We start from the raw sequence: 56696 nt of genomic DNA, 5'->3' as shown, positions 1-56696 counted from the left end.
CAGCCCTGCGCTGGTTTGCCGCAGCCCCGCCAGCATCATGCCGTGCATGTGCTGCACGCCTATCCGGGCGGCCAGGTAAGTGGTGCCCCAGAATATGCTCACGATCACCAATGCCAGGTAGGCATTTGTATGTTGTTTTTTCATGGGTTCCGTTCGTTTATTCCGCGATCTTTTTGTTCATGTGAAAACCTTCGATAAAAAACCCTTCCCTGAAATAAAAACGGTGCGCATCGCGGTTGTTCACGTAGGCGTCGAGCAGGATGTGTCTGCAGCCTTCGGAGCGGCCTTTTTGTGTGATCCAGTCGCAGAGCAGGCTGCCGATGCCTTTGCCCCGGTGCGCCACGCCGGTCACTACGTTGTCCATCTCGATGTATTTCCCGCAATACAGCTTGGTATTGATCCAGAATCCGCTCATGGCGATCACGCGGCCGTTTTCCCGCACCACTACCTGCCGGTAGCCGTTGCGGATCATATCGGGCAGCATGGTTTCGTATTCGTCTTGCAGAAGCCGTGGGTTCAATTGCTGTAACAGGTGGTACTGCGCTTTCATTTCCGTGAAGGAAACAAGCTCTGTCAGGTCGTATTGCATAATCCGTGTGTGTTAATGAATAGAAAAACGTGCAATGGGTAGAGACCCATCGCCGCTACTAATATCAACCTCTAAATCAATTATTTTCAATAATGGCAGACAGGTCGGAAATGTCTGCTGCCACGGTTTCCAGTTCTGTAATGACTTTATCGATGTCCTGTTCGGTGGTGCGCCAGTTCACCAGCGCCGCACGTATGGCCGGTACGCCTTTGTACGTGGTGGGTGTCATGTTCACCACCCCGCGCTTGACGAGCTTTTGCAGGAACAGCGTCACATGATTGCCCCGGTTCCGTTCTTCGGTTTCCAGCGTAAAACACACCACGCACATTCTCACCGGCGCCAGCAGTTTAAAACGCCCGCTTCGCGAAAGGGCCTCGCCGAGCTGCTGCGCCAGGCGGATGTTTTGCTCCACCAGGTCGCGGTAACCTTCAGCGCCGTATGCTTTCAGCGAAAACCACGCGGGCAGCGAGCGCAGGCGCCGGCTGTTTTCCGGTGCATAGTTGATAAAGTTGAAATTTGCGGACGGATCGCCGAGATAAGCGGCGCCCGCATTCTGAAACACCTCCAGCTGCAATTGCGGATGGCGTGTGAATATCATCGCGGAATCGTAAGGCACGTTCAGCCATTTATGCGCGTCAATCGTGATGCTGTCCGCATGTTCCCACCCATTGAGCAAATACCTGTAACGCGGGCTTACCGCGGCGAAACCGCCAAAGGCCGCATCTACGTGCAACCAGAAGTTATGTTCTTTTTTGAGGGCCGCCAGCGCCGCGATATCGTCGAAGTCCACCGTATTTACGGTGCCCGCGCTGGCACTGTAGATGAAAGGCTGACCGGGATGTTCGCCGATCCAGGCTTTGAGTGCGTCGATGTCCACCGCTTCCCTGCCGGGCAGCGTTGGCAGCAGCACGAGCGAGTTGCGGCCCAGCCCGAGCATGGACAATGCCTTGCCGATGCTGGAATGCGGCGTTGCCGCGAGTATTTTAATGTCTTTGACCGCTCCCGCGCCCTGTTCCGCCACGTTCACGCCCTGTTGCCGCCCCAGCCATTGCCTGGCCGTGGCAAGCCCCGTGAAATTGCTCATGGTGGCGCCGCTTACGAAGCAGCCGAGAAATGTTTCCGGCAGCGAAAAAAGCTGGCGGAGCAAACCGAGGGTTTCCGTTTCTACCTGGAAAGACACGTCTGCCCTGTCGCCGGGGTTCATGTCCACCGTACCGGCCAGCCAATCGCCGGCCAGCGCCGCGGGCGTAACGCCACCCGTCACAAAACCGAAATAACGCGGCCCCGCATTGGCCGTCAGATGGTCGCCGAAACGGTTATCGAACAATTCCATGGCCGCCGCCGCTCCCATTCCCTTTTCCGGCAAAACGGAAGGCGAAAAGGCGGGCAGCTGCCTGCTTACGGGCAGCTCGTGTATGCGGCTGAGAAAGTCTCCTGCGTAGTTGGCTGTCTGTTGCAAAAGGTCGTTCAACTGTAAGAGATCCTCGCGGAATGTTGCATTCATGATACGGCGTTTCGAGGTTGTGAATTGACGACCCAAAATTCAGACAAATCCCCAATAAAAAACAGATACAGTTTTGTAAATTTTGACCATATCAGATGGGGTGATCAAAAATAATGATCCATGACGAATGCGGTTCGTCATTCAAAAAAGCAGCCCGCCTTTTTCATGGTCGAGCAGCCATTGTTTGCGCCAAAGCCCGCCCGCGTATCCCGTAAGCACGCCATTGCTGCCGATTACACGGTGGCAGGGCACGATAATGGAGAGGGCGTTTTTACCGTTAGTGGTGCCTACCGCGCGGATGCTTTTTACATTTCCCACGCGTTTGGCCAGGGCGAGATAGGTAATGGTTTCACCGAAAGGAATGGTGAGCAGGTTGCGCCAAACCAGCTGCTGAAAGGCCGTTCCGGGCTGCTGTAGCGGCAGGTCGAACATCTTGCGCTGTTTGGTGAAATATTCTTCCAGCTGCTGTGCTGCCGTGTATAACAGCGGCGACGCGTTAGGTGTTACAACATCTTCCTGTTCGCCGTCCGCGAATAATACGGCCGTAATAAAATCGGCGTTGCCGCGGATGGCGATGCGGCCGAGGGGACTGCCTATATAGATCAGCTGCTCATCCGTTGGAGAGCGCTCGCCAGCAATAGAAGGTTGCATATGCAGCATGTTGTTGCCAGTGTCGGGTAATTTGTTTTACTTCGGCCAGCGTGGGCTTGGCGGGCATGTTCAGCCGGGCTTTCAGCGCGTTGTGAAGCCCAGCGTCTTCCAGCGGCAGCGCCTGCGGGTGCTGCGCGAATTTCATCAGCACATAGTTGGCGCTCCACGGCCCGATGCCTTTGATGGCGGTAAGCGTATTTTTCGCTTCTTCAAAACTTTGCGCCGCGATCTTTTCTTCGTTCAGCTCCCCCGCCGCCATCAGTTTCGCCACGCGGATGAGCGCTTCGGCCTTGCTCCGCGAAAACTGCATAACGGTGAGCGCTTCCGGTTGCAAAACCGCTATCACGGCGGGATGCGGGTAAAGGTGATACGTATGCCCGCCTTCTTCCAGCACATACCCGAAAGCCTGTATCAGCCTTTGTTTCAGCGTGTAGGCGAAACCGAGGTTGATCTGCTGCCCCGTGATCGTCCAGGTAACGGCCTCGAACAGATCGGGTATGCCGATCAGGCGGAGGCCGTTGTAATCACGCACTAGCGGGCCCAGCAGGGCGTCTTTCGCGGAAAAGTCATAGAACGGCCCCATATCACCGTCGAGATGGAGCCATCGGGTGATGAAATTACGAATGTTTTTTTCACCTTCCGCGCTCAATCGTCCATGCAAGATGTCCGCCACCAGGAAGGGTTTGCCGGCTTCTTCGCGGATACGTACCAGCACGGGGCTGCCTTCCGGCGCGAAAAGCTTGTACACCGCGCTGTTCCGCACGGCATGCAGGCATTCGCGGTCGCTGCGGTTGAGGAACAGCAGGCATTCCGCAAAACTGAAATGCGACGGGTCGGTAATGGGAAGAATGATCATTTCGGCGTAACGCGCAGCAGTTTGAAGATGATGAACAGGTGATGACTTTCATGCAATATCATCATTTCAACAAGCTCCGCCACGGAAAAACGGCCATATACCGAATGCCTGCCGTAACGGCCGAACGATTCGGGCGCGATGGTGTTCGCAAAACGGGTGAAGTCCGCCCGGCCATCGTTATACACCGCGATCAGCTCTTTCACCGGCAGTTTGCGGTATTCCGCAAACAGCGGGTCTTCTTCCCACTTGTACGGCGGGAACAGCGGTTCGTCCTCTTCCAGCACGCGTTCGATGCGGCCTTTAAAAATATCCTGGAACACGGCGAGGTGGGCCGCATTGTCCAGCGCAGACCATTTGCCGGTAATTATCTCCGCCTGCAGTTTTTCATCGGGCACGGCGCCCATCATCTCCGCCATGGAAAGGTGTTGCGACTGTAAACGCTGGGCCACGCTGTAAGGTAAATTGTTCATGGTTTCCTTTTTGTTGTTGAAAACGGGGATATGAAAATATAAAATATAAAAGAAACAGATTCCATTTTCGTAAATTTGACCATATCAGTACAAACCGCGCACCATGGAAACATTATACATGCAGGTGGCAGACCGCATCCAGGCGATGATTGAAAAAGAAGTGATCCGTATTGGCGACAAGCTGCCTTCCGTCCGTTCGCTCAGCAAAGAGCAGGGCATCAGCATGAGCACGGTGTTCCAGGCATATTATCACCTGGAAAGCAAGGGATTCATCGAGCCACGGCCTAAATCGGGTTATTACGTATGTTTCAGCCCGCGCAGGCTGCCGGAGATGCCCAGCATCAGCAGGCCGGTCAAAAAGGCCACTGAAGTGAACGTCAACGAGATGATCACCGAAGTGTTCAGCCACCATGCGGCGGAAGATCTCCTTCGTTTCTCCGTAGCCGCGCCCACCGCGGCCCTGCTGCCTTCCGCCAAACTCAGCAAAAGCATGCTGGCGGCCATGCGCATCACCGGCGGCGGTCTCAATTACGAAAACATCCAGGGCAATCTCGACCTGCGGCGGCAGATCGCCCGGCAAAGCCTGCAATGGGGCGGCAGCATTACCGAGCACGACATCGTGACCACCACCGGCTGCATGGACGCGCTCACCCTCTGCCTTTCCGCCACCACCCAGCCCGGTGATGTGATCGCGCTGGAAAGCCCCGCCTATAGCGGCACCTTCCAGCTGGCCGAAAGCCTCGGCCTGAAAGTGCTGGAAGTGCCCACCAATCCCGTTAGCGGGGTCGATCTCGAATATCTTGATAAAGCCATTCCCAAATTTAAGATCAAAGCCTGCGTATTCGTCACCAATTTCAGCAACCCTATCGGGTCCTGCATGCCGGACAAAAACAAACGCGAGCTGGTGAGGATCGTCAATAAATACGACATTCCGCTGATAGAAGACGATATTTACGCCGATATATATTTCGGTAAGCTGCGCCCTTCCAGCTGCAAACAATACGACCGCAACGGCAACGTGCTGCTGTGCAATTCCTTTTCCAAATCCCTCGCCCCCGGCTACCGCGTCGGCTGGACGATACCCGGCAAATACAAAGACCGCGTGCTGCGCCTCAAGCTCAACCACAGCGTATCCAGCGCCACGCTGCCGCAGGCCGCCATCGCGCATTTCCTGGAAAACGGGCGGTACGAGCACCATATGCGCAACCTGCGTAAAATGCTGCATACACAATGCCTGCGTTACCAGCAGGCCATCGCGGATTATTTCCCGGAAGACACCTGCGTATCGCGCCCGCAGGGCGGTTATGTGCTCTGGCTGGAGCTGAACCAGTCCGTCAATACGATAGAATTATATGAGCAGGCGCTGCGCCGCAAGGTTGTATTCGCACCGGGCCGCATCTTTTCGCTGCAGGACCGTTACAACAACTGCCTGCGCATCAGTTACGCCAATCCCTGGAACAAACAGGTGGAAGACGGGCTGAAGCTGATCGGCAAACTGGCGGGACAAATGGGGTAACGGGATAAAAAAAGCCGGGGCACGAATACCCCGGCACCTGTTTACCTACAACTGTTTGTTATACTGTCTTCCGGTAATTCCATACCGCAATTCCATTTAATGCAACGGCAAAAAGCAACATCACCCCCAGGTAATAACTGATATCTCCCCAGCCGCTGCCCTTCAGCATCACCATCCTGATCACCTTCACGAAATAAGCCACGGGATTAAATAACGTGATCTTCTGCGCCCACACCGGCATGCTTTCGATCGGCGTGAACAACCCGCTCATAAGAATAAAAATGATAAGGAAAAACCAGGTGATGAACATGCTCTGCTGCTGCGTTTCCGTAATGGTGGAGATCAGCAGGCCAAGCCCCAGCATCACCAGCAGGTATGCCGCCGCAAACAAAAACACCCAACCGATATTGCCCACCATCGGCAGGTCAAACACGAGTTTCCCCACCGTCAGCCCAAATGCCAGCTCAAACAGCGCGATGATCCAGAACGGGAGCAGCTTGCCGGTGATAAAATGTATCTTTTTGATAGGCGTTACATTCAGCTGTTCTATCGTGCCGATCTCCTTTTCCTTAACGATGTTCATCCCGCTGAGGAACGCGCCGATCATGGTGACCAGCACCACGAGTATGCCCGGCACCATAAAAAATTTATAATTCATATCCGGATTGTACCAGTAACGGTAACTGACATCAAAATGCGAAGGCGCGTCGTCTTCGTCCAGCGCAAGCCATTCCAGCCTGACGCGGCGGTTAAAATCCCCGATGATATTTCCGGCATAACCCGCTGCCAGTCCTGCTTTGCTGCCGTTGATGGCATTGACGAGCAGCTGCACTTTCACTTCGTTGTGCCGCACCAGGTCGCGCTCGAAGTGGCGCGGAATGACAAGAACCAGGTCCGCCCCGCCCGATTCCAGGTCTTCGAACGCCGCTTCGGTGCTGGCCGGTTGTTTGTACAATGAAAAATATCCCGAAGCGGTGAGCTTGTCGCGCAGCTGCCGGCTCCATGCGCCACCGTCCTGGTCCACCACGTCGATGCTGAGGTTCTTTATTTCGTAATTCGCCGCGAAAGCGAGCACCAGCAACTGCACCACCGGCACCAGGAAAATGATCGGCAGCATAGACCGGTTGCGGAATATCTGCAGAAATTCTTTTTGTAACAGGAAGAAGATGGTACGCATCAGCTTAATCGGATTTTAAATTTGCGGATACTTACTGCCAGGAAAAAGACCGTCATGCCGCAAAGAATAAGCGTCGGCATCCAAACCTGCCGCAGCCCCATGCCTTTCAGCATCACGTCTTTCAAAATGATATTGAACCATTTCGCCGGGATCGCATTGGCCACCACCTGCAAAGCCTTCGGCATGCTCTCCAGCGGGAACACAAAACCGGAAAGCAAAATGGTAGGCAGCATCAGCCCCATCAGCGAGATCATCATGGCGGTTTGCTGCGAATTGGTGACGCTTGAGATCAGTATGCCCAGCGAAAGCGCCGTAAGACCGAACAGGATACATTCCAGCAAAAGCAGCAGCAGGCTGCCTTTCACCGGCATCGCAAATACCCAGGCGCCCATCGCGAGAATGATCAGCGCAATCAGGAACGACAGCACGATGTAGGGGATCACTTTCCCGGCGATGATCATCACCGGTTTCAGCGGCGACACCAGCAATATTTCCATCGTGCCCAGCTCCTTTTCGCGGGTGATGGTGATAGAGGTCATCATGGCAGACACGAGCATGAGGATCAGCGTCATCACCCCCGGAACGAACAGGAACACGCCTTTGAGCGAAGGATTGTACACCATCTGCACTTCCCCCGAAATGGTGAGCGGCAGCTTCAGTTCACCCGTCAGTTCCTGCTGGTACTGCATGATCATCGAATTGGCGTAATTGATGAGCGTAGTGGCGGTGTTCGGGTCGCTGGCGTCTGTCAGCAGCTGTATGGCGGCCTTTTTTTCATGGAAAAAGTCGTGCGCGAACCGGTTGGGTATCACCATCACCATCTTCACATCACCCTGCCTGAACGCCGGCTCAATGTCTTTTTCGCCGGACAGGTAACGGTTGACGGTGAAATACCGCGAAGCCGTCATTTTCTGCACCAGGCGCTGGCTGTAGCTGTCGCGGCTTTGATCGAGCACGGCGATTTGCACGTGATGGATCTCGTTGGTGATGGCGAAACCGAACAGCACGATCAGCACCAGCGGCATGCCGAAAAGGATCAGCAGCGTACGTTTATCGCGAAAAATATGATAACATTCCTTTCTGACGAATACAAAAAACTGTTTCATCCGTGCAAGTATTTTTTTAAGATTTGGCCCTTGCGAGCTGCAGGAAAACGTCGTTCATCGAACCGGCGTTGTATTGTTTTTTCAGTCCGGAAGGCGTGTCCAGCGCTTTGATCTTCCCATCTACCATGATCGAGATGCGGTTGCAATACTCGGCTTCGTCCATGTAGTGCGTGGTTACGAAAATGGTCACGCCCTTGTCCGCCGATTCGTAGATCAGGTCCCAGAACTGGCGGCGGGTGATGGGGTCCACGCCGCCGGTAGGCTCGTCGAGGAATACGATGGAAGGGTCGTGCAGCACGGCGATGGAGAAGGACAATTTTTGTTTCCAGCCCAGCGGCAGGGAGCTTACGAGATGGCCTGCTTCCTTTTCCAGCTGCAGCCGCGCGAGCAGCTGCCGTGTTTTTTCTTTGATTTGCCGGTTGGAAAGACCGTAAATGCCGCCATAAAAACGGATGTTCTCTTTCACCGTCAGGTCTTCGTACAACGAAAACTTCTGGCTCATATACCCGATCCGTTTTTTGATCTGCTCCGTTTGCGTGTAGATATCGTAGCCTGCCACTTTTGCCTCTCCGCTGCTGGGTTTCAGCAGGCCGCACAACATACGCATGGCCGTGGTTTTGCCGGCGCCGTTCGCCCCGAGAAAACCGAAGATCTCCCCCTGCCCCACTTCGAAGGTGATGGCGTTGGTGGCGGTAAAATCTCCGAAACGTTTGGTCAGGTCTTTGGTAACGATCGCGTTGTTGTTCATGTCAGTTCGTTTTGTTCCTGCATCAGCTGCATAAATGCGTCTTCAATTCCGGGCGCTGCGGGCTTTATTTCCAGCGCTTCGTGCCCCAGCGGCGCGAGGTATGCCTTTACGTCGTCCAGCTCCGTATCTAACGTTACGTGCAGGTATTCGCCGAAGGCATAACAGCTCAGCACTCCTTTAAATGCGCGCAGGTCGTGGATAAGACGGTATATGTTCTTCGCTTTCATGGCCCATACCGGCATCCCGAAACCCGCCACGATATTGGCCGGCGTATTGATCTGCATGATGGCGCCCTTCTGGATCAGCGCCACCCGGTCGCAGAGCACGGCTTCGTCCATGTAAGGGGTGGATACAAGGATCGGAATGCCTTTTGTTTTGAGGCGCTGCAGCATGTCCCAGAATTCTTTTCTCGATACCGGGTCTACGCCCGTGGTGGGCTCGTCGAGAAAAAGCACTTTGGGTTTGTGCACCAGCGCGCAGCAAAGGGCGAGTTTTTGTTTCATGCCGCCGGAAAGTTTGCCCGCAGGGCGTTTGGCAAACGGTGCGATCTGTTCGTAAATCTCTTTGATCAGCTCGTAATTCTCCTCCACCGTGGTGTTGAAAATGGTGGCGAAAAAATTGAGGTTCTCTTCGATGGTAAGGTCCTGGTAAAGCGAAAACCTGCCGGGCATATAACCCACCTCGCGGCGGATGGTACGGTATTCCTTCACCACGTCCCTCCCGTTCACTTTCGCATTTCCCTCATCGGCCAGCAGCAAAGTGGCGAGTATACGGAAGAGCGTGCTTTTTCCCGCGCCGTCAGGGCCGATCAGGCCGAACAGCTCGCCTTCGCCGATGGTGAAGGAAATGTCGTGCAGGGCTTTTACGTCCCCGAAACTTTTGTGGATATTTTCAACAATGATGGGCTGCATAACGGTTATTTTGTAACAATCCTCATTTCTCCCGGCATGCCGATCTTCAGGCTGCCGTCGTTCTGTACGCGTACTTTCAGGGCATACACGAGGTTCACCCTTTCTTCGCGCGTCTGGATGGTTTTAGGCGTAAACTCCGCTTCCGAAGCGATCCAGCTGATGGTGCCGGGCAGCGTTTTGAGCGAGCCGTCCGGCTGATCGAGCTGCACGTTCACCTGCTGACCGGTCTTTACGCGGGAAAGCTGGTTTTCGCTGATGTATGCGCGCAGGTACATGGTTTGCAGGTCCGCGATCTTGTAAAGCGGTTTGCCGTACGTCACCACTTCCCCTTTTTCAACGTATTTCACCAGCACGGTGCCGTTCACGGGGTTCACCACGCGCGATTGCGCCAGCTGTTCCTTCACTTGTTCCACCTGTACCTGCAACGGCTGCGTTTCGCTGGATATGCCGCTTACCTGCGTGTGGAGCGACGATGCGGTGGACGCATACTGTTTCTCCAGCACCGCGATGGCCGCGTTGATGTCGTCCAGCTGTTTGGGCGTGGCGGCATTGGCTTTGAGCAGGTCTTCGATGCGCGTTTTTTCACGCTGCTGCGTGGCGATCTGCTGGCGGATCACGGCCAGCTGGGGCGAAACGTCCGGCGTTTTGCTGAGCACGGCTTTGATGTTCGCGCCCAGCTGGTCTTTGCGGAGTTTCAGCTGAACGGAATCGATGCCGCCCACGGGCGTGTTGGCGGCCAGCACGGCGCCTTCTTCCACGTCGAAGCTCAGCAGGCGGCCGGTGGCTTCCGCGGATACGATCACTTCGGTGGATTCAAAATTCCCGTAAGCGTCCGCCGCATCGTCGCTGCCGGAACAGGCGGAAAAACAAAGCGTAATGGCGATAGCCGTGAATAGGTTGTTTATCATGCTCGTTTTCATGTTTAATATCCTTTAATAACCTGGTAATGAATGGTTGCATACACCCACTGGATCTCATGCGTCTTTTGCGTGATCACCGCCTGCGTTTCGGCAAAGAGGTCGCTGAGGTAATCGTGCACGGTCAGCACCCCGTTGTCTACCTGGGCGGCGGATACATCTTTTACTTTCGTGCGCAGCGCCACGATGTCTTTATCCTTTTCCATGGCGGAAGCCAGCGTGCTGATCTCGCCCGATTGCTGGATCAGCTGCGACCTGGTTTGCAGGGTAAACGTCTCGGACTGCGATTGCAGCGACTGTTCCTGCACCCTGAGAATGTCGCGCTCCGTGCGGGTGTAGCGCCAGTTCCAGAGCGTCCATTGCAGGCGCAGGCCGCCGATGTAATAGAAATCGAATTTATTGTCCAGCACATTGAGGCCCGGCCTTCCGTAGCCGCCCTGTGCAAAAGCGCTGATCTTGGGAAGACTTTTTGTTCCCGTAAGTTTCGATTGCTGCCGGAGCACGTCGGTCTGCATGCGGTACAGTTCCAGTTCCGGCCGGCGGATGTTTTGATCGAGCGCGGTGGCGGCCGCCGGCATTTGCAGCTCCCCTATTTCGCGTGTATCCATTCCAGTTAGCAGGGCTAAAAGGCCGATGGCGGTATTTTTGCCGTTGGTCGCTTCTTCCAGCTGCTGGCCGGCTTTGAGCAGTTCCGCTTTGAGAATGTCTACCTGGCTGGCGAGCACCGTGCCATTGTCTACCCCGGCCTGTACGCGTTCCATACGTTGTTTCACTTCTTCGATCATCTGTTTGCGTGCGCTGATATGCTCGTTCCAGATCAGGGCGTTAAAAAAAACCTGCATCACCTGCTGGCGGAGCTTGTACATTTCCACCTCCACTTTTTGTTTGTCCGCCTGCTGCTGCGCCAATTGCAGATCGCGCTGGCCCGCGGCGGCGCCGCCGTCGTAGATCGTCTGCTTTACGTCTACCGTGGCGTTGTATTGGTCTTTGGGCAGCGTGGGGATGTTTACGTTGGGAAGTTTGATGGGGATGCTCACCACCTCGGACTGGTAAGTGGCTTTACCGTTCAGCTCCACCTGCGGCAGGTAGCTGGTGCGGATGTTGCGGAGCTGAAGGGCGGTCACCTGGTCCGTCACCTCCTGCTGTTTGAGCAGCGGATAATGGCGGCGGGCGGCTTCCCAGGCGGAATCGAGCGTAAGGGGCTGCTGTGCGATGGCGGTCTGCAGGCAGGCCAGGTACAACAGCAGCGAAAGGAACGATCTCATAACTAACTCTTTTATTTAACTATTTGGTTAATTCCACGGCAAAAAAATATCAGGGCTCCAGCGCGTTGAGCACGAAGCTGCCGACGAATTTTTTTCTTTCTTCGATGAACTTGCCGAAGGCATTCGCATCCATCTGGAAAACGCCTGTGAGCAAGGGCTTGGCGGCAAACGGGAAAACGCACATCGAGATGATGCTGATCATGAGCTGCAGCGGGTCTACCTTGCGGATGTTCCCTTTGGCGGCCTCTTCAGCCAGTTCCGCCATAAATGCACGAAGGTTGGGGAACAGCGGGCCGTGGAGAAACTGGCTCACCAACCGGTCCGGGTTCTGATTGATCTCATGCAGCACAAACAGCGGCAGGTAAGGGTTTTCGCTGATGGAAGTGATGTAGTTGTCTATCGCCGCAACGATCTTCTCCTTCCAGGGCATATCCCCGGCGAAAATGGCATTCACGCGGCCCAGCAGCGCCTGCACGGCTTCGGCGAACACGATCTCGAAAAGTTTGTCTTTACTGCGGTAATAATAATGCAGCATGGCTTTGTTGATACCCGCCGCATCCGCGATATCCTGCATACGCGCCCCGCTCAGGCCACGCTGCATGAATATTTTCCTGGCCGCTTCAATGATCTGCTGTTCGGTGGTATTGGTCGTTTGCATCGTTTAACTAAGTTGTTTAACCATTTGGTTAATGCAAAGGTAAAGGGAAAATGAGCAGAACGCCAAGGAAAATTTTAAAAAGTTTTAACCTGTTGATTGCTAATTGTACAGATTTTTTTAGGCAGGGTTACCAGGAAAACAGCACCGGAAAGCGGTTGCGCTTCCGCGGAAAAAACAGAAAAGCCGGAGCAAGACTACCCCGGCGCCTGTTACCTACAACTGTTTACTAAAGTTTTTTTATGAGGCTCAAAAGGACTGAAGCACCGCTCCCACCCTTTGATCAAACGTTTCTATACCATTGTGCTCCACGCGGATCTCTTCCAGCAGCTTCATCAGCGGCTCATCGTGCATGGTCCTTTTTCCCGTTTTCAGGTCGACGTGCGTAAAGCGCGACCATAAAAAGGATTTTACTTTCTTTTGCTGCTCGTCCGTCATCCACATTTCCACCAATATCTGGTTGTCCGTAAACTCCAGCACCCGCGAATGGATAGATACTTTTTCCGCTACCAAAGCGGGCTTCAGGTAAGAGATCTGGTGCTGCGTAACCACCCAGCCCAATCCCCTCGAAGCATATTCCTTCAGGTGAAGATTATAACTTTCCGCGAGATGGTCTTCCCTCGCGTTCATAAAATAGTTGATGTAAGCCGCATTGTTCAAATGCCCGAACGGGTCGCAGTCGTTAAACCTTACGGTGTACAGCGAAGACGGTTCTTTGACAGTCATATAGCATGGTTTTACGAATAAAGTTAGGCATTGTTTTTTTTAAAGTGCCAGGGCGGTGCGAAACCGCCCCGGCTTGATTGTGTCAATTTGTTTTAAACGCATCAGGGTTACAACGGATAATGAAAATATGCAGTCTTACTTTTTAACCCAACAATTGATGTACTGTGAGCCCTCCGTCGATGGTATATTCCGCACCGGTGATAAAGGATGCATCTGCCGAGGCAAGGAATGCCACAAGTTTTGCAACCTCTGCGGATTCACCGGTGCGATTAAGCGGCACCCGCTCCGCGGATTTTTGACGGAAGGCGGTCACGCCTTCTTCGTCCAGCCCGGCTTTCGCCAGGATGGGCGTTTTGATCGGCCCGGGGTTCACCGTGTTTACACGGATGCCACGGTCTGCCAGCTCGCGGCTCAACGTACGGCCCAGTGAATTGAGCGCTGCTTTGCTGGCGGAATAAACGCTTGCGCCGGGCATACCGGTGAAAGCGTTTACCGATGATAAAAGAATGATGGAAGCGCCGTCGTTGAGCAACGGCAGAAATTTTTGGATCGTGAAGAACGCGCCTTTGAAATTTATATTCATCGTTTCGTCGAACTGATCTTCTGTTACGTCGTTTACCGGTGCGAAGGCGCCTATGCCGGCGTTGACGAACAGCACGTCAACTTTGCCGTAACGCTCCTTCACGGTGTTCACCAAACCTTCAGCGTCTGCGATGCTCGCCTGGTTTGCGGTCACGCCCAGTGTACCGCCGCCCAGCCCGGTCGCAGCCGCTTCTACAGCATCGCGGTTACGCCCGGTGATCACCACTTTCGCCCCCCTGGCCAGGAACTCCTCCGCGGTGGCATAACCTATCCCGCTATTGCCGCCCGTTACTACCGCTACTTTATCTTTCAAGGTGCTCATAGTGTGTGTGTTTGTGTATATATTGATTGTATCGATTTATTTAAAAACTTCGATATTTTTAGGCAAAAAAAAGGTCAGCTGAGCTGGAGGAAGAACATCGACAATTGTTTCATCATCTCACGATTGATCGTCAGGTTCACATTACGGCCTTCTTTTGAGCTGATCAGCACGCCGCTGTCTACCAATATCTTGATATGGTGAGACACAGTGGGTTGCGATAAACATGTCAGGTCCTGGATCGCGCCACAGCAGATACTACACTCCTGCCTGGCTATCTGCATAAGGATAGCCATCCGGTGTTTATCTGAAAGTGCGTTCGCCGCCTTCACTATCATCGCTTCGTCTATGATCATGGTGCAAATATAGGTACTTTTTTGAAATATCGAAATATATCGATCTATTTTTTTGGAAAGGAAGATGAAAAACGGGGCTGAAACAGACCGAATCCTCTCTCACAGTACATTTCACCCTACAACAAGGGACTAAAAAGCCGCACCACCGCTTCCCCCAACCGCACCCAGCGGCCCCTGCCCCGCCAGTCTTCCAGCAGCAGCTCGGTACTGTACAAACAATCCTGCAAAAACACTTCGGTCAGTTTCCAGTTCGCTTCGCGGCTATATACAAAAGCATTCACCTCGAAATTAAAGTCGAAACTGCGGATGTCCATGTTCGCTGTGCCTACCACGGTAAGATTATCATCCACCACCATGGTTTTTGCATGCACAAACCCTTTCGTGTAACGGAAAATGCGCACGCCCGCCGCCAGCAGGTCTTCATAAAACGATTCCGCCGCCTTGTTCACCACCCGGCTGTCGCTCACGCTGCCCGGTACCAGCAAACGCACGTCCACACCCGAAAGCGCGGCCTGCTGCAACGCGTTCCAGATCGGCTCGTTCGGGATAAAGTACGGCGTTGTAATGTATACGGACCGCTGCGCCTGGTTAATGGCCGCCAGGTAACTCAGCATGATAGACGAACGCTCCGAATCCGGCCCGCTCGCCGCGATCTGCACCAGGTCTTTCCCTGAAACAGGCACGTCCGGGAAAAATTCCTGCGTGATGGGAAGGTCCGCTTCGGCGCAAAAATTCCAGTCGCCCATAAAAAGGAACTGCAACGTATGCACGCCCTGCCCTTTGATGCACAGGTGCGTGTCTCTCCAATATGGCCATTTCGATTGTTTTTCACGGTATTTGGGATCGTTCACGTAACGGTCCGCCACATTGATGCCGCCGATAAAACCGGTATGCCCGTCTACCACCACGATCTTGCGGTGATTGCGGTAATTGAGCCGGTTGGCGAGCAGCCGCACACGGTAAAAAGGATATACTTCCACGCCCGCGGCCCGCATCTGGCGCAGGAAACGGCGGTTAATGTCCGAACTGCCGAAGTCGTCGTAAATAAACCGCACTTCCACGCCTTCTTTCGCTTTTTGTTTCAGCACTTCCATTACTTCGGTGCCGATCGTGCCTTCTTCGAAGATGTAATATTCGAGATGGATGTGGTGTTTGGCGGAACGCAATGCGTCGAGCAGGTAAGGGAATTTTTCTTCGCCGTTGATCAGCAGGATGGCTTCATTATCCGGCGTAAGCGGCGACAGCGAATCTTTGAACAGTAATTTTGCGATGCCGGTTTTATTGGTCATCAGATCGGGATGTTCCAGCAGGGTCTGCCGGTTTTCCTGGCGCAGGTATTCCTGCAGGCGTTCGCTGAGGCGCACGTTGCTCATCCATTTGCGGCTGTAGATGCGGTTGATCCGCCGGTTCACGCCGATGAGCAGGTATACGAGCACGCCGATGCCGGGGAGGAAAAAAAGCAGGAGAAGATATGCGAGCGTTTTGCCGGTAGACCGTGTTTCGAGCAGTGCTTTCGCGGCCACCACGAAGGTGATGCCATAAAGGATGACGAGGCCGATGGACTGCCAGTGGTCTTGTAGGAATTGCAACATACGCCGGCAAATTACGATATTTCAGGGCACAAAAAAGCCGTACTATACTGCGTGCATTCTTCAGGGTTATTTGCAGTATAATACGGCCACAGTTTTTACCGGAACGTTAGTTGTTTCCGCCGCCGCCACGGTTGCCACCGCGCTGGCGCATCGCCTCCATCTGTTCCTTGTACTTTTTGAACTGGTCGTCGGTCAGAACGGTCTTCACCTTTTCGTCCCTTTCGCCGCCCAGTTTCTGAAACGCTTCACGGTCCATGCGTCCGCCGCCGGCCTGGGCCTCTTCACGCATCTTCTGCATGTCTTTGTAGAATTTGGTGAACACTGTGTCCAGTTTCACCGCCTGCTCTTTGTTCAGCTGCAGCTCCGTAGTGAGGCGCTCTACGGTCATTTTAACGCGCTCTTCGGGAGTACGGCGCTGGCCGTTTCCGCCACCCTGCTGGGCAAAAGCGGCTACATTCACTGCCAGCATAAACGCCAGCGCGAACAGGATCTGTTTCTTCATGTTGTGATTGTTTAAGGGTTCTGGAGTTGTATGTTAAATGCTCATGGTCATTTTTTCAGGCTGTCTACTTTCGGAGGACTTTTCCTGAAATTGTTCATTTTTTTCATCACGTGCTGCACTACCGAATCGAAACGCGGCAATTGTTCCGTCGTGCACAGGGCGCGCACGTCGCGGAAGTGGCGGTAGGTCTGCAGGTCTATCACCACCTGTCTGGCGCCGATGGAATCGGCTGCCGCGGTCAGCACCGAATCGGCCACCGAATCTTCTTTCAGTAATACATAAAACCGGTCGCGGGCGGCGCGCAGGTCGCCAAAAGCGGGCTTGAGGCGCTCCCAATGCTGGTCTTTCAATTGTTTATACTGATCGAGCTGCTGCTTTGAGAAACCCACTTCTTTTTCAAGCAGCTGCATTACTTCGCCCCTGCCTCTCGATGTGCCGGTCTTCGGCGCCTCTTCAGGCGTTTTCCAAACGAAAAAAAACAGCAGTAAAAAGTTCGTCAGCAGCAGGATGATCACCAATATACTCAGTACTTTATTCCTCGCGAATGTTTCCCTCATCATTTATTCCGGTTTTTCTAACTCATAAAAATTGGAGATACCCAGTTGGTACTCATCATCCAGGAATGCCTGCTGAAGCGCGGCCTGCTCCTGCCTTTCGGCGGTGGGCAGATTAATGGCGAACATGATGCCGTTGACGGCCAGGATCAGCGCCAGGGCTGTAAACGCTACAGAGGGCCGGGCAATCACGCCGATAAAGCGTTCCCATGCGTCGGCCGGCTCTTTGCGCCCCAGGCGGGCCTGGAGACGGGTAAAAAAGAAATCCCCCGGCTCCGCCCGCTGCACCCCCTCGAGGCTGCCGAGCGTCCTGTTTATTTCCTGTTCTATGTCTCGTCTCGCTTTCATAATCGCTATATTTAGTTTAGACGACAATTATGCTGAATACTTGTATTTATTCCTGATTTCTGTAATAATCTTCCAGCTGGTCCCGCAGGTTCTGTTTGGCGCGGTGCAGCAGTCCCTCCACGGCAGACACGGACGCGTCCATAATCCCTGCTATCTCCTTGGAACTCAATCCTTCCAGCTTGTTGAGCACAAACGCGGCCTTTTGGCTGTCCGGCAGCCGGGCGATGGCTTTAAAGAGCAGCTGCGCCCTTTCCTTGTTGGCCAGCACCACGCCGGGGTGGTGGAATTCGGGTGGGTCTATCACCAGTTCGTTATTGGCCCCGAAAAGACTGTATACCTTCCCCCAACGTTTTTTCCGCGTCTTTTTACGCAGAAAATCAAGGCATTTGGTGACCGTAATGCGGTACAGCCAGGTAGATATCTGCGATTCGCCTTTGAAGGTGCCGATCGATTCGAATACCTGCATAAACACTTCCTGAGACACATCCTCCGCATCCGCTTCATTCTGCAGGATGCCGAGCGCGGTGTTATACACCATGCCCTTCCACTGAGCCACCAGTTCCTTAAAGGCGGCTTCGCTGCCCTGTTTCAGATGTGCTATGATATCCGTCAAGCTACTTGCATATAGGTGTTAAAACGGTAACTAGAAGTCCCTGCGCATGCCGCCACCGCCGGGGCCGCCTGGCATCATTCTGCCGCCTCCGGGACGGTCCCCGCCTTCACGGTTCCAACGGCGCTGTTCGCCGCCTTCGGGAGCTTTCAGCTTACCGAAATTCTTCAGCCGGTAAGTAAATGTAAGCATAAAATATTGGGTAAGCACGGAGTTCTGCTCGTCCACGATGTCCAGCCCGTTCACCGTACGGTTCACGCTACGGTTCTGTTTCAGCAGGTCGAATACGGAGAGCCGCAGCTCCGCCCGTTGGTCTTTCAGAAATTTTTTGCCCACGCTGGCGTTCCAAAGCACGAACCGCTGGTCGAAACCGTCGCCCAGCCCGTGGGTGAAGGTATAGTTGACGTCGTTCTGCAGCACGAAACCGTTTTTGGAAAGCAGGTTCACGCTGGCGCTGGCGTTGTGGGTGGAATAATTACTGTTGTTTTCCGGCTGGATCGTATTGTTCACGATGTTGAACATCGCGTTGTAAGACAGGTTGAAGTCGATATACTCGCTGATATTGCTGCTCAGCCCTGCGCCCAGGTTGTAATTATAGTTGTGGGTAAAACCCTGGAGCGAGTTCGTTACGCCCGGGATCTTGCTGTAACCAACGCCCGCGTTCACGTTCAGGTTGGATTTGATGAATTTTACCGGCATGGCCCAGGTAACGCTGGTGCGGCCGTTGAAATACCCCTCCATATTGATCGGTTTGGAGAGCCTGCCGCCTACTTTCAGCGTGTCCACCGGCGTGAGCAGGGAATCTTTCCCGTTGGTGGGCGTGTAGATCGCATTGGCGATGTAATTGCTGTTGGCCTGCACGTTCATGTTCACGAACAGGTTCTGCCCGTTCTGCGTATTGGTGTAATTGTAACGGCCGAATACGCCATGGCCGAACTGCGGGCTCAGGTTCGGGTTACCGATAGATACGTTGGTGAGCCCGGAATAAATGTACACGTCCTGCAGCTGGTCGATGTCCGGCTGCTGGGTACTGGCGCGGTAAAATATGCGGATGCGGCTGTAGTCGTTCAATTTGTACATCAGCATCGCGTTGGGCAATATGTTCTGGTAGCTTTGCGTGGCGTAATTTTGGGTCGGGTATTCCCTTTTGGTTTCCATTTCGGCATACTGGTAGTTCACGCCCACGGCCAGCATACGGTCGCGGTTGCCGATACGATAGCTGAGGCCCGCCGCCTGCGTGTTGTAGCGGTTGCTGAACATGTTGGACTGCTCGGGATCGAGTATGCTGTAGTCTTTCCCGGTGTAATCGTACTGGTAAGCCCGGCGGTCTGAGTTGTTCTTCGACCAGCTGGGACTGTAGTTCACCTGCAGCTGGCCGGATTTGCCGATGGGCTCGGTGTAGGCCACGTTCACGTTCAGGCTCTGCCCGTCGCTGAGGGGGCGCACGCGCTGGCGCAGCGAATCGTTAGACAGCGGGTCTGCCGGGTACACGAGATCGCTGTTGGTGAAACTTTCCCCATTGCGGTCGTTCGTCCTGGCGCCGAGGCCCAGGGTTACCGTGCGGCCTCTTTTGGCGAAGGCGTGGCGGAAGGTCAGGTTACCGTTCAGGTTGTAGCCGGAATTTTCGCTGGTGGTACCGCGCAGGTTTGTGCTCACCAGCGTGTCTGCCATAAAAATGTTGCCGAATGAATTGGAGAACCGGTCGTTTTTCTGGAAACTGATGTTCGGTTCGAAAATGATCTCGTTGCTGGAATCTATTTTATATTCGAGGCGGACGTTAAAACGGTGGTTGTAGTTGTGGCTGCCGCTGACGGCGGTATCGTTCTCGAGCTGCACTCCTTTCTGGAACTGCGTTTGCGTACGCGAGATCTCGGTATTGCTGCTGTTGGAGTTATTAAAGAAATAACTGCCGCTGAAGGTCACTTTTTTGCCCCAGTTGTCGTTGAAATTGATACCGAAGGAATTGGTCTTGTTCAGGCCGCTCTGGCCGCCGGTCAGGAAATTTCCTCCCCCGCCGCCGAAACCTCCGCCGCCTCTTCCGCCGCCACCGCGACCGCCCCTTCCGCCGCCGCCACGGCCGGAAGCCGCGCTTTGCACGCCGAGGAGGTCCTGGGTAGAGAAATTCTGCTGGTTCACGTTATTGGCGATACCTAAAACGGTAATGCGTTTATTGTCTTTGAAGAAGTTCACGCTGCCGCCGGCGGAATACCGCTGATCGGTGCCGTAACCGGCGTACACCCTGCCGAAGTGAGCGTTTTTCATTTCCGCGCGGGTCACGATATTAATGGCTTTCACGGCGTTGCCGTCGTCGAAGCCGGTGAAACGTGCCTGGTCGCTCTGGCGGTCAAACACTTCTATTTTGGAAATGGCGTCTGCCGGGAGGTTTTTCAACGCCATGGCCGCATCGTCTCCAAAAAAGTCCTTCCCGTCCACCGTCACTTTTTTTACTTCCTCGCCGCCCGCCTTCACTGTACCGTTCTCCACGGTAATGCCGGGCATCTTTTTGATGAGGTCTTCCCCGCTCGCGTCAGGGTTTACTTTATACGCGTCCGCGTTGTATTGCAGGGTATCGCCCTTTTGCTGGCTGGGCGGCACCTGGCCTTTGATCACTACTTCCTGCAGGTCGCGGCTGCTTTTGGGCATCAGGATGGTGCCCAGGTTCTGCGTTTCTGCCTGCAACATAATGGCGCGGGTCAATTCCCCGTAACCTATGTAAGAAATGGTAACGATGTAAGGTTTCGCCGAAAGACCGGTGATCTCGAAAGCGCCGTCTTTATCCGTAATAGCCTGTTTTTTAAATGCGGCATCTTCCGGGGAGCTGAGCCTGATAGTGGCGTTCCTGAGTGCCGTACTGTCCCCTTTATCTTTCAACACACCCTTCAGCACCAGATTCTGCGCAAACGATAACTGAGCGCAGGTCAGTAAAAGCAATGTAAAGATCAATGCATGCCGCATACTGTGATAGTTGTATATAGTTCTGCTAGATTTGACGCCGTTCCCTTCCAAAACCTTTGAGCCCTGCAAAAAAAAGACAGTTGCCATAGTATCAGGCAACTGTCTATCAGGAAAAGTTTAAAAAGTACTTACCGGGCCTCTTTTACGTATTTGTTCAGCCACTGGTTTTGCTCCCACAGCATATGCAGCAGGTTTTCCCGGGCGGAATAACCATGGCTTTCGAACGGCAGCTGCACATAACGCACGGTGCCGCCGTGGCCTTTGATGGCGTTGTACAGCCTTTCGGTCTGGATGGGGAAAGTGCCGGAATTGTTGTCCAGCTCCCCGTGGATCATCAGCAGCGGGGTTTTGATCTTGTCGGCGAAGCTGAACGGGCTCATGTTGAAGTACACTTCGGGCGCTTCCCAGTAGGTGCGCTCTTCCGCCTGGAAGCCGAAGGGCGTGAGCGTTCTGTTGTAAGCGCCGCTGCGTGCGATGCCGGCTTTGAACAGTTTCGTATGTGCGAGCAGGTTAGCGGTCATAAAAGCGCCGTAGCTATGGCCGCCCACCGCCACGCGGTTGCTGTCTCCCACGCCCATTTTGGCCAGCGCCTGAATGGCGGCGTGGGCGTTGAGATAAAGCTGGGGAATGAAGTTGTCGTTGGGCTGACTGCTGCCTTCGCCTACGATGGGCATTTCGGCGTTGTCGAGAATGGCGTAGCCCTGGGTGACCCAGAAGATGGGGCCGCCATAACCCACGCGGGTAAAGGTATTGCGGGAGCCCCTTACCTGGGCAGCGTCCGCGGCGGACCTGTATTCGCGGGGGTACGCCCAGATGAACACCGGCAGCGGGCCGTCTTTTTTAGCGTCGTAACCTTTGGGCAGGTACAGGTCGCCGGTGAGGTTGATGCCGTCTGCCCTTTTATAGGAGATCTTTTGTTTGCTCACGCCTTCCATGGCTTTGTAGGGATTGGTGAAATCCGTAACGGGCGTACCGGTGAGCGAACGTTTCCGCAGGTCGCGCACGTAGTAGTTGGGCACTTCGGTCTGGCTTTCGCGGGAGGTGAGCATGATAAGTTTTTCCGGGTCGAGGGCTTCCACCACGTATTCGTACGTACCGGCCGGGCAGCGCCAGAGGATGCTGCCTTTGCCGGTTTTGAGATCGTAGGCCTGCACAAAAGGCATGTCCCCTTCCGGCGATGCGCCCTGCGAGCGCATGAGCAGGCTGCCGTTCTTTTGTATGAAAAGCACCGGTTTGTCGTACCGGTTGCGTACGGTAAAAGGCGTACCGATGTCGCTGTAGGCGTCGTTGCTGCTTTTTTCGAAGAGCGAATCGAGTTTGCCGGTGGTTTGGTTGTACACGCTGATGCGCTCCCGCCTGTCTGCAAACATGGATTCGTGCACCAGCGCTATTTCTTTATTGCCCCAGGTAATGCCGTCGAAGCGGCGTTTGGTACGGAAGAGCTCTTTGGGCTGGGCGTTGCCGGTTATATCGGTGGCATACAGCGCATCGCGGTATTCGGCTTTTTGTTTGCCCAGGCCGCCGTCCAGCGCTTTTACGAAGGTGATCGTGTGCGGCTCGTCATTTTTCCAGGAAAAATCGCGCGGTACGTCCATCACGTCGTCGAAACCGATGGGCGCGCCTTCGGAAGACGGGTTTTGGGCCAGTTGTTTCACTTCGCGCCCCCGCATGTCCAGCACCAGCCAGGTATGCGGGAAGCCGTACACGGGCACGAGGTAGGAATACGGTTTTTCCACCCGTCTCACCAGCAGGTATTGTTTGTCCGGCGAAACGCTGAAGGAGGTGACCACCGAAGGCGGGCCGAGGGGCTTTTCGTTTTGCCCGTCGTTGACCACGAACTGCGAGGTGGCCATATAGGAAAAGAGGGTTTCGTCGTGGGGATTTTTGATGAGGTCCTGGTAGGTGCGCGAAGCGGCGCTTTTGCCCAGGTTTTGCTGTACCACGGGACCTTTGGGCGCGGGCGGCGCAACAGGCAGCTCGCCGATGCCGGCTGGCACGGTTTTGTAGAGCAGCGTGTGATTGTCTACCCACGCGAAAGTGTTGCCGGAGGTGGCGCTCAGCGCGGCGGTGTTCACTTTCGCCGCCGATCTGTCCGCTACGGTTATCACGTAAAGGTCTACACGCCCGGGGCCATAATGCAGGAACGCCACTTTGCTCCCGTCCTGGCTCCATTGCGGGCTGTTGGCGCGCAGATTTTCCGGCAGGCCGGTTACGGGGAAAGTTTCTTTTGTTTTAATGTTTTTCAGCCGCAGGGCTGCGCTGTAAATGCCGCGCGTGGTACTGAAGTTGCGCGGGTTGAGGCGCAGGCCGGCAATGCGTAGCTCCGGCTCCGCCAGTTCGTCGATGCCGGGGTACGGCACGCGTTCGGCCAGCAGCAGCCATTCGCCTGTTTTACCGATACTTGCGGAAGGGGTAGGTTTGGCCATCAACAGCTCCTCGATTACAGCCGGCGGCCGCTGGTACGTTACCGCGTCCTGCGCAAAAGCAGCGCCGGAAGCCAGCAAGGCCAGCAAAGTCAACGATTTTCTCATAGCAGATCGTAGTTGTGTCTTATTGTTTAAAGGATATCTTCTTCTTTGATCAGGTTGTTTTTGAGGGCATACATCACTACACCGGCGGTGTTGCGCACGTTCATTTTTTCGAGGATGCGCGTCCTGTAACCTTCCACGGTGCGTTTGCTCAGGAAAATGCGCTCACCGATCTGCTGGGCGGTATATTGCAGGCATATCAGTTTGATGATCTCCTGCTCCCGGTCGGTGAAAGTGATCGTTTCTCTCTGCTTATAGGGATTAAATTTGCTTTTCGCGATCATGCCCGCCAGTTTGGCGGAAGTGCTTTTGCAATAATATACACGGTCTTCATATACACTCGTGATGGCGTCGAGGATCTCCTGTTTGTCGGCATTTTTCAGCAGGTAACCTTTCGCGCCCGCTTCGAGCATTTCAACGATCTGGTCTTCTTCGTCGAACATGGAAAGGGCGATCACGCGCACTTCGGGGTTTTGCTGCACCAGCAGCCGGGTGGCGGCGATGCCGTCCATTTTGGGCATTTTGATGTCGGTCATCACCACATCGGGGTTTTCGGCATTCACCAGTTCTACCAGCTCCCGCCCGTCCGCAGCCTGCCCTACCAGGGTGATATGCTCCTGCCGGGACAGCATGAGCGCCAGCCCGTCCAGGAAGATCTCGTGGTCGTCCGCCACTACCAGCCTGATATCGTATTTCATGAAAATGTTGTGCTTAGGGTCGGTAAAATATGGTTGCCGTCCACAATATACAAATTATTTGCCCGCAGCTGCGGATGTTATCGCATCATGAAAACGTTGGCGCAAAAAATCGATGAAAGGTTTATCCCCGCGGGATGCGAATGTAATAATTCGTGCCTTCGCCAGGCGTGGAGCGGATGTTGATGGCGCCGTGCATAATGTCTGTCCTGATCTCGAGGCTCTTCAGCCCCAACCCGCTGGAATCGCGCATGGCCTTTTCGACGTTGAAGCCTTTGCCGTTGTCTTTGATCAGCACCAACAGCTCTTTTGCGTCCTGGTTGAACCCGATGTCCAGCCGGGTGGCGCCGGCATGTTTGAGCGTGTTGTGGATCACCTCCTGGATGATGCGGAAAATGTGAATGTCCTGTTCGGGATTGGGCGTGATGGCGTTCATGGCGTACACATGCACTTCGAGCAGGTCTTCCTGCCCGAGGTAACGGCAAAATTCGCGGATGGCGTCCAGCAGGCCTTTGCGTTCGAGCGTGGTGGGCAGCAGGTTGTAGGAGATCTGCCGCATGGAAGTGATGATCTCGTCTATGTATTTCGTGGATTTGGAGATCACCAGCCTGTCTTGCGGGTCGGTCACTTCCACGCTGCTCACATTGAGCTTGACGCTGGACAGCAGCGGCCCCAGGCTGTCGTGCAGATCGGTGGCGATGCGTTTGCGCTCGTTTTCCAGCAAACGGATCTCGGCGGTGATGCGTTCCCGCTGGAGGCGGATAAAACGCCGGTGATAACGGATGATCGAAGCGATGAAAAAGAGGATGATCACCGCCAGCAGCGAGGAGAGGAATATCGTGATATAAAGTATCCTTTCTTCCATGGGGTTATTTATGCATTGAACCGTTTGGAAAAGTAAATGTCATCCCTTTCGGGCATGAAATATACCGCCACTGCATAAACAATATTAACGAATGCATTGATATAAACATAAAAAGTGAAGATCTTTATAGACAGCGGGCCGTTGTCCGGGTCGATCAGCAGCGTTCCTTCGGTAATAAGACTGTACACGCACATGATGATAAGGCCCATGCAGATAAGAAAACGCGCGTTTTTGAACAGGTTGCCGCGCATGGACACGAGGGCGTTTATTTCGTTGATGCACAACAATACGGTCACCAGCGAATAGAGCATGATAAAATAAGAGCAGATGCCGTCTTCCAAATGCTCCAGCACGATGTTTTCCGTGCTCCATACCGCGCTGTAAAGCACCAGCACGCCGGTAAAGAGTTTTTTATGCTGCCTGAAAAACCCCCAGGCATAAAAGATATAGGCGATCACAACGGCTTCCAGCAGGGTGTAAATGTTCGTGGACACGTTGTTGTTATGTACCAGCTTGATACTGATAAAACCCACCAGCTCCGCGGTAAACGCCAGCAGCAGGAAGATCAGGAAGGGCTGGTAGCTGGCCCTGATACGGTTCAGCCGCACCAGCCCTATAACGATCGGGATGAGTATCGAAGATGTAAATATGGTGGTTACGCTCAGGTTCATCGCTGTAGAGGTCCTTTTAAAGGATCAGTTTTTTGACAAGGGGCTTTCCAGATCGCAGATGTGCGGGCAGCGCAAACCTCTTTCGATCGCTTCGGCGTCTTCCGTATAACCGGCGCGGGCGGAAGAAATGCCCGGCAGCCAGGAATTGTAGTCTATGGCGAGGCGTTCGGTAATGTCTTTCCCTTTCCCCGTTACCGGTACCAGCACAAAACAAACTTCTTTTTTGGGATTAAGGCCGAGATAGATGCGGAGGCCTTCCGTGCCGGGTTTGTTGAGAATGGCGCCGATGGCGTCTTTGTTGAAAAGCTCGCACTGGGGGAGATTAAAATTGCTGTCCAGGTAGCCGGGGTTGGGCAGCTGGCGCATGAGCAGGGTTTTGGCTTCCTTGAAGGCTTTGGTATAACCTTCCGCTTGTTTCATGCTGATCACGTGCTCCTTCACCCTTTCTCCGTTCACGGGAATTTTGCGGTTCAGCTCCCGGTAAATAAGTATCGCCAGCAACAGCAGAACGATGAGCCAGGGCACGAATGTTGATCTTTTCATAACAGTTTGAGGTTTTATGTGAGTGATTGCAATTTACAGCTACCGGAACGTTTGCGGGCAGGTATAACCCCTCGAAATATTCACGTATTTATACGGATGGAAATCTTGTTATGCACACGGGGCGTAGATATGGCCGTGATACAAGATAGGGATTTTCCTTAAATTAGTGTATGGACCCTTTAGACGCATACATCGCAAAATCCGCTCCCTTTGCGCGGCCCATCCTGGAGCACATCCGCGCCCTCGTGCACAAGGCCTGCCCGCACGCCGCCGAAGCCATGAAATGGGGCATGCCGTTTTTTATGACCCATGGCGACAATCTTTGCAATTTCGCTGCGTTCAAGCAGCATTGCGCGTTCGGGTTCTGGAAGGGCAGCCTGCTGGAAGACAAACACGGCATTATCGAAACCGGCGAAAAAAATGCCATGGGCAGCCTGGGAAAGATCACCGCGCTGGAAGACCTGCCTCCTGATAAAATACTGATCGCCTATCTCAAAGAGGCGGACAAGCTCAACAAAGAAGGCATCAAGGTGGCCAAAGCGCCGGCCGCGGCTAAAAAGGAGCTGGCGGTGCCCCCGGAACTCACTGCCGCGCTTAAAAAGAACAAAGCCGCTCAAAAGGTCTGGGACGGCTGGAGTTATTCCCACAAAAAAGAATATTCCGAATGGATCAGCGAAGCTAAAACAGCAGCCACCCGCGACAAACGGCTGGCGCAGGCGGTGGAGCAGATCGCGGAAGGGAAAGACAGGAACTGGAAATACAGGTAAACATATAAAAACGGCCGGCATCCATTGCCGGCCGTTGTTTTATTATTTCGTGATCCCGATATCCGCCATCATCGGGTCACTGATGCTTTCTTTGCCCGTTTCCACGTGCCCTGCGAACTGAAGCTCCGCGCCATAGTCCGGCAGCTGTACTGTGATATCGTACCAGCCGCGCAGCATTTCGGTGGAATATTTGCCGGTATAACTGCCCGTTATTTTCTTTTTTTCCGGTTGCCAGAGATGCGACTGTTTGACCGCTATGTTCAGCGGTTGATTGTCGTGGCATTTGAAGCCCAGCGTAACTTCGCCTTTGGGCGTGTAGCCGAAACGGATATCCACCGGCGGGAATTTGCCCGCTTTGCCTTTAAACGCCCTGTAGAAGCCGTTCGGGCCGTATACGTCCAGCTCCTTTCCTGTCCATTCGTCGGTAAGTTTATCACCAGGCAGCACCGCGTAGCTGCGGTTTTCCATGTTTGCGCCGTATACGTTGAAGGGCGCGCCCGCGCTTTTTTCTTTGAACAGTTTGTCGCCCGCTTCCAGTTCGAGATGCAGCGTGCGGCCGTCTTTCCCGGGCAATATCTGCGCGTTCAGCTCGTAAGGGATGGCGCAGGCGGGGCGGACGCCCTTTTCCTGCCGCGGCAGGTGGTCTCTCATATTCCGCACCGGCATGGTTACCGGTTTGAAGTTGGAAGGCGCGGCCTTGAATTTCGCGTTGTGGATGGTTTCGATGAATTTTTCTTTGTCCAGCGACGCGGGCGCATCGATGATCTCCCCGTTGTAAGGTCTGAAGATGGAGGTAAGATCGCCGCAAACGGCGCGGCGCCAGCTGGAAATGTCTTCCGTGCGCACTTCTTTTTTCAGTTTGTGGCTGAAGAATTTTTCCAGGAACTGCAGGTTGGAGGTATGGTCGAATACCTGTGAATTGACGTACCCGCCGCGGCTCCAGGGCGAAGCCACTACCATGGGCACACGGTAACCGAGGCCGATGGCGCTTTCCCGCACGCCCCTGCCCTGCTCCTGCGCGTCTTTGTTCACCCATTCCACCGAAGCGTCTATCCTGGCAGACACTTTTCCTTTCCCCGGCGCGGGCGCGGTAAAAGGCGGCACATGATCGAAATAACCGTCGTTTTCATCATAAGTGAGCACAAAAATGGTCTTTTTCCAAACCTCGGGGTTGCGCGTAAGAATGTCCATCACTTCGCTGAGGTACCATGCCCCGTACCACGGCGCCCCTGGGTGGTCGGAGAAATTCTCCGGCGCCACGATCCACGACACGGCGGGCAGCTGCTTGTTTTCCACGTCCTGCCGGAACTGGTGCAGCACATCGCCTTTCGGCAGCTGTACTTCGCGTTCCGTTTCCCCGTCTTTGTACTGCAGCCGCGACAGCGAATGGTAATCCGGATCGTTGCGGTTGGTGGTGAAGGCTTTTTTATGGAGTTGCTGCTCGAAGGCGGGCAATGCGGAAAAAGGTTTTTCTTCTACCCTTTTAAGCGTGTCCAGCGCGCGTTGCAACGCATTTTTGCTTCGTGCGAGTTTCTTTTCCTGGTCGGTATATGTCTTCGAGCCCTTTTCCATGCCGGCCAGCTCTTTTTCGAGCTGCGCGATACGGGCTGGCGCTTCGCCCTTCATTTTCCGGAGGTACGCCAGGTGCGGCTCGTGGTATTCAACGTGGTACTGGCTGAACCATTCGATGGGGTTATCGGTGAAATTCCCGAGCCAGGCGTCTTCTTCCCCTTCAAACCCAACACCCACGCTGATCTCGTTCTGGTAGATCTTCCAGCTGATAGCGTGTTGTTCGAGCACTTCAGGAAAGGTTTTCCATTTCGCCGGGCGGCCATAATCCACGTCGGAATTCCAGACGTTGGCCTTTACGTTCGGGTGCTGTTCTTCGCGGAGGGTGCCCGTCCAGAAATAAAGCCGGTTGGGCGTGGTGCCGGTAAGGGAGGAGCAGAAATGCTGGTCGCAAACGGTGAAAGCGTCTGCCAGCGCGTAATAGAACGGGATATCCTCGCGGTTGTAATATCCCATGGTGAGGGGCATTTTGCCGTATTCACGGTTGCCGGAGCGTTTTACGTCCAGCCAGCGGTCGTAATGCCCGTTGTTCCGTGCGTCTACCTGGTCTGCCCAGGAATGCGGCAGGGCGCTCATCCAGGTGGCTTTGGTGTCTTTGATGTCCATGCGGAAGGGCGTGTAATATTCCCCGCTCTCATTTTTCTGAAAAAAAACGTTCGGCGCGACCGGTGTTTTAAGCGCCCTGGGGTCGTTGAAGCCGCGTACGCCTTTGAGCGTACCGAAACAATGGTCGAACGAGCGGTTTTCCTGCATGAGGAACACGACGTGCTCCGCATCGAGGAAAGTGCTGCCCGGGACGGGATCGATCGCCATTGCGCGGCGGATGGTGTCGGGCAGCATGGTGGCAAGACCGCCGGCGCCTGTAAGCAGGGCGGCTTTGCGGAGAAATTCTCTTCTTGAATCCATAAATTGTTCGGGTTTGAGTAGCCCGGCCAAAATAACAATAATTCCGCTGAATGCGCCGGCCGGCAGCTGTTAAATCAGAATGATCTTTGCCCGCGCGGGATTTCCTACTTTTGCAAAAAAGCAACTTATGGGCATAGCGGACAAACTTTTCCAGATGAAGAACGAAAAAGCGGCGGCCAACCTGAAAGCCGGCCAGGAATTCCTGGAAAACAACAAACAGAAACCGGGCGTAACGGCGCTGCCGAGCGGGCTGCAATACGAGGTGATCAGTGACGGCACTGGCCCCAAACCTTCAGCCAGCAGTAAAGTAACCTGCCATTACCATGGCACGCTGATAGACGGCACGGTGTTCGACAGTTCGGTGCAGCGCGGCCAGCCGGCCACGTTCCCGCTGAACATGGTGATCAAGGGCTGGACGGAAGGGCTGCAATTGATGCCGCAGGGCAGCAAATGGCGTTTTTTCATCCCGGCGGACCTTGGGTATGGCGACCGCCAGGTAAGCGCCCAGATCGGCCCGAACAGCACCCTTATTTTTGAAGTGGAACTGTTGGGCATCAGCTAAAGGAACAAAAAATTAATGCAGGCCCGGTCGTGAATAACGGACGGGCTTTTGCTTGTACCTACATTCGTTTGAAACAAATTCCCCTACCCTTGACCACCGGAAAACATGCATCCCTGGCTTATTGGCTCCTGTTACTTTTTAACCTGTCGTTTGCGCGTCCCGGTTATGGCCAGATCGGGCGATCGGCAGCCGGCCACGCGGTTCCCGTGAGAAGCATCGGGCCGCACGATACGGATTATGCCGACCTGTTGCCGCTGAGCGAAGCCATCGGGAACAAAAGGATCGTGATGCTCGGCGAGCTTTATCACGGAGACGCGGCGGCTTTCCAGGCCAAAGCGCGGCTGATCCGTTTTTTGCATGAAAAGATGGGGTTTAACGTGCTGGCCTGGGAATCCGACTTCTTTGCGCTGAACCATGGATGGGACGCGTACAAATCAGGCACGATCTCCCTTGACAGTTTAATTTACCTTTCCATCTTTCCTGTTTGGACGCAATGCCCCGAATGGCAGCAGGTGCCGCAATACGTAAAAGATTGCGCGGGCAAAAACGAGCTGAAACTCGCCGGCTTCGACAACCGGGGTTACAGCGGCTACGGTCTGAGACACCTGCCCGCGGCCATCCGTGCCTTTTTAGATTCGGTTCAGATCCCTTTCGTGAAAGGCCCTTCCTACAGCGATTATCTCAAATACCTGAAAATGGCCCCGCGCATGGCCGGCGGGAAGAACCGGCGCGGGATGGACAGCCTCGTCCATTACACCGGTCTCATTATAGATCAACTGCCAGTCCCTGCCAGGCAAAGCTTTTACGGGAAACTGCTGGAAAGCCAGCTGGCCTTTTACAAAATGGGTATTTATTACCGCTCCGACAGCATCTATGCAAAAACCGGCAAAAATTACCCGCTTCACGACCGGCAAATGGCGGCGAACCTGGAATGGCTGGCACGGGTTAAATACCCGGATGAGAAGATCATCGTCTGGGCGCACAACATGCACATCGAAAAGGGAAACGCGGATTCCGCCAAACATAACCTGTACAACAGCATGGGGCGTTATTTTACGAAAGACGCTGCGCTGAACGGGCAAACATACATCCTCGGCTTCACGGCGTACCAGGGCAAAGGAAAATTAATGTTGTCCCGCCCCGCTGAAAAAGTAACGAAACCGCATAAACAAAGCATTGAAAACTGGCTGCACCGGCGCGGTTATCTGTATGCGTTCCTTGATTTCAGCAAGCTGAATAAAGAACTGGCAGGCGACGAAGCGCCGTTTTTTATGAAAACATACATCAATGCCGAAGCGAAAGCCGCATGGAACCGTTATTTCGACGGCATATTCTTTATAGACGAAATGAAACCCTGCACCGAAGCCGCCGTTCATTAACAATTGAATCGTACATTTAAATATGCAAATCCTGTGGAATTACCTCAAACCTCACCGCTGGCTTGTGTTCTGGTCGCTGCTGCTGGCCGGGGCCAGCCAGGTGCTGATCATGATAGATCCGCTTATTTTCGGGAAGATCATCGACGATTATGCTTCCGGACATACCACGCGGGCGGAGCCGGAGCTGATCAAAGGCGTGCTGTACTGGCTGGGCATCGCCATTGCGATCGCATTGCTGGCCCGTGCGGCCAAATCGTTCCAGGAATACATGATGCGGCTGGTAGTGCAGAAATTCGGCATGCAGGTGTTCAACGACGGGCTGAAACAAACGCTGCGCCTGTCTTTCGAGGAATATGAAGAACAACGCAGCGGGGAAACGCTGGCCGTGCTGCAAAAAGTGAGAACGGACACCGAAAGGTTCATCAATGCGTTTATCAATATCCTGTTCACTTCTTTGGTGGGCATGGGCTTTTTGGTATGGTACGCCATTACCAAACACTGGGCGCTCATTCCCGTGTTCGTGATCGGAATACTGGTGCTGGGCGGGCTTACGGGGCTGCTAAGCAAAAAGATGAAATCCGTGCAGCGGGCCATCAACCGTGAAACGCTGCAGCTTTCCGGCGCCATAACCGAATCGCTGCGCAATATCGAACTGGTGAAAAGCCTGGGCCTTACTTTCCCGGAGATCAGGCGGCTGAAGACGTTCACCCAGCAGATATTCAACCTTGAAATGGAAAAAACCCGGCAGGTGCGCACCCTTTCTTTTCTCCAGGGCACCACGCTCAACCTGCTCAAACAATCCATCCTGTTTATTTTGCTGTGGCTCATTTTCCGCAACGTGCTCAGCACCGGCGAGCTGATCACCATGCAATTCATCACCACCGCCATATTCGTGCCCCTGCAGGACCTGGGCAATATCATCATCCAGTACCGAGAAGCGGAAGCTTCAATGCAGCTGTTCGACCGGCTGATGCAACGCCCGGTGGAAGAGCGGCCCGAAGAACCGGTGGAGATCGGCGAGCTGGAAGAAATGCGCTTCGACGACGTGGTGTTCCGTCACAAAACGGCTGCCGTCAACGCCATCGACCATATTTCCTTTTCCGTGAAAACCGGCGACACCATTGCATTCGTAGGCCCTTCAGGCTCGGGAAAATCTACGCTGGTGAAACTGCTCGTAGGACTGTATAAACCCGTGGAAGGCGATATTCTGTTTAACGACGTTTCGTCGAAAGACATCCGCTACAATGCCCTCCGCCGCCAGATCGGCTTTGTAACGCAGGACACGCAGCTGTTTGCCGGCACCGTCAAAGACAATCTCCTTTTCGTAAAACCGGACGCTACAGACGCCGAGATCACCGAATCACTGGAAAAAGCGTCTGCCACTGCCCTGCTCAACCGCACCGGCAAAGGTATTTACACTAAACTCGGCGAAGGCGGGCTAAAACTTTCCGGCGGCGAAAAACAACGCATCTCCATCGCCCGAGCGCTGGTGCGCCACCCGCGCCTCCTCATCTTCGACGAGGCTACGTCCGCCCTCGATTCGCTCACCGAAGAAGCCATTACAGACACCGTGCGCAACATCTCCGCCCTCCGCGAACAGATCACCATTCTTATCGCACACCGCCTTTCCACCATCATGCATGCGGACCGCATCATCGTGCTCGAAAAAGGACAGATCGCGGAAACCGGCACGCACGACGAGCTGGTCGATAAAAAAGGATTGTATTATGCCATGTGGCGCCAGCAGATCGGCGAAAGAAGGAATACGGCCGTAACGCCGGGCGACCTGGAAACGGAAGACGGCGAGCTGGAAGAGGTGGAATAAAAAAGCCTGCCGTGCAAACGCACAACAGGCTTCAGCTGTCATTTATCCAACAACATTACTGCGTGGTCGAATCAGCTGCCGCCGGCGGCAGCGTTGCGGGCGCCTGCCGGTGTTCTTCCATGCGATGGTCCCTGTCATATCTCCATTCACGGTCGTTGCAACGCCAGCCGCCCGGGCCGCCGCGATGCTGTGCGAACACCAGCCTGTTCAGCAGCAGGTTGGTGCCGATGAACAACACGATGGCAAGAATGGCCGCCACTTTCGTGATACGCGCCAGTGCAGGCCGTTTGGAGAAGCCGCCGAAAATATAGCCGATTACAAATACCATACACGCGGCAAACAGTATCCGTAAAAAAATGATGAATGCGAATCCCATGATCGTCAGTTTTTGTGGTGAATAATTTTGATGCCGATACAAAACTAATCCCGTCAAAACCTTTATTTAAGGGCATGTAGACGCGCCGGGCAATTGTGTAGACGAAACGGTCAACTGTTGCTCAGGCGGTTCACGTTTTCCTTGTACGATTCGCTCACGGGTATCTCCGTTTTGCCAATGTACACCAGGTCCCTTTTGATCATCGTGATCTTTGAAGCCGCTACCAGGTAGGATTTATGGGTGCGGATAAACGCGCCTGCGGGAAGCTTTTCCTCCATCGCTTTCATGGTCATGCGCGTGAGAACGGGTTTGGGGGAAGAGGAAAGATGTATTTTGATGTAGTCCTTTAACCCTTCGATGTATTCAATATCCGATACAGTAATTTTTACCTGTGTGTATTCCACGTTCACGAAAAAATCCTGCGCAGCCGCCGGTGGTTTCTGCCGGAGCTTCAGCAGTTCGTCCGCGCGGTTGCAGGCTTTTAGGAAACGCTCGAAGCTGAAGGGTTTCAGCAGATAATCCACCACCTGCAGGCTGTACCCTTCCAGCGCATATTTTTCATAAGCGGTCACGAGAATGGTGAGCGGCGGGTTTTGCAGCGATTGCAGGAACTGCAGGCCGCTGAGCCCCGGCATCTGGATGTCGAGGAACATAAGATCAACTTCGCCGGACTGCAGCGCCTCCATGGCTTCCATGGCGTTGCGGCACGATTTTACCAGCTGCAGGTAAGGTATCTGCCGGATGTTGTCTTCCAGCAGTTCGCGCACCAGTTGTTCATCATCTATAACAATACAGCGTATCATGTGAGTTGAAGGGTTAAGGTTACCTGGAATATATTGTTCTCTTCAGCGATCTCCAGCTTATGCCTGTTTTTGTACAAAAGACCGAGCCGCGCGCGCACATTGTGCAGGCCGATGCCTGAGCTGTCGTCTTTGCTCCCCTGTTCTTCAAAACGGTTCTTCACGTCAAACGTCATTTCGCCATTATTGACGTGCAGCCGTATACCGATCCATGCGTCCGTGCCGGAGCCGGTTCCGTGTTTAAAGGCGTTTTCCACGAAAGCGATCAGCAGCATGGGCTCTATCATGTAATGCCCTTCACCCGCATTTACTTCGTACCGGATCTTTACGTCGTTGCCGAAACGCAGTTTTTGCAGTTCCACATAGCTGTCCAGGTACTCGATCTCTTTGCGCAGTTCCACTTTTTGCTGCCGGGTATCGTACAGCATATATCGCATAAGGCCGGAAAGCCTTATCAGCGCGGGTTCCATCAGGTCGGACTTTTTTCTTGCCAGCGACACGAGATTGGTGAGCACGTTAAAAAGAAAATGCGGGCTGATCTGCGAGCGGAGAAATTTCAGTTCGCTGGCGAGCTGTTCGGCACGATGTTCTTCCTGTTCTTTTTCATGCCTGATCCTGTCTGTCAGGATGCGGTAGAGAAAACTGATCACCAGCGTGATGAACGAAGGCGCGAACACAAAACGGTACAGCGTAAAATCTCTGAGCACTTCCGGCCACCAGCGGGCGAGTATTACCCATTTCAGCGGGATAGACAGGCCCGTGAGCACAAACGCCGATATAAAATACAGCCACCAGAAACGGCGGTTGAGCAGTTTGGGGATGAGGAAATAGGCATTGCCGTAGAAGATGCCCATGTGGATCAGCACGGAAATGGAAAAGAACAGGCCCGAAATGGCGCCGATGGCGTAACCGCTTTCGGCGGAGGATACGACGTAAGGCATGAGCAGCAGCGCGCCCCAGATGAGCACGTGCAGCGCGACGTTAATATACCGGGACCTGAAAAACGACTTCATGGCAATAAAGATACGGCCCCTCCGGCTTATTATCACGGCTGCGGACAGCTGTGTATACCTGCCGGGTAAATGGCACGACTACACCGGCATTTTCCGCGACGAGTTCATTCCCGTCAAAAACAGCAGGGTATTGCGTTTCGTAAGGGGCTTTTGAGGATTTGCCGGTTTTGTCGCGGTGAACGGCCGGATGGTCTACACTTCGCTTTTCCCCTTTCCGCGTTGGAATAGCTTCGCTGAAAACCTCATGTATGAAACAGCTGATCCTATTCGCGACGCTCTTTTTCGTCGCTGTACTGCAAGCCGCCGCGCAAATGCATGGCAGGCCGGCCAATATCGGGCATCTTTACGGAAAAATAACCGACGCACAGGGCAAACCTGTGAGCGATGCGTCCGTATATCTTCTTCAGCAAAAATTCGATTCCACATCGCGCAAGGCGCGAGAAGTGCTGGTGAAAGGCGCTACCACCGGCGGCAATGGCGAATTTAGTTTGCCGGAATTGCCGGTGATGGGGAAATTCAGGCTGAAGATCTCCGCGCAGGGCTTTGGCGGGCACGAACAGGAAGTAACGTTCATCCAAATGCAACGGCCTTTGGGCAAACCCGGCAACGACACCGGCCGTTCGGCCGCAAAACCGCCGGCAGCAGGCAATACAGCTTATCGTTCTTCGGCGGGCGGTGCGCCCGGGCGTATGCCGGACCTGAGCATGTTCGATAAAGACCTGGGCAATATCAGGCTCAGCGTTGCGGAAAAACAGCTGCAGGGCGTGACCGTAAGCGCCACGCGGCCGCTGATGCTGCTGGATGGAGAAAAAAAGATCTTCAACGTAGACAAAAACCTCGCATCGGCGGGCGGCACCGCGGCAGACGTAATGCGCAACGTGCCTTCCGTGCAAACGGACATCGATGGCAACGTAAAGGTGCGCAACGCCACGCCGCAGATCTTCATCGACGGCCGCCCCACTACGCTCTCGCTCGACCAGGTGCCTGCCGGGGAGATCGCCAGCGTCGAAGTGATCACCAATCCCTCCGCGAAATACGACGCGTCCAGCGGCGGCATACTCAACATCGTATTGAAAAAGAACCGGCAGACGGGTTACAACGGGAATGTGATGGCCGGTGCGGACAGTCGCGGCGGCTACAACGCCGGCGGCATTTTTAACCTGCGGCAGGGCAAATTCAACTTCTCCGCCACGCTCATGAACAATCATGTGCGCAACCGCACTACCGGCTACACGGACCGTTACCTGGCAGGCCCTCCGGCGGTGAACATTCATCAAAACAACGTCAACAACACCAAAGGCGGTTTCCTTTTTGGCAAGCTGGGGCTGGACTATCTTGTAACCAACAGAACGACCTTCTCTCTTTCCGCCATCCGGATGCACGGCAGGTTTAAACCCGGTGAAACGACCGGGGTACGGACAGACAGCCTGTTTCCTTCCGGTACGGTAAGCGTAGCCGGCAACAGAACGTACACTTCAGACAGAACGATCGACGGAACCACGTTGCAGCTGGGCATGAAACAGAATTTCCCGAAACCTGGCCGCGAATGGACGGCAGACGTTACCTGGAGCACGCGCACCGTAAGCGGTGACGGGATCATTTCCGTGGACGCTGAGGGGCATGGGGAGATCATGCAGCAAAAAAATATCCTCGGGGCAGACAATAAACTGCTGCTCGCGCAAACGGACTACGTTTCCCCGCTATCGCCCAACAGCAAGCTGGAAGCCGGTCTACGCGCACAGCTCAGCGACGTGACGAACGACAATGCGAACTTCATACGTTTTCCCGGCGGCGATTTCGACCAGGTACACAACGCTTCGGTGAACTACGCCACCACCAGTCATGTGTATGCCGGCTACATTACGCTTTCCGGGGCCGTAAAACGCGTTTTTACCTACAAGGCAGGGCTTAGGGCCGAAAGCTCGGGATACACCGGCAAACTGACCAATACGGGCGAAAAATTCGACACCGATTATCCTTTCAGCCTATTCCCTTCCCTGGCGCTGACCCGCAAGCTGAACAAAGAACAGGAACTGCAGCTGAACCTCACGCGCAGGGTGAACCGCCCGAGCTTCTACCAGCTTTCGCCATACACCGATTTTACGGACAATCTCAACATCACGCGCGGCAACCCGGCACTCGTGCCCGAGTTCACCAGCGCCGCGGAATTTTCCTACCACAAAACCTTCGCGGGCAACCATACCTTACTGGCATCCGCGTATTACAAACGCACGGGCAACCTCATCACCCGGTACCTCACCAAAGGCCCGCACCCGGTTACCGGGGAGGAAACGTACATCAATACGTTCATCAATGCCGATCACGCGGATGCGTATGGCGCGGAGATCACCTCCGTAAGCACGCCGGCTACCTGGTGGGAACTGACCGCCAACGCCAATGTGTACCGTTCGGAGATCAGCGCGGAAAACGCCGCCGATCCTTTGTGGAGCGTGTTCGTGAAGGTGAACAACCACTTCAAACTGCCCCGCAATTTCACGATCCAGCTTTCGGCGGATTACCAGGGGAAAACGAACCTGCCGGTGAACATCAACCAGGGATTTGGTCCGCCGAGCCAGGCGCAAAGCGCATCGCAAGGATATATCCGCCCATTTTACGGGGTGGATATAGCGATCAAAAAAACGTTCGGGAAAGACCAGGCGGCATCGCTTACGCTGGGCATGAACGATGTGTTCCGCAGCCGCAAAACGGACATGTATTCGGAAGGGCCGGGCTTTACGCAGGATTTTTACCGGCTGAACAACCCTCAGGTATTAAAGCTGAACTTTGCTTACCGTTTCGGAAAAATGGATCTGAGCCTGTTTAAACGGAAAAATATGAAGAACCAGGGGGTGGAGAATTTGCAGGATATGTAAAAACATGCAGGCAGGGAAAAGCCGCTTCTCAGGAGGCGGCTTCTGTTTTTTCAGCGAGGTCTTTCACCGCGCGCAGCGCGATCTCCCAGCCTTCTTCCGCTTCCTGCAGCTGCTCTTCCGTGAGTTCATACTGCAGTTCTTCCCGTGCTGCAACGAGCGTGGCTTCCTGGTGCGGGATCAATTCGTAGGTGATCACGGAGAGCAGGTTGTTTTTATCGGAGAGGTCGTGTTTTAAAAGTTTTTCAGGCATTATTTCGAGGATGGTGCCGCTGGTGAGCATTTTACCGTCGGGCCCTTTCCAGCCGAAAGCGCTGCCGGGCCTCCAGTCTGAAACATATTCGCCGCCCATCTGCCGGCTCAGCGCGGGGTCGGTGAACACACGCCATACTTTCGACGGCGGCGCATGTATCTCGATCGTTTTTTCGATAACGGGGAACGGCATATGCGGTAAAGTTTCCTGTACAATTTCGGAAAAAAAGACGACGTGCCGGGCTGGCGGCGCAAGAAACTTTATCTTATCTTTTTCATCGGGAAAACGACCGTGCGGAACTGCCCGTTCCTGGTGCCGGAGATCTGCGCCACCAGCGAATCTGCGCCGATGCGACGGTATGAGACGGTTTGCGGGAAATCGTGCTGCGGGTTTTCGAACACAAGCTGTTCGTCCGTAGCCTGTTTCAGCGCAAAACTCACCGGCTGGCCGTTGTTCTGCCCTTTCACCGTGGGGACGTAATATAGTCGACCTTCTTTTTGCAGCAGGCGGACGGATTCAAATATGGTGGTATCGTTGCCTTCCAGGGAATAACTGGCGCCCTGCAGTTCGTCGGCGCTCACTTTTTTCCAGGTTTCGTAGGTAATGCCGCGCGGGGTTTTGTGTTCCCAGGTGCCGGTCAGCCATCCGGCCCTGGTGATCTGCGCCGTGGCGGCGGTTTGCCAGCAGCAGAAAAGGATCAGGGGCAGCAATATTTTCATATGGCAAAGGTAGGCAGCACGCCCAAATAAATGATAAAATCGCGATGTTATTGTTTCCCCCGGTACCATTGCACCAGGCAAAGCCCGAAGATCACCAGCGCCACGCCCGCCAGGGTGAACAAGCTGAGCGGCTCATGCATCAGCACGGCGGAGATGGCGAAGCCGAAAACCGGGCACAGGAAGAGCCAGAAAGAGGCTTTCACGGGATTGTCTTTCAGCAGGAAAAGCCAGAGCAATACCGCCAGTATCGACACCGGGCCCACCAGCCATAAAGTGGCGAGCAGCCAGGTAAGGTTAAAATCGTTCTGCGATGGCTCGTACCACACCAGCATCGCCGGCAGCAGGAAAAGCCCGCCGAACAATGTTTGCCAGCCGTTGATGGTAAAAATATGCAGGCTGCCGCCGAGGTTGCTGGCGGAAAAATAAATGGCGCCCACGGAATAAGCGATCATGCTGAGCAATACGAGGCCCAATCCCAGCGGCGTGGCATAACTCTCCGCAATCAACGGCCAGGCCGCGATGCCGATGCCGCAGAGGCAAAGCACCAGGCTCAGCACTGTTACCAGGTGCAGCGGCCTGCGCAGCCATATCGCGCTCAAAAGACTGATAAAAACGGGATTGGTAGCGGTGGCGAGCGCGCCCAGCCCCGCGGAAGTTTCCTTCATGCCTACCACGTAAATACCGAGATAAAGCGAGATGTTAAAAAGCCCGTAAACCGCCAGCTGCAGCCATTCCCGGCCTTGCGGGAGGCGCTTTTTCATGCCTGCGTGCGAAATCAGCAACATGATGGCCGAAGCCAGGAAAAAACGCGGCACGAACAGTACCAGCGGCTGCACGGCGCTAAGCCCTATCTTGGTGCCCACCGACGCGGAGGCCCATAAAAACGCGAAGGTGATCCCCGCCAGTACCAGTTTGCCTCTCGGCGTGCCCATCGTTGGCATGAATGATGTTTGTTGAAAACGGGGGTAAAGATATTATTCGGCAGAAACTTTTCCCCCATTATTTGAAATATACCAGAAATACACCGATCCGGACTAACAGCCGCCCTGCAGGCCGTTCTACCTTTGTCAAAAAAAGAACATGTCACAATCAGCAAAGATCGCGCTCGTTACCGGCGGCAGCCGCGGCTTAGGTAAAAACATGGCCCTCCGCATCGCGGAAAAAGGGCTGGATGTAATCATCACCTACCATTCCCAAAAAGACGACGCGCTGCAAACCGTTGCGGCTATTGAAAAACTGGGGCGCAAAGCGCTCGCGCTTCAGCTTAATACCGGCGACGTAAAAAGTTTTGATACATTTTTCGGCGAACTGGAAAAAGCCCTGCCGCAAACTTTCGGCGCTGCGCAGATCGATTACCTTGTCAATAACGCGGGCATCGGCGTTCATGCCGCATTCGACGCCACGCGAGAGGAAGATTTCGATACGCTGTTCAACATCCATTTTAAAGGCGTATATTTCTTCACGCAAAAAGCGCTGCGCCTGCTGGCGGACGGCGGCGGCATCATCAACGTTTCCACCGGTCTTGCCAGGTTCGCCATCCCCGGTTATTCCGCTTACGCCGCCATGAAAGGCGCAATGGAAGTGGTTACCCGCTACCAGGCCAATGAGCTCGGCAAAAGAGGCATCCGCTCCAACATCGTGGCGCCCGGCGTAATCGCAACGGATTTCGGCGGCGGCACGGTGAGAGACAATGCGGACGTAAACGCGCACATCGCCGCCACCATCGCCCTGGGCCGCGTTGGCCTGCCGGAAGACATCGGCGGCGTGGTAGCTTTCCTCTGTACAGACGATGCGCGCTGGATCACGGCGCAACGCATCGAAATATCAGGCGGGCAGAATCTCTAAACATCGCATGCACCTTGTGTGTTGAATACTTATGATCGAAAAGACCATTTCATTATCCGACTTCTACCGGCTCAAATTCGGCGACCTTCCCAGCGAAATTATCGCGCGGATCGGGCAGTTCAACGTGTTTGAGCTGGAAGATGTGGCGGCGGGCAAAGCAAAAATGCCGTACAGCCGGAAAGATTATTTCAAGATCAGCCTCATTTCCGGCAGCAACCGCGTGCATTATGCAGACAAAACCTTCGATGCGGAACAGAACATGCTGCTGTTCGCCAATCCCCAGGTGCCTTACAACTGGGATCTGTCGCCCGACGACAGGAAATCAGGGTTCTATTGCGTGTTTACGGAAGAATTTTTCAAGGGGTACGGCAATATCCGGTCGTACCCCATGTTCCAGCCCGGCGGCACACCGATCATTTCCATTACGGATGAAGAGTTTGAACAGGTGAAAACGATCTACGGCAAGATGTTCGCCGAGATCGAATCCGAATACGTATTCAAATACGACGTGCTGCGCAATCTCGTGATGGAGCTGGTGCATACCGCGATGAAACTCCGCCCCGCCCTCATCACCCCGGCAGACACCGGCGGCGCCCATGCCGCGGAAAGGATCACCGGGCTGTTCCTCGAACTGCTGGAAAGGCAATTCCCCATCGAATCGCCCATGCAGCGCATCAAACTGCACACGCCTGGCGAGTTTGCCGCCCATCTCAACGTACACAGCAATCATCTCAATAAAGTGCTGAAAGAAACCACGGGCAAAACCACTTCCCGCCTGCTGGCCGAGCGTCTGGCGCTGGAAGCGCGGGCATTGCTCAAACATACGGACTGGAGCGTGGCCGATATCGGCTGGTGCCTGGGTTTTGAAGACCCTTCGCACTTTGTTAAGTTTTTCCGGAAAAACGAGCAGACCACGCCGCGGGCGTTCCGGGGGTAAGGAAATTTCACTACCTTGGCACGATAATATTCCACAGAAATGAAACACCTGATCTTTTCAGCGCTCCTCCTTTTGGGCGCCGCCAACGCATTCTGCAAATCGTACCTCGTTCACAACGAAAAAGAGCTGACAGACATCCTGCCTTCGCTGAAAGCCGGCGACAAGGTGCGCATCGCCAACGGCACTTACACGCCCTGGTCCGTTACCATCGGCACCGCCGCCACGGCCAGCCAGCCGCTTACCATCGAAGCGGAAACGAAGGGGAAAGTGATCTTCAAAGGCGACGCCGGCCGGACTTCCTTCAAGATCACCGGCAGCTACATCGTGCTGCGCGGGCTTACGTTCGAAGACTGCAATCTCGTGAAAGTTGAAAAACGCTCCGGCCTGCTCGTTGAAATGAACAACTCGCAACATTGCAGGATGACGGAATGCACGTTCCGCAGGGTAACCGCGAAATCGCAGTACATGCCGCTCGTAACCGTGTCCGGCAACGGCGAACACAATCGCGTGGACCATTGCACGTTCAGTCATAACGCAGACAACATGGACGTAACCGTTAAAGTGACGAAAGACAACACGCCGCAGCATACGCTGATAGACAACAACCTGTTCGAAAACAAAAATCCCGTTAGCTGGAAAAACGGCAACGGCGGCGAGTGCGTGCAGATCGGCCAGGACCCGATACTGCTGGGCACCGTGAGCGCAACGGCCATCGTGCGCGAAAACCGTTTCATCCGCTGCAACGGCGAGCCGGAAGTGATCAGCAACAAAAGCAGCAACAATCAATACATCAAAAACCAGCTGGAAAACTGTATCGGCGAGATCGTGATGCGCGGCGGGCACGATTGCGTGGTAGACAGCAACACGATCAAAGGCGGCAGCAGCGGCATCCGTGTGAACGGTACCGGCCACCGCATCACGCACAACCGCATCAGCGATGTAAAAACAGGCATCCGCCTGATGTACGGCATGACCAAAAGCAAAACCGAAACCGGGTTTTACGTGGCCGCGGGCAATTGCGTGATCGCCAACAACCGCCTGGAAAATACCACCACCGGCATCTTCATCGGCGACAGCAAAAACGCCGACTGGACGGGGAAATTCGATACCGTGCGGTATCCTTCCCGCGTGATGCAGGATGTGGCGCCTTACGACAATACCCTTGAAGGGAACGTGTTTGTGCATGCGGGCTCGGAAGTGGTGAAGCAGTAAATTTTCATCGTAGTTTAATTGTTTATACGTTTCAACCCACGGCATAAAGTACCCACGCCCAACATCGACCGGCTGGGGAAAGAAGGCACCAAATTCACGCGGTTCTATTCAGGCAGCACGGTATGCGCGCCCAGCCGCTGCGCGCTGATGACCGGCAAACACATGGGTCACGCCTACATCGGATGAAGCGGGATATCGTGTTTCTTTCGATTTTATTTCAAAAACCCGGTCAATAAAACTTTTCTTATGGAACAGGGAAAAACGGATACCGGTTACAGGCAGCTATATCAGGACCTGGTCAACCGCATTCTTCATGGCGATGGCCACAGCCCGCGGCCGGAGCGCCAGGCTGCGTTTAACAATGCAGATCTGCCCCAACCTTTGCATGCACTGGTCGATAAGGTCGCGCACCATGCTTATAAAGTCACTGATGCAGACATCGATGCGGCCAAACAAACAGGCCTGAGCGAAGACCAGCTGTTTGAATTGATCGTATGCGCCGCGGTAGGCCAGGCATCCCGGCAATATGAGAACGGTTTAAAGGCGTTGGAAGAAGTAGTAAAAGAAGGAGGTCAACATGCGTCTTGATATTCTCAACAACGGGTATAAGCTGGGGACCAGGATTCTGTTTTCGGTTATAAAGGCAATTTCCGGCTACCCTTTGCCGGACGCGGCGCGGCTTGTATTTTACCGTCCTGATTTTTACGGAACGCCTGCCAAGAAATTTACCCACAAAGCCATGCGCGGCCCCTCTTCCTGGTCGGTCGGAGACAGGGAATTGATGGCTGCATATGTATCCGGCATCAATTCCTGCTCGTTTTGCGTTAAAGCCCACAGCGCCGTTTCAGCCAGGGCTTACAGCGACAGTTCGTTGGTAGCCCGGGCACTTGCCGATGTGGAGACCGCCCCGATCCCCTCCCCGTTGCGCGCTATGTTGATCCTGTTAGGCAAGCTTACACGCGAACATAAGATCGATGCCAGCGATATACGTTCAGTGATGTCTTCGGGCGTTTCCGCAGAACAAATAGAAGACGCGCTTGCCGTATGTTTTGCATTTAATGTCACTAACCGTTTGGCGGATGCTTTCGGCTTTTTTGTTCCGGGGAACAAAGCATTTGATGCAGGCGCCAAATACCTGCTGAAACGCGGCTATCAATAACGTTTAAAAAGTTACCGGCAAGCCGGTAATGCGTGCATTTTCGGCTTGCCGGCTAATAGGATTACAATTACCAATCATCCGTCCTGAAAGGCGATGCAGGCAATCCTTCATTATTAAAAAGCTCGCCTGTAAACCAGTCTTTAAAAGCATACCGTACGGCCACCGGCTTTTTTACCCGGGCAGATTTTACCTGGATGCCGGTTTTGGTTATTTGGGCTTCCGCCGGGTAAAAAACTTTGTCTTCACCGGCAATTTCAAACAACGTCAGCTCTTTGCCGCCTGCATACAGCCCGTTCGGGGCGTTGTCGAAGGTGAGGTCGATCTTATCGTTATTAATTTTCATTGCTTTATATACCGGTCCTTGGTACGGCAGGCCGGCAACGCCATAATCCCGGGCGAACGCGCAATATGCGAGGCGTTTGGCGATGGTCAGCTTATCCGGCGGATGAATGGACTTTTCCATGCCTGCGTCGGCACTTACCGCCATCGCTGAATTAGGAATCAGTTTCAGCGCCTTCTGCTGTGCTTCCCGCAGATAAAACGTGATATTGTCCCCGTCGTATCTGAACGGCGCTATCTGTACGTAATAGAACGGCCATTCTCCCTGGTTCCAGCGCGTGCGCCAGTCGGCCACCATTGATTGCATCAATTGCGCATATTCCTGGTGGTTTTTCCGGTTCGCTTCGCCCTGGTACCATAAAATGCCCTTTGCGGTAAACCCTTCTATAGGATGGATCATCGCGTTGTACAGCACTGTGGCGCGGTTCTGGTTCAATTTCGCGGTGTCTTCCGGCAGGGGGATCTTCGCCGAGGGGAAATGCTGCAGGCTTTGCGCGCTCATCCATGCTTCTATCCGCGTTCCGCCCCAGGAAGTAAGAATAATGCCGACGGGCACATCGAGCTTTTGCTGGACGATCTTTGCAAAAAGATACCCCACGGCGCTCATTTCGCTGACGCTTTTCACATCCGCTTCTTCCCAATGCCGCGCTTCGGCCTGGAACTGCGGGCGGGCGGACAGCTGCCGTTTGATCTGGAAGAGCCTTATTTTGGAATTCTTCGCGTCCATCAATATATCGTTCGCGCCTGAAACGGGCTGATTGCCGTATCCTTTGACAGGCATCGTCATGTTAGACTGCCCCGAACAGATCCACACCTCGCCGATCAGTATGTTTTTCAGGGTTAATTTTTCACCGTCGTCGAACGTGATCTGGAAAGGACCGCCTGCCGAAGGCGTGCTTACCGAAACGCGCCACAAACTGTCCGCGCCCGTATTGGCAACATACACTTTACCGTTCCAGCTGGTGGTTACTTTCACTTTGGACATCGGGCGGGCTTTGCCCCAAAGCGCCGCCTGGGTTTTCTGCTGAAGCACCATGTTGTGATCGATCACGGACGGGAGGACCACTTTGCCGTTTACCTTGATGCTTGCCAGTATCAGCAAGCCGATCCAAATTTTTTTCATATTTATCAGTCTATTTTTTTTTGCTGAAGTGATAACATTTTTTCTGCGAAACGTTTTCCGAATCCGGTGGCGGAAGCCGCATCGAAATGGGTGTTGTCCCCTTTATGGGTGAAGCCTTCGGAACTGGCTACCGCCGTGTTTTTTACCTTTCCCGGCAGTTGCGCCAGCTGTTCGTTGATAAGGCTGTACGCCGGCCTGTACCGTCCGAGTTCCCCTGCCACAACGGGCAGGTTCTTATCACCCGCCGTCTCGCGGAAACGCCCGATCAGCACTTCGAGTTTCTCAAGATACCCTTCCGATCTCCCCGGTTTGCTGTTCGCTTCGCCCTGAAGCCAGATGATCCCTTTGATCACGCCTTTTTTCATGGCGATCTTCAAACGTTTCGTTGCGTCGTCGTACGGATATTTTTTTGTCGCCCTGTCCATCGCGCCGGGCTCCCACGATTCGATAGGTGTGCCTCCCACGGCGCAGGGGATGAGGCCTATGCGGACATTCGGGTCGGCATTTGCCATTTCAAGACCGAATGAAAGCCCCGGCCCTACTCCCGCTATTCTGGGCTTATCGAAATGAAGCGGGTGCGCCGCCTCTACCCAGTTGCCGTCTTTGTCGAGCATGAGCACATTGGGTTGGGAAAGATGGCGGTATTCATCGGTAAGCACGCCCCGGCCCGACATATTGGATTGGCCGACGAGCAGGTACAGGTGAAAATCCGGGTCTGGCCCTTCCGGTTTTGAAAAGGACGTCAGTAAAAATAATCCTGTAAAAATAAGTAATGTTCTGCCGAAGGAACGGATCAATTTCATTGAATATGCTTTCAAATTAAGTAAGGTATCTGTTTAAGGTTCCGGTTGCCCGTTCAACAGCCATGTTAAATTAAATTTCTGAAACTCGATCGACCAGTGGCTGTTTGTGCTTGAAGGCGTTTCTTTCTGCTCTATCAGCGCGCCAATGGCGAAGTCCGCGGTTTTGGTCATGCTGGTGTAGCCGCCTTTCCCCTGTGCCGCGGCTTCTTCCTGGGTGATGGTGTTATGAACACGCCGTTTCGCATACCATGTCGCCCCTTCGTTGTAGCTGATCTTTGCCGTTACGTTATACCGCGTGGTCGTGCTTTCGGAATTCATGAAAATGATCCGGGAGCGGGTACCCGCGTAACGCAGGATCGATCCTTCACAACGCGGGTCAGGCAGCGCAAAGTCCGGCGCAAAGGCGGAAAAACCGCTTTCAATGGTCCCCGTGGAAATACGGCGCCGTTTGTTTTCGTTCCAGGGTGTTCCCCCGGGGCGGTCGTTGCGCATAAGGGTGCCGTCTGAAAGCTCCACGATGGTGCCTTCGTCTGTCGATGCGGGAATGACCTGGTAGTTCCAGGTTTGACCATGATCGTCGCTGTAAATATTACGCCTGCGCGCCGGGATGATCAGCCGGCCCGGATGCGGGCCTCCCGTCGTCTGGATACCAATGCCGGGGCCCATCACGTCCCAGGTCATGGTGGAAGGCAAAAGCGTGCTGGTTTTATCTACAGGATTGGCCCATGTATTTCCATTGTCGTCGCTCCAGGTCACGAATACCCTCCGTTCCCCCCAGGTATCGACCGGCTCGGTATCGCCGCTCCCGTTTTCGCTGTGGTCCGCATCGTTCCAGGACATAAAAAGCCATACGCGGCCGGTATCCCAATCCACCACCGCCGTGGGATTTCCCCAGGTGCCCAGTCCCAGGCCCACTACTGTTTTCAAAGCCGACCAGGTTGCGCCGTTGTTGCCGGAAGTTTTATAAACGACGTTGATGTTCCCGTAATCGTTGTCCGTATCCGCACGGCCTTCGCAAAATGCGATCAGCGTTCCGTTGGTGGTACGTACAATGGAAGGAATGCGATAGGCATGGAACCCATCGGTGCCGCCGTCGAACAATTTGATGCTGGTATGCACTGCTGCTCCCAATTCGGCGTCAACCGCCGCTGTTGTGCTTTTGCGGTCATCCAGCCCGTTTTTCAAAAGATCGTCGCGGTTGTCGCCGCAGGCTGCACAAAAAAATACGGCGGCGGCGATCAGCTTCAGGGCATTTGCCCTTCCCGGCAGGGAACGGCGGTTTTTATGCCGTTGAAACAAAAATCCCGGGAAATTCAATTTCTCTTTCATAACGCAATGGGTTTAAAAGTGAATGATGTCAGGGAATCTTAACCTCAATTTCACGAACCACGCCGGAATGTCCTTCATAACTCGTGTTGGAAGCAACGAAAGCAACTTTGTAGGTTCCGGCGGTGGTATAATTAAAAGCATAAGTGGTGAGGCGGGGATTGATCACGCTTTTGATGGCGATCGGCCTGTCCGGCCCCATATCGGTTTTGGTAAGCTCAAATCCTTTGCTGATAGCCCAGGATTCGGTTTCCACTTCTTTGTTGAGATGATTGCCGTTGAAACGGATGGCGCCCGAGCTTTCGATAACGGCGCCCCTGTTCGGGTCCACTATCGAGCCCTCGTTCACGAGGTGCCAGTCTGCGTTAGTCAGCGTGGCAAGCGATGCGTTCCCGAGGTCGGTCTGCGATTCCAGCGAGAATGCGCGGATGCGCCAGGTGGAGTTGGCCCCGAATTCCGACTGTGGTTTGCAGACATAACGGAACGCATAATAAAAAGGCTTCCCTTCCACATGAAGGTCTTTGATATCTTTTGTGCCGGAAGGAAGCGAGGCCGACGCGTTCCTCGTGTTCAGCGTAAAACGGCCGGTGATGTCCGTCCAGGTAGCCGCGCGGATGTTGCCGATATCGTACGTGCCGTTAAAGTCGCTGGAAACAAGCACGGACAGCTGGTCTTCCTGCGCCCCGTTGTTCAGGGTGGTGGAAAACGAAGACAATATCGCGTTAATATCCAGCGTGCGGCCTTCGCGGTAGTCGTAGTCGTTGCCGAGCACGCCGGAGTAAAAAGATATGATCTGCGCATCGCCTGAAAAACTGAAGGTTACCTGGTTCACCGCATTACCGGCCGAATCGGTAATAGCGGTCACTTCGTATCCCGTAACATTAAAATCCGGCGCAACAACGGCATCCTTCTCCCCGCAGGCGGCGGCAACGATGCCGAGACATAAAACGATCGCGATATATTTGAGTTTCATACGTTTGATTTTAATGGGTAATTACCATCCCGGGTTTTGCACGAGCGCACGGTTCAGGGACATTTCGCCGGTCGGGATGGGAAAAAGGAAATTCTTTTCGGTTACATTCAGTCCCGCTCTCGATTCGAATCGGTAGGCGGATGCGGCGATCTGGTAAATTTCCGTGCCGGCCGCGCGCATCTCGGTAAGAAACTCCTGCCAGCGGATGAGGTCGCCTTTCCGCAGGCCTTCGAAACATAATTCGCGGCTGCGCTCGTCGTGGATGAATGATCTGAAATTTTCTTTGGTGGCGTAATCCGCCGCGGGGACCTCATCGTCTCCGGCAACGGTGATCGTAGCCGTTGCGGTGGCCCCGGTGCCGCCGCCGCTGATGGTTACGGTAGGGTTCGACGTATAAAATCTGCCCCGGTCGGTGATAATGATGGTGGCCACCCTTCCGTTCGCGATCGTCGCGATGGCGCTGGCGCCGCTGCCTGCGCCGCCGCTGATGGTCACGGTGGGCGGATTGGAAGACGAATATCCGCTGCCGCCGTTCGTAATCGTTATTTCCGCGAGGTTTTCACCATGAAGCGCCTTGCCGTACCCTCTTTTTCTGACGAGGCTCACGGCGTTCACCGCTTCGGCGGAAGGAGCGGCCGTCAGTTCGTTGTCTGCTTCCGCAAACATCAGCAGGATGTCCGCATAACGGAGGATGGGGTAATTGATCGGCGTGAAGCTGGTGCTTTTGGGCGTCAGCACTTCGTACATCCTCCGGTATTTTCCGCAGCTTCGCTGCCAAAGGTTGGTAACAGGCCAGTATTCCCGTTCGGCATTGTCCGTTCCGCCGTAAATGTAGGGCGCAATGTTCCAGTCGCGGCGGTCGTCGGTAGGCTGGTAACGCGCGTAAAAACGCGGCGTGGCGTTGATGCGGCCGAGGCTGTAACCTGTGTCCACATTCGTGCAGCGGATGCCGTTACGCGAGCCGAGGCGGCCGCTTTCCGTGTAAGCGTCTGAGCGGTTGCCCCAGAATTCCACTTCAAAAATACTTTCCCCGATATCGTATTTGTCCGCCGCAAGGTTGATAAATACCTGGTTGTAGGAGCTGTTCAGGGCATGGCCCGCTTCTCCGTCGTCCATTACTTTTTTCGCCCAATCGCGCGCATCGGCGTATTTCGACCTGTCGTTCAGCGGGTAACCGGCCATATGCAGGCAAACGCGCGCCAATATGCCGCGCACAGCGGATTTGCTGACCCGGCCGCCGAAACCGATGGTTTTGATCGGCAGCACGAGCGTTTCCGCTTCTTTCAGATCGGCGAGTATCTGGTTGTACACCTGCGCGAGCGGCGCACGGGGCACCTGCGTGTTTTCGGGTGACTTCGTGGTTTCCAGCACCAGCGGCACATCGCCCCACATCTGGGCAAGCAGGAAATAATAATAGGCGCGCAAAAAAAGCGTCTCGCCTTTTATCACCTTCCTTTTTCCTTCGTCCATATTGGGCCTGTCGATATTTTCCAGCAGCAGGTTTGCCCGGCCCACGCCGTTGTAAAGCGTTTCCCAGGTACGCGCCACGGTAGGGTCTGAATTGGAAAGATTATATACCTGCACGCCGTTTACCACGCCCGCATGACCATACACCCCTTCGTCCGAAATATCGAACTGGTAAAACATGTTGTCTCCATAAAGGTCCGCGTTGCCCAGCACCTCGTAAACGCCGTTCAATGCGAAATTCAGTTCCTTTTCCGTATTGTAGTAAGTACTTGGCGCGAGAAAATCGCTCGGTTGCGTTTCCAGGTACTTATTACAGCTACCCAGCACAAGCAGGGGAAGCGCGAAAATATGTATGAGTATTTTTTTCATAAGGTGAATTTGTCAAAGGTTAAAAGCCTGCCCGGATGCTGAAAGTAAGCGTGCGGGCCCTTGGATAAGCCGAGTAGTCGAAACCGGGCGTCAGCGCGGAATTACGTACGGAAACCTCCGGGTCCATGCCGGAATATTTCGTCCAGGTATAGAGGTTCTGCGCGGCAACGGAAGCCGAGATATTTTTCACGAAAGAAGACCGCAGGATCTTTGAAGGGATCGCATAGCTCAGCGACACGGTTTTCAGGCGCAGGTACGAGCCGTCTTCCAGGAAATAATCGGAATAATAACCGGCAGGGCCGTATCCCCCGGCGCGGAACCTTTTGCTGTCCTGGTTATCGATCGACCAGCGGTCGGTGTAGGAAGCGAACTGGTTCAGGCCGGTGCGGTTGCTCATATTCCCTTCGAACATCGTTCTGTTGGCGTTGTAGATCTTGTTGCCGTAAGACCATTGGAAAAAGATCCCAAGATCAAAACCTTTATACCTGAAGTTATTGTTCAGGCCACCCACATGTTTCGGCAGCACGCGCCCGATAACCACCCTGTCTTTTTCGTCCACCACGCCGTCGAGGTTTACATCTTTATACCTGATATCGCCCGGCTGAATACGATAATTCGCCATGCCGTTGGTAGGTTCGCTGAGCTTCAGGGTATATGCGCCGCTGGCAGACACGTCAAAATCGTCTACCTGGTACAAACCGTCCGTCAGGTAACCGAAGAACATGGCGGCGGGCTGGTTGAGGGCGGCAACGTACAGCGGCACCGTGCTGAAGCTGTTCTCCCAGCCCACGGTGCTGAGAAGATTATCCTGGTTTTCAGACAGGCCCAATACCTTATTGCGGTTGAAGCTGACGTTAACGTCGGTGCTCCAGCTGAAGCTGCCGGATTTTATGTTGGTGGTGGTCAGCGTCAGCTCAAGCCCTTCGTTCCTTACTTTGCCGATGTTTTTGTATACTCTTGCAAAAGCCGTGGTAGCGGGAAGGTCTGCATTGAGCAGCAGATCGGAAGTGGTTTTCCGGTAGAGGTCTACCGTGAACTGGATCCTGTTTTTCAGGAAACCGAGGTCGAGACCGAGATCGGCCTGCGCGGTGGTTTCCCATTTCAGTTTCGTATTACCCAGGGAAGTTTGTATCACCCCTGTTTGCGGCATGCTGTTGTTGAAGGAATAAGACGCGCCGATCGGGCTGGTAAGCGCCGGAAGCGTAGCGAAATCGTTTACGCGGTTGTTGCCCGTAACGCCGTAGCTGGTGCGGAGTTTGGCGTCGGAAATGAACGGAAGCGATTGCATGAACTTCTCCTCTTTGATCTGCCAGGCAAAAGCCGCCGAAGGAAAATACGCCCAGCGGTTCTCGGGAGCGAACTTGGAAGATCCATCCGCCCGGAAACTCACTGTCAGCAAATATCTCGAAAGGAAATTGTAATTCACGCGCGCCAGGAACGAGCCCAGCTTACTTTCAGTGGCGGAGGAAGACGTGGAGCCGGGAATGCCCTGTTCAAGCCCGGCAACGCCCAGCGATTCGTTCGGAACGTTTTGCGACATAAAACCGTAGCCGCTTGCTTTGTTCCCCTGCATGGTGAAACCGCCCAGCACTTCCAGCCGGTGTTTCCGGTTGAATCTTTTTGTCCAGGTAAGGGTATTTTCGTTCAGCCAGCTGCTTCTTTCCACAAAGTTTACGCTGCCGTACTGGCCTTTCGTATTGTTAGGGAATAAAGGCGTTCCCCTGGAAGTAAGCGAGTTATAAAAGCTGGTATTTTGCCGGCTGAGGTTTTCCACGCCGCCGCTTATCCGCAGCTTGAGGCCGGGAATAATTTCATAAGCGATGTAGGCGTTCGCCAGGAGGTTTTTCGTCGCGGACCGCCGTACTTCATTTTTTGCATTGATGATGGGGTTGATGCGGTAATCCATCGTCTCGTCTATCTCATCGTCCATCAGCTCTTCGCTCAGGTCGGTGGCGTCGTCGAGGCTTTTGCCGGAAACCGGCCTGTAACCCCACACGGAATATAACAGGTAGGCGCTGGCGCCGTTACCGGCATTGATGCTGGATGCGATCTGGCCGAAATTGCTCACTTTGCTGTAGTTCACATTCAGCCCCGCCGTTACTTTTTTACCGATGTTCTGATCGATCACAAAACGGCCCTGGTAGCGGCTTAACCCGGAATTGACCAACACGCCCTGCTGATCGGCCACGGAGCCTGAAACGGAGTATTTCGTGCCCTGGTTCCCGCCGCGCATCGCCAGGTTGTATACCTGCATCGGCGCGTTGCGGAACAGTTCATCCTGCCAGTCTACGCCCTTTACATTTTTATAGTCGTCTAACGTAGCGTTTGAAAGATAGCTGGTCTTTGCATTCGTCGAATCCCGTTCAAGCTGGTAGCTGACGAACTCGTAGGGGCTCATTACGTCCATTCGTTTCGATACTTCCTGGAAACCCAGCGATGCGGTGGCGGTGATAACCGGCGCGCCGATCTGCCCGCGTTTGGTTTCGATCACCACTACCCCGTTTGCGCCTCTTGCGCCGTAGATGGCGGTAGCCGAAGCGTCTTTCAGGATATTGATGGTTTTGATGTCTTCCGGGTTCAGCGACATATTTTCCGGGTCTTCCATCGGGAACCCGTCTACGACAAAAAGCGGCGAATTGCTTTGGGAAAGCGAGTTGGCGCCGCGGATCACGATATTGATCCCTTCCGCGCCGGGCTGCCCGTCGTTGGAAGATACCTGCACGCCGGCCACCCTTCCCGCAAGGGCCTGGTCGAATGATAAAACCGGCGCTTTTTGAAGGTCTTCCACCTGCACCTGCGATACCGATCCCGTGAGGTCTTTTTTGGAAGTGCTGCCGTAGCCGATCACTACCACTTCATTCAGCTTCGAAGCGTCTTCCAGCAGGGTTATCGTAATGGAAGTTCGTCCCCGCAAAGGTTCTTCATGTTTTTTAAAACCGATATGGTTAAAAACGAGCGTTCCCTGGAGATTGGGCACTTTTACCGTAAAAGCGCCGTTTTTATCCGTGCTGGCGCCGGCCGTTCCGTTCTTCAGCCGTACGCTTACGCCGGGCAGGCCAACGCCCTGGTCGTCGGTCACCTTTCCTGTAACGGAGGGCGAAACCTGTTGCGCCGATGCGGGGCACGACAAAACAACCAGCGCAATCATCAGCATGGCGCATTGTACACCGTGCCGCATGACCGTTTTGATGCGCGCGCAACCCGGAAAATTAAAAATAGTTGTCCCTTGACACATACGTGAATTAGTTGAGTGGTTATACTGTAAAATGGTTATGCCCTGTATGTAAGATCCTGGCTTGGTTGAATCCTATTGTATGTTCCTGTATGTTTCCAATAATTCGCCCAGTTTTTTTTCAACCGGCTGATATTTTGCCGTTCCGGAGAGGTTTTCTTTTTCGATCCCGCCATTGCCCAGGTAATACAGCTCTTTGTTTTCGATGGCGTTGCCGGACAAATTGTACCAAACGGTATATCGCCATTCCCGGTCCCTGACGGAGTATCCCATATGCGTGGCGGTTTTTGAGAACAATGCTTTATAGGGCCGGGCGAACTGGCTGTAGGCTACCCTGTCCCACCGGATAGCGGGGTTCTGCAGGAGGGGAACAAGACTGGTGCCGCTGAGCTTCGGGGCCGGGTCGATCTTGCAGAGGGCTGTAAGCGTAGGATAAATATCAACGGCTTCAACGATCGCATCGGTGCCGCCGTTTTTCTGACTGGCTTTTGGTACGGAAATTATCAAAGGCACTCTTGCGTCCAGCTCGAAATTGGTGGATTTGCACCACAGGTCCTGCTCGCCCAAATGATACCCGTGATCGCCTACCAGCACAACGATCGTGTTATCGCTCAGCCCGAGCCTGTTCAGCTCGTCCAGTACTTTGCCCACCTGTGCGTCCGCAAAACTGATACATGCGTAATAAGCGCGGATCAGGTCTTTTTCTTTCCCGGCGGCGAGCGGCCCTTCATCGGGTATATCGGTATAACCTCTCAATTCCTGACCCTGGTGAAACGCGATTTCCGGTGCGCCAATGGGCCTGTTCCTGTTTTCCACACCGGGGAAAGCAGTGTGCGCGTACATATCCCAGTACTTTTGGGGAGCGCAAAATGGAAGATGCGGTTTTCTGAAGCCGGCTGCCAGGAAAAAACTTTCGCCGGAATTTTTGAACCGCCTTAACAGTTCAACAGCCTGGTCCGCAACCTTTCCGTCGGGATAACTGGCGTCGTCGCGATCGGTAAACTCATAGGCATCGGCTTTGCCGCCCTTTTTATTCCTTTCGAGAAAATATTCTTTGCCTTTTTTTTCGTCGATCTCCGATTGCACGGGCGACCAGCTGATGGTATCCACCGTGCTTTTTGTGTCGTGGAAGATCTTGCCTACGCCCACGGCGGTGTACCCGTTATTTTTAAACGCCTGCGGCAGGGTGGCAACGCCCGGGACCTTATCCCTGAAATGCGTGATCAGATCGGTAACGCCATTCTGATTCGGGCGGAGCCCGGTTAAAATGGAAGCGCGGGAGGGATTACAAACCGCCTGCTGGCAATACGCGTTTTTAAACATCGTACCGCGGCGCGCAAGTTTGTCGATATTGGGCGTAATGGCTTTTTTATCGCCATAACAGGCCAGGTTTGGTCTCAGATCGTCGACCATGATAAAAAGCACATTATATTTTTTGTCTTTCCCTTTATCATCGTTGGAAAAGACGGTAAACGCATACAAAATGCACGCAGCAACCAAAAAAATCCTTTTGGAAATCGTGTTAAAATAATTTCTAGGGATCATGAGCCTATATTTTTGTATCTGTTGTAAAATCAACGGGAATCAGATCATAACTGTGCGAAATAACGTGGCAACTCATTTCCTGTCCAGGATTACCGGTTATCGGGATATAAAACTGTCAGCGTACCTTTCCGCATCATTTTCCTGCATTTCCGGTTATCAAAAACGCGACCGTGCCGGTGCCCGGTTTCCCGGCCCCAACTATTTCCATCGATTGCAGAAATATTACAATTTAGATGATAGGCTTTTGCACTTGCACACTGCCCATTTCCATCGATTGCAAAAACAACGTTGCAAACAAAATCAGATCGTACCGGAATAACAATATGGGATGGTCTCTTAAAAAGTATCCGCTACAATCGGCTTGCGTGATCTTCTAAATAAGAATGAAGCGTAATTTTCTTAACCAGTGGAATTCTAAATTTGGCTGCCCGGTTCAAAAACCTTGTCGATAGGGACGGCAGCAATAATGATATTGGTTGTAAACCTTCCATACAGGCAATCTGCCGGCTAACGCCGGGACCAACTGTATCATGTTATGTATACTAGTACTTATGTAGTACATAACAAATGTAAAATTTAAATTTTAAACCTGCAAACTTTTTACGGAATAAAAATTTCCTGGCCAAAGCCACCCCTCCTACCCGCAGGTATGCCGGCGTCAAATCGGGAGAACTACAACTTTTGCTTTCTGTGCTGAAATCCTGTATGCTTTGTTGTGTATATTATCAGGTGACTTTTGAGTGAAGTGACTTTATGACGGCGGATATTTCGGATCGGATCACAAACTTTGGCACTATGGGGTAACATTTTTACCACATTGTGGCATAACCGCAACTTCAGGTTGTTGCCGATAGCTTTATGCCGGCTCGTTCCGCCCATTTATTTTTTAACTCGATCTTTCTGACGAACAGCTCCCGGATGGTACGCTCGTTTTTTTTGTCGACAATCAACTGTTTTGGTCTCAACCCGCTTTTCATATTCAACAGGTCAACGATATCTTTGGCAACATCCTGTCGTTTTTCCAGTGCCAGTTCTGGTTCCCGGATCGATCGTTCTACCTTCCGGATGACTTGCCGGGATTCAATCTTATAAGCCCCGGCAATTTCCGGCAGGTCG

55 protein-coding genes (2 of these 55 running past the window's edge) are annotated in these 56696 nt (G+C 53.9%); 13 read left to right on the top strand and 42 right to left on the bottom strand.

Translation table 11 applies throughout. The annotated features are described in order from the left end of the window. The 6 genes from J7I43_RS05150 to J7I43_RS05125 form a co-directional block, all read right to left on the bottom strand. Positions 1–144, bottom strand: partial view of an EamA family transporter gene (locus J7I43_RS05150; RefSeq protein ID WP_209143925.1) — the start only. The gene continues 765 nt to the left of window position 1, outside the view; only the first 144 of its 909 coding nucleotides appear in the window; it begins with the start codon at positions 142–144; the stop codon falls past the left edge of the window. A 13-nt stretch (positions 145–157) separates the two neighbouring features. Continuing rightward, a complete protein-coding gene (locus J7I43_RS05145; RefSeq protein ID WP_209143924.1) occupies positions 158–589 on the bottom strand; it encodes a GNAT family N-acetyltransferase in 432 nt (143 codons plus the stop codon). A 76-nt stretch (positions 590–665) separates the two neighbouring features. After that, complete coding sequence (locus tag J7I43_RS05140) at positions 666–2093, bottom strand: pyridoxal phosphate-dependent decarboxylase family protein (protein ID WP_209143922.1); 1428 nt, start codon at positions 2091–2093, stop codon at positions 666–668. Between the two features lie 141 nt (positions 2094–2234). Then, the gene (locus J7I43_RS05135) at positions 2235–2744 is read right to left on the bottom strand and encodes a methylated-DNA--[protein]-cysteine S-methyltransferase (protein WP_209143920.1); all 510 of its coding nucleotides are present in this window, start codon (positions 2742–2744) and stop codon (positions 2235–2237) included. Beyond that, positions 2704–3600 carry a DNA-3-methyladenine glycosylase family protein gene (locus J7I43_RS05130; protein ID WP_209143918.1) on the bottom strand — a complete coding sequence of 299 codons (897 nt, stop codon included), beginning with the start codon at positions 3598–3600 and terminating at the stop codon, positions 2704–2706. The genes J7I43_RS05135 and J7I43_RS05130 overlap by 41 nt, the downstream gene beginning before the upstream one ends. Continuing rightward, a complete protein-coding gene (locus J7I43_RS05125; RefSeq protein WP_209143916.1) occupies positions 3597–4070 on the bottom strand; it encodes a DinB family protein in 474 nt (157 codons plus the stop codon). Before J7I43_RS05125 ends, J7I43_RS05130 begins: the two co-directional genes overlap by 4 nt. 103 nt (positions 4071–4173) lie before the next feature. Between J7I43_RS05125 and J7I43_RS05120 the strand changes: the two genes are divergently transcribed. Further along, positions 4174–5586, top strand: coding sequence for an aminotransferase-like domain-containing protein (locus J7I43_RS05120; RefSeq protein ID WP_209143914.1), 1413 nt, complete (start codon positions 4174–4176; stop codon positions 5584–5586). Between the two features lie 58 nt (positions 5587–5644). On the opposite strand, the gene J7I43_RS05115 is transcribed toward J7I43_RS05120, so the two are convergent. From J7I43_RS05115 to J7I43_RS05015, 21 genes are all read right to left on the bottom strand, one after another. Further along, the gene (locus J7I43_RS05115) at positions 5645–6763 is read right to left on the bottom strand and encodes an ABC transporter permease (protein ID WP_209143912.1); all 1119 of its coding nucleotides are present in this window, start codon (positions 6761–6763) and stop codon (positions 5645–5647) included. Next, positions 6763–7869, bottom strand: a complete 1107-nt coding sequence (locus tag J7I43_RS05110; RefSeq protein ID WP_209143910.1) for an ABC transporter permease — start codon at positions 7867–7869, stop codon at positions 6763–6765. The genes J7I43_RS05115 and J7I43_RS05110 overlap by 1 nt, the downstream gene beginning before the upstream one ends. A gap of 16 nt (positions 7870–7885) precedes the next feature. Continuing rightward, positions 7886–8617, bottom strand: coding sequence for an ABC transporter ATP-binding protein (locus J7I43_RS05105; protein WP_209143909.1), 732 nt, complete (start codon positions 8615–8617; stop codon positions 7886–7888). Then, entirely contained in the window at positions 8614–9528 is a 915-nt protein-coding gene (locus J7I43_RS05100) for an ABC transporter ATP-binding protein (protein WP_209143907.1), read from the bottom strand. The genes J7I43_RS05105 and J7I43_RS05100 overlap by 4 nt, the downstream gene beginning before the upstream one ends. 5 nt (positions 9529–9533) lie before the next feature. Beyond that, positions 9534–10436, bottom strand: coding sequence for an HlyD family secretion protein (locus J7I43_RS05095; protein ID WP_209143905.1), 903 nt, complete (start codon positions 10434–10436; stop codon positions 9534–9536). A 14-nt stretch (positions 10437–10450) separates the two neighbouring features. Further along, a complete protein-coding gene (locus tag J7I43_RS05090; protein ID WP_209143903.1) occupies positions 10451–11710 on the bottom strand; it encodes a TolC family protein in 1260 nt (419 codons plus the stop codon). A gap of 49 nt (positions 11711–11759) precedes the next feature. Further along, entirely contained in the window at positions 11760–12368 is a 609-nt protein-coding gene (locus tag J7I43_RS05085; protein ID WP_209143901.1) for a TetR/AcrR family transcriptional regulator, read from the bottom strand. 246 nt (positions 12369–12614) lie between these two features. Next, positions 12615–13091, bottom strand: coding sequence for an acyl-CoA thioesterase (locus J7I43_RS05080; RefSeq protein ID WP_209143898.1), 477 nt, complete (start codon positions 13089–13091; stop codon positions 12615–12617). A 142-nt stretch (positions 13092–13233) separates the two neighbouring features. Then, a complete protein-coding gene (locus J7I43_RS05075; protein WP_209143895.1) occupies positions 13234–13995 on the bottom strand; it encodes a glucose 1-dehydrogenase in 762 nt (253 codons plus the stop codon). 74 nt (positions 13996–14069) lie between these two features. Beyond that, a complete protein-coding gene (locus J7I43_RS05070) occupies positions 14070–14330 on the bottom strand; it encodes an ArsR/SmtB family transcription factor (RefSeq protein ID WP_262898632.1) in 261 nt (86 codons plus the stop codon). Between the two features lie 134 nt (positions 14331–14464). After that, the gene (cls, locus tag J7I43_RS05065) at positions 14465–15940 is read right to left on the bottom strand and encodes a cardiolipin synthase (protein ID WP_209143890.1); all 1476 of its coding nucleotides are present in this window, start codon (positions 15938–15940) and stop codon (positions 14465–14467) included. A gap of 106 nt (positions 15941–16046) precedes the next feature. Then, on the bottom strand, positions 16047–16442 hold the full coding sequence (locus J7I43_RS05060) for a hypothetical protein (RefSeq protein ID WP_209143888.1): 396 nt from the start codon (positions 16440–16442) through the stop codon (positions 16047–16049). 47 nt (positions 16443–16489) lie between these two features. After that, complete coding sequence (locus J7I43_RS05055; RefSeq protein WP_209143886.1) at positions 16490–17002, bottom strand: periplasmic heavy metal sensor; 513 nt, start codon at positions 17000–17002, stop codon at positions 16490–16492. Beyond that, positions 17003–17344, bottom strand: coding sequence for a hypothetical protein (locus tag J7I43_RS05050; protein WP_209143884.1), 342 nt, complete (start codon positions 17342–17344; stop codon positions 17003–17005). It abuts the gene before it with no gap. Positions 17345–17390: 46 nt separating this feature from the next. After that, complete coding sequence (locus J7I43_RS05045) at positions 17391–17957, bottom strand: RNA polymerase sigma factor (protein WP_209143882.1); 567 nt, start codon at positions 17955–17957, stop codon at positions 17391–17393. 30 nt (positions 17958–17987) lie between these two features. After that, positions 17988–20909, bottom strand: a complete 2922-nt coding sequence (locus tag J7I43_RS05040) for an outer membrane beta-barrel protein (protein WP_209143880.1) — start codon at positions 20907–20909, stop codon at positions 17988–17990. 128 nt (positions 20910–21037) lie between these two features. Continuing rightward, entirely contained in the window at positions 21038–23440 is a 2403-nt protein-coding gene (locus J7I43_RS05035; RefSeq protein ID WP_209143878.1) for a S9 family peptidase, read from the bottom strand. Positions 23441–23466: 26 nt separating this feature from the next. Then, positions 23467–24135: a response regulator transcription factor gene (locus tag J7I43_RS05030; protein WP_209143876.1), complete on the bottom strand. Its 669-nt coding sequence runs from the start codon at positions 24133–24135 to the stop codon at positions 23467–23469. Between the two features lie 121 nt (positions 24136–24256). Continuing rightward, complete coding sequence (locus tag J7I43_RS05025; RefSeq protein ID WP_209143874.1) at positions 24257–24997, bottom strand: sensor histidine kinase; 741 nt, start codon at positions 24995–24997, stop codon at positions 24257–24259. 8 nt (positions 24998–25005) lie between these two features. After that, positions 25006–25668 carry a hypothetical protein gene (locus J7I43_RS05020; RefSeq protein WP_209143872.1) on the bottom strand — a complete coding sequence of 221 codons (663 nt, stop codon included), beginning with the start codon at positions 25666–25668 and terminating at the stop codon, positions 25006–25008. A gap of 24 nt (positions 25669–25692) precedes the next feature. Continuing rightward, entirely contained in the window at positions 25693–26211 is a 519-nt protein-coding gene (locus tag J7I43_RS05015; protein ID WP_209143870.1) for a hypothetical protein, read from the bottom strand. Positions 26212–26381: 170 nt separating this feature from the next. Here J7I43_RS05015 and J7I43_RS05010 point away from each other — a divergent pair, with 170 nt between their 5' ends. Then, the gene (locus J7I43_RS05010) at positions 26382–26978 is read left to right on the top strand and encodes a YdeI/OmpD-associated family protein (RefSeq protein ID WP_209143868.1); all 597 of its coding nucleotides are present in this window, start codon (positions 26382–26384) and stop codon (positions 26976–26978) included. 42 nt (positions 26979–27020) lie between these two features. Here the strand turns inward: J7I43_RS05010 and J7I43_RS05005 are convergent, their stop codons facing one another. Continuing rightward, a complete protein-coding gene (locus tag J7I43_RS05005; RefSeq protein ID WP_209143866.1) occupies positions 27021–29453 on the bottom strand; it encodes a phosphocholine-specific phospholipase C in 2433 nt (810 codons plus the stop codon). A gap of 127 nt (positions 29454–29580) precedes the next feature. On the opposite strand from J7I43_RS05005, the gene J7I43_RS05000 reads away from it, so the two are divergent. The 3 genes from J7I43_RS05000 (at position 29581) to J7I43_RS04990 (ending at position 33219) form a co-directional block, all read left to right on the top strand. Next, entirely contained in the window at positions 29581–30015 is a 435-nt protein-coding gene (locus J7I43_RS05000; protein ID WP_209143864.1) for an FKBP-type peptidyl-prolyl cis-trans isomerase, read from the top strand. Between the two features lie 89 nt (positions 30016–30104). Then, positions 30105–31394, top strand: a complete 1290-nt coding sequence (locus J7I43_RS04995) for an erythromycin esterase family protein (protein ID WP_209143862.1) — start codon at positions 30105–30107, stop codon at positions 31392–31394. 22 nt (positions 31395–31416) lie between these two features. Continuing rightward, a complete protein-coding gene (locus J7I43_RS04990) occupies positions 31417–33219 on the top strand; it encodes an ABC transporter ATP-binding protein (RefSeq protein WP_209143860.1) in 1803 nt (600 codons plus the stop codon). Between the two features lie 55 nt (positions 33220–33274). On the opposite strand, the gene J7I43_RS04985 is transcribed toward J7I43_RS04990, so the two are convergent. The 3 genes from J7I43_RS04985 to J7I43_RS04975 all read right to left on the bottom strand — a co-directional run bounded on the left by J7I43_RS04985 (position 33275) and on the right by J7I43_RS04975 (position 35408). Then, positions 33275–33595, bottom strand: a complete 321-nt coding sequence (locus tag J7I43_RS04985) for a hypothetical protein (RefSeq protein WP_209143858.1) — start codon at positions 33593–33595, stop codon at positions 33275–33277. A gap of 110 nt (positions 33596–33705) precedes the next feature. Further along, positions 33706–34398, bottom strand: coding sequence for a LytR/AlgR family response regulator transcription factor (locus tag J7I43_RS04980; protein ID WP_209143856.1), 693 nt, complete (start codon positions 34396–34398; stop codon positions 33706–33708). Beyond that, a complete protein-coding gene (locus tag J7I43_RS04975; RefSeq protein ID WP_209143854.1) occupies positions 34395–35408 on the bottom strand; it encodes a sensor histidine kinase in 1014 nt (337 codons plus the stop codon). Before J7I43_RS04975 ends, J7I43_RS04980 begins: the two co-directional genes overlap by 4 nt. On the opposite strand from J7I43_RS04975, the gene J7I43_RS04970 reads away from it, so the two are divergent. Both J7I43_RS04970 and J7I43_RS04965 read left to right on the top strand, forming a co-directional pair. Then, positions 35407–35562 carry a hypothetical protein gene (locus J7I43_RS04970; RefSeq protein WP_209143852.1) on the top strand — a complete coding sequence of 52 codons (156 nt, stop codon included), beginning with the start codon at positions 35407–35409 and terminating at the stop codon, positions 35560–35562. The two genes, J7I43_RS04975 and J7I43_RS04970, sit on opposite strands and share 2 nt — an antisense overlap. 94 nt (positions 35563–35656) lie before the next feature. Continuing rightward, a complete protein-coding gene (locus J7I43_RS04965; RefSeq protein WP_209143850.1) occupies positions 35657–38281 on the top strand; it encodes a TonB-dependent receptor in 2625 nt (874 codons plus the stop codon). A gap of 28 nt (positions 38282–38309) precedes the next feature. On the opposite strand, the gene J7I43_RS04960 is transcribed toward J7I43_RS04965, so the two are convergent. From J7I43_RS04960 to J7I43_RS04950, 3 genes are all read right to left on the bottom strand, one after another. After that, positions 38310–38723, bottom strand: a complete 414-nt coding sequence (locus J7I43_RS04960; RefSeq protein ID WP_209143848.1) for an SRPBCC family protein — start codon at positions 38721–38723, stop codon at positions 38310–38312. A 68-nt stretch (positions 38724–38791) separates the two neighbouring features. Next, a complete protein-coding gene (locus J7I43_RS04955) occupies positions 38792–39250 on the bottom strand; it encodes a DUF6265 family protein (protein ID WP_209143846.1) in 459 nt (152 codons plus the stop codon). Positions 39251–39297: 47 nt separating this feature from the next. Beyond that, entirely contained in the window at positions 39298–40191 is an 894-nt protein-coding gene (locus J7I43_RS04950) for a DMT family transporter (RefSeq protein ID WP_209143844.1), read from the bottom strand. A gap of 139 nt (positions 40192–40330) precedes the next feature. Between J7I43_RS04950 and J7I43_RS04945 the strand changes: the two genes are divergently transcribed. The 6 genes from J7I43_RS04945 to J7I43_RS04920 are packed head-to-tail and all read left to right on the top strand — an operon-like array spanning position 40331 to position 44403. Then, positions 40331–41095 carry an SDR family NAD(P)-dependent oxidoreductase gene (locus J7I43_RS04945; protein WP_209143842.1) on the top strand — a complete coding sequence of 255 codons (765 nt, stop codon included), beginning with the start codon at positions 40331–40333 and terminating at the stop codon, positions 41093–41095. 31 nt (positions 41096–41126) lie between these two features. Continuing rightward, positions 41127–42032, top strand: a complete 906-nt coding sequence (locus tag J7I43_RS04940) for a helix-turn-helix domain-containing protein (protein WP_209143840.1) — start codon at positions 41127–41129, stop codon at positions 42030–42032. Positions 42033–42071: 39 nt separating this feature from the next. Further along, positions 42072–43244, top strand: coding sequence for a chondroitinase-B domain-containing protein (locus J7I43_RS04935; protein WP_209143838.1), 1173 nt, complete (start codon positions 42072–42074; stop codon positions 43242–43244). A gap of 18 nt (positions 43245–43262) precedes the next feature. Beyond that, the gene (locus tag J7I43_RS04930; protein ID WP_209143836.1) at positions 43263–43430 is read left to right on the top strand and encodes a sulfatase-like hydrolase/transferase; all 168 of its coding nucleotides are present in this window, start codon (positions 43263–43265) and stop codon (positions 43428–43430) included. A 60-nt stretch (positions 43431–43490) separates the two neighbouring features. Next, positions 43491–43832, top strand: coding sequence for a carboxymuconolactone decarboxylase family protein (locus tag J7I43_RS04925; RefSeq protein WP_209143834.1), 342 nt, complete (start codon positions 43491–43493; stop codon positions 43830–43832). Next, positions 43822–44403 carry a carboxymuconolactone decarboxylase family protein gene (locus J7I43_RS04920; protein WP_209143832.1) on the top strand — a complete coding sequence of 194 codons (582 nt, stop codon included), beginning with the start codon at positions 43822–43824 and terminating at the stop codon, positions 44401–44403. The genes J7I43_RS04925 and J7I43_RS04920 overlap by 11 nt, the downstream gene beginning before the upstream one ends. Before the next feature lie 67 nt (positions 44404–44470). Here the strand turns inward: J7I43_RS04920 and J7I43_RS04915 are convergent, their stop codons facing one another. The 8 genes from J7I43_RS04915 to J7I43_RS04880 all read right to left on the bottom strand — a co-directional run. Further along, positions 44471–45865 (bottom strand): sialate O-acetylesterase, encoded by a 1395-nt coding sequence (locus J7I43_RS04915; RefSeq protein WP_209143830.1) that lies wholly within the window; start codon positions 45863–45865, stop codon positions 44471–44473. 5 nt (positions 45866–45870) lie between these two features. Next, positions 45871–46668, bottom strand: a complete 798-nt coding sequence (locus tag J7I43_RS04910) for a sialate O-acetylesterase (protein WP_209143828.1) — start codon at positions 46666–46668, stop codon at positions 45871–45873. A 33-nt stretch (positions 46669–46701) separates the two neighbouring features. Continuing rightward, positions 46702–47997, bottom strand: coding sequence for a sialidase family protein (locus tag J7I43_RS04905; RefSeq protein ID WP_209143826.1), 1296 nt, complete (start codon positions 47995–47997; stop codon positions 46702–46704). A gap of 28 nt (positions 47998–48025) precedes the next feature. Further along, positions 48026–48967, bottom strand: coding sequence for a DUF5017 domain-containing protein (locus tag J7I43_RS04900; RefSeq protein WP_209143824.1), 942 nt, complete (start codon positions 48965–48967; stop codon positions 48026–48028). 21 nt (positions 48968–48988) lie between these two features. Next, positions 48989–50803 (bottom strand): RagB/SusD family nutrient uptake outer membrane protein, encoded by a 1815-nt coding sequence (locus J7I43_RS04895; RefSeq protein ID WP_209143822.1) that lies wholly within the window; start codon positions 50801–50803, stop codon positions 48989–48991. Positions 50804–50822: 19 nt separating this feature from the next. Next, positions 50823–53981 carry a SusC/RagA family TonB-linked outer membrane protein gene (locus J7I43_RS04890; protein WP_209143820.1) on the bottom strand — a complete coding sequence of 1053 codons (3159 nt, stop codon included), beginning with the start codon at positions 53979–53981 and terminating at the stop codon, positions 50823–50825. Positions 53982–54110: 129 nt separating this feature from the next. Further along, positions 54111–55580, bottom strand: coding sequence for a sulfatase (locus J7I43_RS04885; RefSeq protein ID WP_209143818.1), 1470 nt, complete (start codon positions 55578–55580; stop codon positions 54111–54113). Between the two features lie 836 nt (positions 55581–56416). Next, on the bottom strand, positions 56417–56696 hold the 3' portion of the coding sequence (locus tag J7I43_RS04880; protein WP_209143816.1) for an SDR family NAD(P)-dependent oxidoreductase. It continues 587 nt past the right edge of the window; only the last 280 of its 867 coding nucleotides appear in the window; its start codon lies beyond the right edge, outside the window — the gene reads right to left on this strand; its stop codon occupies positions 56417–56419.

Origin of the sequence: Chitinophaga chungangae, assembly GCF_017742215.1 — a bacterium.
In the GTDB taxonomy this organism is placed as follows: domain Bacteria; phylum Bacteroidota; class Bacteroidia; order Chitinophagales; family Chitinophagaceae; genus Chitinophaga; species Chitinophaga chungangae.
Note: the sequence above shows the minus strand (reverse complement) of the source record. Positions and strands in the feature narration are given on the sequence as shown.

Excerpts from the sequence above, each read along its gene's own strand:
- J7I43_RS05145 (WP_209143924.1), bottom strand. The coding sequence starts at position 589 with ATGCAATACGACCTGACAGAGCTTGTTTCCTTCACGGAAATGAAAGCG.
- J7I43_RS05140 (WP_209143922.1), bottom strand. The coding sequence starts at position 2,093 with ATGAATGCAACATTCCGCGAGGATCTCTTACAGTTGAACGACCTTTTG.
- J7I43_RS05135 (WP_209143920.1), bottom strand. The coding sequence starts at position 2,744 with ATGCAACCTTCTATTGCTGGCGAGCGCTCTCCAACGGATGAGCAGCTG.
- J7I43_RS05130 (WP_209143918.1), bottom strand. The coding sequence starts at position 3,600 with ATGATCATTCTTCCCATTACCGACCCGTCGCATTTCAGTTTTGCGGAA.
- J7I43_RS05125 (WP_209143916.1), bottom strand. The coding sequence starts at position 4,070 with ATGAACAATTTACCTTACAGCGTGGCCCAGCGTTTACAGTCGCAACAC.
- J7I43_RS05120 (WP_209143914.1), top strand. The coding sequence starts at position 4,174 with ATGGAAACATTATACATGCAGGTGGCAGACCGCATCCAGGCGATGATT.
- J7I43_RS05115 (WP_209143912.1), bottom strand. The coding sequence starts at position 6,763 with ATGCGTACCATCTTCTTCCTGTTACAAAAAGAATTTCTGCAGATATTC.
- J7I43_RS05110 (WP_209143910.1), bottom strand. The coding sequence starts at position 7,869 with ATGAAACAGTTTTTTGTATTCGTCAGAAAGGAATGTTATCATATTTTT.
- J7I43_RS05105 (WP_209143909.1), bottom strand. The coding sequence starts at position 8,617 with ATGAACAACAACGCGATCGTTACCAAAGACCTGACCAAACGTTTCGGA.
- J7I43_RS05100 (WP_209143907.1), bottom strand. The coding sequence starts at position 9,528 with ATGCAGCCCATCATTGTTGAAAATATCCACAAAAGTTTCGGGGACGTA.
- J7I43_RS05095 (WP_209143905.1), bottom strand. The coding sequence starts at position 10,436 with ATGATAAACAACCTATTCACGGCTATCGCCATTACGCTTTGTTTTTCC.
- J7I43_RS05090 (WP_209143903.1), bottom strand. The coding sequence starts at position 11,710 with ATGAGATCGTTCCTTTCGCTGCTGTTGTACCTGGCCTGCCTGCAGACC.
- J7I43_RS05085 (WP_209143901.1), bottom strand. The coding sequence starts at position 12,368 with ATGCAAACGACCAATACCACCGAACAGCAGATCATTGAAGCGGCCAGG.
- J7I43_RS05080 (WP_209143898.1), bottom strand. The coding sequence starts at position 13,091 with ATGACTGTCAAAGAACCGTCTTCGCTGTACACCGTAAGGTTTAACGAC.
- J7I43_RS05075 (WP_209143895.1), bottom strand. The coding sequence starts at position 13,995 with ATGAGCACCTTGAAAGATAAAGTAGCGGTAGTAACGGGCGGCAATAGC.
- J7I43_RS05070 (WP_262898632.1), bottom strand. The coding sequence starts at position 14,330 with ATGATAGTGAAGGCGGCGAACGCACTTTCAGATAAACACCGGATGGCT.
- cls (WP_209143890.1), bottom strand. The coding sequence starts at position 15,940 with ATGTTGCAATTCCTACAAGACCACTGGCAGTCCATCGGCCTCGTCATC.
- J7I43_RS05060 (WP_209143888.1), bottom strand. The coding sequence starts at position 16,442 with ATGAAGAAACAGATCCTGTTCGCGCTGGCGTTTATGCTGGCAGTGAAT.
- J7I43_RS05055 (WP_209143886.1), bottom strand. The coding sequence starts at position 17,002 with ATGATGAGGGAAACATTCGCGAGGAATAAAGTACTGAGTATATTGGTG.
- J7I43_RS05050 (WP_209143884.1), bottom strand. The coding sequence starts at position 17,344 with ATGAAAGCGAGACGAGACATAGAACAGGAAATAAACAGGACGCTCGGC.
- J7I43_RS05040 (WP_209143880.1), bottom strand. The coding sequence starts at position 20,909 with ATGCGGCATGCATTGATCTTTACATTGCTTTTACTGACCTGCGCTCAG.
- J7I43_RS05035 (WP_209143878.1), bottom strand. The coding sequence starts at position 23,440 with ATGAGAAAATCGTTGACTTTGCTGGCCTTGCTGGCTTCCGGCGCTGCT.
- J7I43_RS05030 (WP_209143876.1), bottom strand. The coding sequence starts at position 24,135 with ATGAAATACGATATCAGGCTGGTAGTGGCGGACGACCACGAGATCTTC.
- J7I43_RS05025 (WP_209143874.1), bottom strand. The coding sequence starts at position 24,997 with ATGGAAGAAAGGATACTTTATATCACGATATTCCTCTCCTCGCTGCTG.
- J7I43_RS05020 (WP_209143872.1), bottom strand. The coding sequence starts at position 25,668 with ATGAACCTGAGCGTAACCACCATATTTACATCTTCGATACTCATCCCG.
- J7I43_RS05015 (WP_209143870.1), bottom strand. The coding sequence starts at position 26,211 with ATGAAAAGATCAACATTCGTGCCCTGGCTCATCGTTCTGCTGTTGCTG.
- J7I43_RS05010 (WP_209143868.1), top strand. The coding sequence starts at position 26,382 with ATGGACCCTTTAGACGCATACATCGCAAAATCCGCTCCCTTTGCGCGG.
- J7I43_RS05005 (WP_209143866.1), bottom strand. The coding sequence starts at position 29,453 with ATGGATTCAAGAAGAGAATTTCTCCGCAAAGCCGCCCTGCTTACAGGC.
- J7I43_RS05000 (WP_209143864.1), top strand. The coding sequence starts at position 29,581 with ATGGGCATAGCGGACAAACTTTTCCAGATGAAGAACGAAAAAGCGGCG.
- J7I43_RS04990 (WP_209143860.1), top strand. The coding sequence starts at position 31,417 with ATGCAAATCCTGTGGAATTACCTCAAACCTCACCGCTGGCTTGTGTTC.
- J7I43_RS04985 (WP_209143858.1), bottom strand. The coding sequence starts at position 33,595 with ATGGGATTCGCATTCATCATTTTTTTACGGATACTGTTTGCCGCGTGT.
- J7I43_RS04980 (WP_209143856.1), bottom strand. The coding sequence starts at position 34,398 with ATGATACGCTGTATTGTTATAGATGATGAACAACTGGTGCGCGAACTG.
- J7I43_RS04970 (WP_209143852.1), top strand. The coding sequence starts at position 35,407 with ATGGCAATAAAGATACGGCCCCTCCGGCTTATTATCACGGCTGCGGAC.
- J7I43_RS04975 (WP_209143854.1), bottom strand. The coding sequence starts at position 35,408 with ATGAAGTCGTTTTTCAGGTCCCGGTATATTAACGTCGCGCTGCACGTG.
- J7I43_RS04965 (WP_209143850.1), top strand. The coding sequence starts at position 35,657 with ATGAAACAGCTGATCCTATTCGCGACGCTCTTTTTCGTCGCTGTACTG.
- J7I43_RS04960 (WP_209143848.1), bottom strand. The coding sequence starts at position 38,723 with ATGCCGTTCCCCGTTATCGAAAAAACGATCGAGATACATGCGCCGCCG.
- J7I43_RS04955 (WP_209143846.1), bottom strand. The coding sequence starts at position 39,250 with ATGAAAATATTGCTGCCCCTGATCCTTTTCTGCTGCTGGCAAACCGCC.
- J7I43_RS04950 (WP_209143844.1), bottom strand. The coding sequence starts at position 40,191 with ATGCCAACGATGGGCACGCCGAGAGGCAAACTGGTACTGGCGGGGATC.
- J7I43_RS04945 (WP_209143842.1), top strand. The coding sequence starts at position 40,331 with ATGTCACAATCAGCAAAGATCGCGCTCGTTACCGGCGGCAGCCGCGGC.
- J7I43_RS04940 (WP_209143840.1), top strand. The coding sequence starts at position 41,127 with ATGATCGAAAAGACCATTTCATTATCCGACTTCTACCGGCTCAAATTC.
- J7I43_RS04935 (WP_209143838.1), top strand. The coding sequence starts at position 42,072 with ATGAAACACCTGATCTTTTCAGCGCTCCTCCTTTTGGGCGCCGCCAAC.
- J7I43_RS04925 (WP_209143834.1), top strand. The coding sequence starts at position 43,491 with ATGGAACAGGGAAAAACGGATACCGGTTACAGGCAGCTATATCAGGAC.
- J7I43_RS04920 (WP_209143832.1), top strand. The coding sequence starts at position 43,822 with ATGCGTCTTGATATTCTCAACAACGGGTATAAGCTGGGGACCAGGATT.
- J7I43_RS04915 (WP_209143830.1), bottom strand. The coding sequence starts at position 45,865 with ATGAAAAAAATTTGGATCGGCTTGCTGATACTGGCAAGCATCAAGGTA.
- J7I43_RS04910 (WP_209143828.1), bottom strand. The coding sequence starts at position 46,668 with ATGAAATTGATCCGTTCCTTCGGCAGAACATTACTTATTTTTACAGGA.
- J7I43_RS04905 (WP_209143826.1), bottom strand. The coding sequence starts at position 47,997 with ATGAAAGAGAAATTGAATTTCCCGGGATTTTTGTTTCAACGGCATAAA.
- J7I43_RS04900 (WP_209143824.1), bottom strand. The coding sequence starts at position 48,967 with ATGAAACTCAAATATATCGCGATCGTTTTATGTCTCGGCATCGTTGCC.
- J7I43_RS04895 (WP_209143822.1), bottom strand. The coding sequence starts at position 50,803 with ATGAAAAAAATACTCATACATATTTTCGCGCTTCCCCTGCTTGTGCTG.
- J7I43_RS04890 (WP_209143820.1), bottom strand. The coding sequence starts at position 53,981 with ATGCGGCACGGTGTACAATGCGCCATGCTGATGATTGCGCTGGTTGTT.
- J7I43_RS04885 (WP_209143818.1), bottom strand. The coding sequence starts at position 55,580 with ATGATCCCTAGAAATTATTTTAACACGATTTCCAAAAGGATTTTTTTG.